General features: G+C 51.5%; 52 protein-coding genes (2 of these 52 only partly in view). 15 read left to right on the forward strand and 37 right to left on the reverse strand.

The window, feature by feature from the left end:
* On the forward strand, positions 1 to 41 hold the end of the coding sequence (locus C2I18_RS01350; protein ID WP_249899503.1) for a PadR family transcriptional regulator. It extends 538 nt beyond the left edge of the window; only the last 41 of its 579 coding nucleotides appear in the window; its start codon lies off the left edge, out of view; it ends in the stop codon at positions 39 to 41.
* 73 nt (positions 42 to 114) lie between these two features.
* Here C2I18_RS01350 and lspA read toward each other — a convergent pair whose 3' ends face one another.
* Positions 115 to 588 (reverse strand): signal peptidase II, encoded by a 474-nt coding sequence (gene lspA / locus C2I18_RS01355; RefSeq protein WP_249899504.1) that lies wholly within the window; start codon positions 586 to 588, stop codon positions 115 to 117.
* Between the two features lie 162 nt (positions 589 to 750).
* Positions 751 to 2,034 (reverse strand): cellulase-like family protein, encoded by a 1,284-nt coding sequence (locus C2I18_RS01360; RefSeq protein ID WP_249899505.1) that lies wholly within the window; start codon positions 2,032 to 2,034, stop codon positions 751 to 753.
* Positions 2,035 to 2,082: 48 nt separating this feature from the next.
* On the opposite strand from C2I18_RS01360, the gene C2I18_RS01365 reads away from it, so the two are divergent.
* The 3 genes from C2I18_RS01365 (at position 2,083) to C2I18_RS01375 (ending at position 4,214) form a co-directional block, all read left to right on the forward strand.
* On the forward strand, positions 2,083 to 2,961 hold the full coding sequence (locus C2I18_RS01365; protein ID WP_249899506.1) for a helix-turn-helix domain-containing protein: 879 nt from the start codon (positions 2,083 to 2,085) through the stop codon (positions 2,959 to 2,961).
* A gap of 123 nt (positions 2,962 to 3,084) precedes the next feature.
* On the forward strand, positions 3,085 to 3,768 hold the full coding sequence (locus tag C2I18_RS01370) for a DUF421 domain-containing protein (protein WP_249899507.1): 684 nt from the start codon (positions 3,085 to 3,087) through the stop codon (positions 3,766 to 3,768).
* 128 nt (positions 3,769 to 3,896) lie between these two features.
* On the forward strand, positions 3,897 to 4,214 hold the full coding sequence (locus tag C2I18_RS01375; protein WP_249899508.1) for a hypothetical protein: 318 nt from the start codon (positions 3,897 to 3,899) through the stop codon (positions 4,212 to 4,214).
* A 9-nt stretch (positions 4,215 to 4,223) separates the two neighbouring features.
* Here the strand turns inward: C2I18_RS01375 and C2I18_RS01380 are convergent, their stop codons facing one another.
* The 5 genes from C2I18_RS01380 to C2I18_RS01400 form a co-directional block, all read right to left on the reverse strand.
* Positions 4,224 to 4,766 carry a hypothetical protein gene (locus tag C2I18_RS01380; protein ID WP_249899509.1) on the reverse strand — a complete coding sequence of 181 codons (543 nt, stop codon included), beginning with the start codon at positions 4,764 to 4,766 and terminating at the stop codon, positions 4,224 to 4,226.
* 202 nt (positions 4,767 to 4,968) lie between these two features.
* Complete coding sequence (locus C2I18_RS01385) at positions 4,969 to 5,943, reverse strand: aldo/keto reductase (protein WP_249899510.1); 975 nt, start codon at positions 5,941 to 5,943, stop codon at positions 4,969 to 4,971.
* Between the two features lie 131 nt (positions 5,944 to 6,074).
* Complete coding sequence (locus C2I18_RS01390) at positions 6,075 to 9,344, reverse strand: ATP-binding protein (RefSeq protein WP_249899511.1); 3,270 nt, start codon at positions 9,342 to 9,344, stop codon at positions 6,075 to 6,077.
* Positions 9,322 to 9,702 (reverse strand): response regulator transcription factor, encoded by a 381-nt coding sequence (locus tag C2I18_RS01395; protein WP_249902315.1) that lies wholly within the window; start codon positions 9,700 to 9,702, stop codon positions 9,322 to 9,324. The genes C2I18_RS01390 and C2I18_RS01395 overlap by 23 nt, the downstream gene beginning before the upstream one ends.
* 41 nt (positions 9,703 to 9,743) lie before the next feature.
* Positions 9,744 to 11,375 (reverse strand): GGDEF domain-containing response regulator, encoded by a 1,632-nt coding sequence (locus C2I18_RS01400; protein ID WP_249899512.1) that lies wholly within the window; start codon positions 11,373 to 11,375, stop codon positions 9,744 to 9,746.
* Between the two features lie 225 nt (positions 11,376 to 11,600).
* Between C2I18_RS01400 and C2I18_RS01405 the strand changes: the two genes are divergently transcribed.
* The 3 genes from C2I18_RS01405 (at position 11,601) to C2I18_RS01415 (ending at position 13,697) form a co-directional block, all read left to right on the forward strand.
* A complete protein-coding gene (locus C2I18_RS01405) occupies positions 11,601 to 11,870 on the forward strand; it encodes an ACT domain-containing protein (RefSeq protein WP_249899513.1) in 270 nt (89 codons plus the stop codon).
* Between the two features lie 26 nt (positions 11,871 to 11,896).
* Positions 11,897 to 13,252: a PFL family protein gene (locus tag C2I18_RS01410; RefSeq protein WP_249902316.1), complete on the forward strand. Its 1,356-nt coding sequence runs from the start codon at positions 11,897 to 11,899 to the stop codon at positions 13,250 to 13,252.
* 145 nt (positions 13,253 to 13,397) lie between these two features.
* Positions 13,398 to 13,697 carry a hypothetical protein gene (locus C2I18_RS01415; protein WP_249899514.1) on the forward strand — a complete coding sequence of 100 codons (300 nt, stop codon included), beginning with the start codon at positions 13,398 to 13,400 and terminating at the stop codon, positions 13,695 to 13,697.
* Between the two features lie 54 nt (positions 13,698 to 13,751).
* On the opposite strand, the gene C2I18_RS01420 is transcribed toward C2I18_RS01415, so the two are convergent.
* The 4 genes from C2I18_RS01420 to C2I18_RS01435 all read right to left on the reverse strand — a co-directional run bounded on the left by C2I18_RS01420 (position 13,752) and on the right by C2I18_RS01435 (position 16,947).
* On the reverse strand, positions 13,752 to 13,847 hold the full coding sequence (locus tag C2I18_RS01420; RefSeq protein ID WP_249899515.1) for a YjcZ family sporulation protein: 96 nt from the start codon (positions 13,845 to 13,847) through the stop codon (positions 13,752 to 13,754).
* 160 nt (positions 13,848 to 14,007) lie between these two features.
* Entirely contained in the window at positions 14,008 to 14,877 is an 870-nt protein-coding gene (locus C2I18_RS01425) for a sigma-70 family RNA polymerase sigma factor (protein ID WP_481857969.1), read from the reverse strand.
* A gap of 96 nt (positions 14,878 to 14,973) precedes the next feature.
* Positions 14,974 to 15,420, reverse strand: coding sequence for a carboxymuconolactone decarboxylase family protein (locus C2I18_RS01430; RefSeq protein ID WP_249899517.1), 447 nt, complete (start codon positions 15,418 to 15,420; stop codon positions 14,974 to 14,976).
* Between the two features lie 72 nt (positions 15,421 to 15,492).
* Positions 15,493 to 16,947, reverse strand: coding sequence for an MFS transporter (locus C2I18_RS01435; protein ID WP_249899518.1), 1,455 nt, complete (start codon positions 16,945 to 16,947; stop codon positions 15,493 to 15,495).
* A gap of 159 nt (positions 16,948 to 17,106) precedes the next feature.
* Here C2I18_RS01435 and C2I18_RS01440 point away from each other — a divergent pair, with 159 nt between their 5' ends.
* The gene (locus C2I18_RS01440; RefSeq protein WP_249899519.1) at positions 17,107 to 17,532 is read left to right on the forward strand and encodes a MarR family winged helix-turn-helix transcriptional regulator; all 426 of its coding nucleotides are present in this window, start codon (positions 17,107 to 17,109) and stop codon (positions 17,530 to 17,532) included.
* 247 nt (positions 17,533 to 17,779) lie between these two features.
* Here the strand turns inward: C2I18_RS01440 and C2I18_RS01445 are convergent, their stop codons facing one another.
* Entirely contained in the window at positions 17,780 to 18,664 is an 885-nt protein-coding gene (locus C2I18_RS01445; RefSeq protein WP_249899520.1) for an SMP-30/gluconolactonase/LRE family protein, read from the reverse strand.
* 134 nt (positions 18,665 to 18,798) lie between these two features.
* Positions 18,799 to 19,413 carry a 50S ribosomal protein L25 gene (locus C2I18_RS01450; RefSeq protein ID WP_249899521.1) on the reverse strand — a complete coding sequence of 205 codons (615 nt, stop codon included), beginning with the start codon at positions 19,411 to 19,413 and terminating at the stop codon, positions 18,799 to 18,801.
* Between the two features lie 411 nt (positions 19,414 to 19,824).
* Between C2I18_RS01450 and C2I18_RS01455 the strand changes: the two genes are divergently transcribed.
* Both C2I18_RS01455 and C2I18_RS01460 read left to right on the forward strand, forming a co-directional pair.
* Complete coding sequence (locus C2I18_RS01455) at positions 19,825 to 20,118, forward strand: GNAT family N-acetyltransferase (protein ID WP_249899522.1); 294 nt, start codon at positions 19,825 to 19,827, stop codon at positions 20,116 to 20,118.
* A 70-nt stretch (positions 20,119 to 20,188) separates the two neighbouring features.
* Positions 20,189 to 21,040: a GNAT family N-acetyltransferase gene (locus C2I18_RS01460; RefSeq protein ID WP_249899523.1), complete on the forward strand. Its 852-nt coding sequence runs from the start codon at positions 20,189 to 20,191 to the stop codon at positions 21,038 to 21,040.
* Between the two features lie 59 nt (positions 21,041 to 21,099).
* Here the strand turns inward: C2I18_RS01460 and C2I18_RS01465 are convergent, their stop codons facing one another.
* The 4 genes from C2I18_RS01465 to C2I18_RS01480 all read right to left on the reverse strand — a co-directional run bounded on the left by C2I18_RS01465 (position 21,100) and on the right by C2I18_RS01480 (position 23,869).
* On the reverse strand, positions 21,100 to 21,879 hold the full coding sequence (locus C2I18_RS01465) for a hypothetical protein (RefSeq protein ID WP_249899524.1): 780 nt from the start codon (positions 21,877 to 21,879) through the stop codon (positions 21,100 to 21,102).
* Positions 21,880 to 21,890: 11 nt separating this feature from the next.
* A complete protein-coding gene (locus C2I18_RS01470) occupies positions 21,891 to 22,343 on the reverse strand; it encodes a flavodoxin (protein WP_249899525.1) in 453 nt (150 codons plus the stop codon).
* Between the two features lie 166 nt (positions 22,344 to 22,509).
* Positions 22,510 to 22,887, reverse strand: coding sequence for a VOC family protein (locus tag C2I18_RS01475; RefSeq protein WP_249899526.1), 378 nt, complete (start codon positions 22,885 to 22,887; stop codon positions 22,510 to 22,512).
* Positions 22,888 to 22,987: 100 nt separating this feature from the next.
* Positions 22,988 to 23,869, reverse strand: coding sequence for a helix-turn-helix domain-containing protein (locus tag C2I18_RS01480; protein WP_249899527.1), 882 nt, complete (start codon positions 23,867 to 23,869; stop codon positions 22,988 to 22,990).
* Positions 23,870 to 24,043: 174 nt separating this feature from the next.
* On the opposite strand from C2I18_RS01480, the gene C2I18_RS01485 reads away from it, so the two are divergent.
* Both C2I18_RS01485 and C2I18_RS01490 read left to right on the forward strand, forming a co-directional pair.
* On the forward strand, positions 24,044 to 24,907 hold the full coding sequence (locus C2I18_RS01485; RefSeq protein ID WP_249899528.1) for a class I SAM-dependent methyltransferase: 864 nt from the start codon (positions 24,044 to 24,046) through the stop codon (positions 24,905 to 24,907).
* Positions 24,908 to 24,911: 4 nt separating this feature from the next.
* On the forward strand, positions 24,912 to 25,658 hold the full coding sequence (locus C2I18_RS01490) for an RluA family pseudouridine synthase (protein ID WP_249899529.1): 747 nt from the start codon (positions 24,912 to 24,914) through the stop codon (positions 25,656 to 25,658).
* A 58-nt stretch (positions 25,659 to 25,716) separates the two neighbouring features.
* Here C2I18_RS01490 and C2I18_RS01495 read toward each other — a convergent pair whose 3' ends face one another.
* From C2I18_RS01495 to C2I18_RS01520, 6 genes are all read right to left on the reverse strand, one after another.
* Positions 25,717 to 26,154: a MarR family winged helix-turn-helix transcriptional regulator gene (locus C2I18_RS01495; RefSeq protein ID WP_249899530.1), complete on the reverse strand. Its 438-nt coding sequence runs from the start codon at positions 26,152 to 26,154 to the stop codon at positions 25,717 to 25,719.
* A gap of 177 nt (positions 26,155 to 26,331) precedes the next feature.
* A complete protein-coding gene (gene gyrA / locus C2I18_RS01500; RefSeq protein ID WP_249899531.1) occupies positions 26,332 to 28,773 on the reverse strand; it encodes a DNA gyrase subunit A in 2,442 nt (813 codons plus the stop codon).
* A gap of 518 nt (positions 28,774 to 29,291) precedes the next feature.
* Positions 29,292 to 31,274: a DNA topoisomerase IV subunit B gene (gene parE, locus C2I18_RS01505; RefSeq protein WP_249899532.1), complete on the reverse strand. Its 1,983-nt coding sequence runs from the start codon at positions 31,272 to 31,274 to the stop codon at positions 29,292 to 29,294.
* A gap of 67 nt (positions 31,275 to 31,341) precedes the next feature.
* Positions 31,342 to 32,331, reverse strand: coding sequence for an ABC transporter permease (locus tag C2I18_RS01510; protein WP_249899533.1), 990 nt, complete (start codon positions 32,329 to 32,331; stop codon positions 31,342 to 31,344).
* The gene (locus C2I18_RS01515) at positions 32,324 to 33,304 is read right to left on the reverse strand and encodes an ABC transporter ATP-binding protein (protein ID WP_249899534.1); all 981 of its coding nucleotides are present in this window, start codon (positions 33,302 to 33,304) and stop codon (positions 32,324 to 32,326) included. Before C2I18_RS01515 ends, C2I18_RS01510 begins: the two co-directional genes overlap by 8 nt.
* A 45-nt stretch (positions 33,305 to 33,349) precedes the next feature.
* Entirely contained in the window at positions 33,350 to 34,156 is an 807-nt protein-coding gene (locus tag C2I18_RS01520) for a GDSL-type esterase/lipase family protein (RefSeq protein WP_249899535.1), read from the reverse strand.
* A 161-nt stretch (positions 34,157 to 34,317) separates the two neighbouring features.
* On the opposite strand from C2I18_RS01520, the gene C2I18_RS01525 reads away from it, so the two are divergent.
* Positions 34,318 to 35,214, forward strand: a complete 897-nt coding sequence (locus C2I18_RS01525; RefSeq protein WP_249899536.1) for a hypothetical protein — start codon at positions 34,318 to 34,320, stop codon at positions 35,212 to 35,214.
* Positions 35,215 to 35,498: 284 nt separating this feature from the next.
* Here C2I18_RS01525 and C2I18_RS01530 read toward each other — a convergent pair whose 3' ends face one another.
* Both C2I18_RS01530 and C2I18_RS01535 read right to left on the reverse strand, forming a co-directional pair.
* Positions 35,499 to 36,242, reverse strand: coding sequence for a CAP domain-containing protein (locus tag C2I18_RS01530; protein WP_249899537.1), 744 nt, complete (start codon positions 36,240 to 36,242; stop codon positions 35,499 to 35,501).
* Positions 36,243 to 36,522: 280 nt separating this feature from the next.
* Complete coding sequence (locus C2I18_RS01535; protein ID WP_249899538.1) at positions 36,523 to 38,484, reverse strand: WG repeat-containing protein; 1,962 nt, start codon at positions 38,482 to 38,484, stop codon at positions 36,523 to 36,525.
* A gap of 671 nt (positions 38,485 to 39,155) precedes the next feature.
* Here C2I18_RS01535 and C2I18_RS01540 point away from each other — a divergent pair.
* Complete coding sequence (locus C2I18_RS01540) at positions 39,156 to 39,887, forward strand: hypothetical protein (protein WP_249899539.1); 732 nt, start codon at positions 39,156 to 39,158, stop codon at positions 39,885 to 39,887.
* Positions 39,888 to 39,942: 55 nt separating this feature from the next.
* A complete protein-coding gene (locus C2I18_RS01545) occupies positions 39,943 to 40,515 on the forward strand; it encodes a hypothetical protein (RefSeq protein ID WP_249899540.1) in 573 nt (190 codons plus the stop codon).
* A gap of 84 nt (positions 40,516 to 40,599) precedes the next feature.
* Here the strand turns inward: C2I18_RS01545 and C2I18_RS01550 are convergent, their stop codons facing one another.
* The 12 genes from C2I18_RS01550 to leuC all read right to left on the reverse strand — a co-directional run.
* A complete protein-coding gene (locus C2I18_RS01550) occupies positions 40,600 to 41,838 on the reverse strand; it encodes an ATP-binding protein (RefSeq protein ID WP_249899541.1) in 1,239 nt (412 codons plus the stop codon).
* A 254-nt stretch (positions 41,839 to 42,092) separates the two neighbouring features.
* Positions 42,093 to 42,557 carry a GNAT family N-acetyltransferase gene (locus C2I18_RS01555; RefSeq protein ID WP_249899542.1) on the reverse strand — a complete coding sequence of 155 codons (465 nt, stop codon included), beginning with the start codon at positions 42,555 to 42,557 and terminating at the stop codon, positions 42,093 to 42,095.
* Positions 42,547 to 43,737, reverse strand: a complete 1,191-nt coding sequence (gene purT, locus C2I18_RS01560; protein WP_249902317.1) for a formate-dependent phosphoribosylglycinamide formyltransferase — start codon at positions 43,735 to 43,737, stop codon at positions 42,547 to 42,549. The genes C2I18_RS01555 and purT overlap by 11 nt, the downstream gene beginning before the upstream one ends.
* 148 nt (positions 43,738 to 43,885) lie before the next feature.
* Complete coding sequence (locus C2I18_RS01565; RefSeq protein ID WP_249899543.1) at positions 43,886 to 47,563, reverse strand: dynamin family protein; 3,678 nt, start codon at positions 47,561 to 47,563, stop codon at positions 43,886 to 43,888.
* 410 nt (positions 47,564 to 47,973) lie between these two features.
* Positions 47,974 to 48,240: an NAD/NADP transhydrogenase alpha subunit gene (locus C2I18_RS01570; RefSeq protein WP_249899544.1), complete on the reverse strand. Its 267-nt coding sequence runs from the start codon at positions 48,238 to 48,240 to the stop codon at positions 47,974 to 47,976.
* A gap of 2 nt (positions 48,241 to 48,242) precedes the next feature.
* Entirely contained in the window at positions 48,243 to 48,953 is a 711-nt protein-coding gene (gene nth, locus C2I18_RS01575; protein WP_249899545.1) for an endonuclease III, read from the reverse strand.
* Positions 48,954 to 49,138: 185 nt separating this feature from the next.
* Positions 49,139 to 51,895, reverse strand: a complete 2,757-nt coding sequence (locus C2I18_RS01580; protein WP_249899546.1) for an S-layer homology domain-containing protein — start codon at positions 51,893 to 51,895, stop codon at positions 49,139 to 49,141.
* Positions 51,896 to 51,976: 81 nt separating this feature from the next.
* Positions 51,977 to 52,687 carry a GerMN domain-containing protein gene (locus C2I18_RS01585; RefSeq protein ID WP_249899547.1) on the reverse strand — a complete coding sequence of 237 codons (711 nt, stop codon included), beginning with the start codon at positions 52,685 to 52,687 and terminating at the stop codon, positions 51,977 to 51,979.
* A 112-nt stretch (positions 52,688 to 52,799) separates the two neighbouring features.
* A complete protein-coding gene (locus tag C2I18_RS01590) occupies positions 52,800 to 54,239 on the reverse strand; it encodes an N-acetylmuramoyl-L-alanine amidase family protein (RefSeq protein ID WP_249899548.1) in 1,440 nt (479 codons plus the stop codon).
* Positions 54,240 to 54,402: 163 nt separating this feature from the next.
* Positions 54,403 to 55,956 carry an N-acetylmuramoyl-L-alanine amidase family protein gene (locus tag C2I18_RS01595; RefSeq protein WP_249899549.1) on the reverse strand — a complete coding sequence of 518 codons (1,554 nt, stop codon included), beginning with the start codon at positions 55,954 to 55,956 and terminating at the stop codon, positions 54,403 to 54,405.
* A gap of 189 nt (positions 55,957 to 56,145) precedes the next feature.
* Positions 56,146 to 56,748 carry a 3-isopropylmalate dehydratase small subunit gene (gene leuD, locus C2I18_RS01600; protein WP_249899550.1) on the reverse strand — a complete coding sequence of 201 codons (603 nt, stop codon included), beginning with the start codon at positions 56,746 to 56,748 and terminating at the stop codon, positions 56,146 to 56,148.
* 32 nt (positions 56,749 to 56,780) lie between these two features.
* On the reverse strand, positions 56,781 to 57,671 hold the 3' portion of the coding sequence (gene leuC / locus C2I18_RS01605) for a 3-isopropylmalate dehydratase large subunit (protein ID WP_249899551.1). It continues 534 nt past the right edge of the window; the window shows 891 of its 1,425 coding nt (coding positions 535–1,425); the start codon falls outside the window, past its right edge; the stop codon is at positions 56,781 to 56,783.

The following is a 57,671-nucleotide window of genomic DNA, read 5'->3' on the forward strand; positions in this document are numbered from 1 at the left end:
CTCTGGAACAGCTGGAGTCAGGAGCCGAACGCCCGTTTTAATCCCTTTTTTGGTGGTCCGCATAAATTAAGGGCGCTCCGCTGTCATCTGCATGACTTTTGGAACGCCCTCTTATTACACTGTATTTTCTTTTCTTTTAGCCGCCATGCTCTTCAGCTTGTCTGTAATCAGATGGAGTATAATCAGCAGGACTCCGGCATTGATGGCCAAATCCGCCAGATTGAGAATTCCTCCGTCCCCGCCGAACACAAGAAAATCCGTCACCTGGTGAAAAATAACGCGGTCGATCGCATTCCCTACTGCTCCGCCAACCAGGAACCCGCTGGCTGCTTCCAGCAGAAAACCGTTCAGCTCACCCTTGCGTCTGTAATAAAAAACCGCAGCCACAAACACTGCCGCAACAACCGCAAAGTATTTGCCATAGCCCTGAAAAGAACTGAAAGCCGCTCCGCTGTTCTCGTAATACGTAAAATGCAGATAGGGACTCCAGATATGTATGGTCTCGCCCAGCTGCATATGGGCCCGAACCAGTATTTTGGATGTCTGGTCTGCAATGACCACCAATACCGAAATGAGATAAAACAGCATATCCGGCCTCCTTCAACTTAATGAGCTCTATTCAAACATCATTCCCCTCTCAGCTTAGCACAAAACAAGGTACAGATTCATCTTTGCCTGCAGGCACAAAAAGACCATTCTATTCTGAAATACAGAATGAACGGCCTTCTCAATCAATGAAATCAATGAAAATTAAGAGTTTAAAATAAACGCATTCCACTTTTTCTGCCAGGCAATATCGTTCCAGAACGGATGATGCGGCGCACAGTTGGAGCACAGCGTCATTCCCCAGAAGCCCAGCTGCATTCCTTTGCGCAGCGCATATTCAGCGATGAACTTGCCTACAGGCCCTTCCTCGAAGTTCGCGTGGAGCGGGGTATAGCCGACATAGCCTTCGCCGATCACAACCGGAATATCGTAGTGCCGCACCCAGTCCTGAATTTCGTCAAAACGCAAGTCTGCCTTTTGAAGCATCGCCAGCTTATGATCACTGTACCGGTCGTACAGGAATAAGTCCCACTTGTCCGGATCAGCCCAGTCATGTAAATAAATCAGCTTCATGCCGACAGGGTTGCCTTCCATCCGCCACTCCTGTCCTGCCGGCAGCGTCCATGCTGAAAATGGCGGCGCATCCTCACGCAGCAGCGACTGGACAAAAGGATTCGGGAACGGGATATCCTCATTATTAAGCCCGGCCAAATCCATCAGCTCGTTCAGCACCCCTTTAATATAAAGATGGAAATGGGCTACCTGCAGGTTACGGGCCACATAAGCTTTTGGATAGGCTTCATTAAGCGTATAGCTTGCCGTCATCAGCACATCCGGATGCTCCCCGCGCAGAAAAGCCACTGCCTCTTCAATATATGGCTGCATCTCCTCGACCAACGCCGGCGTATCGGTATCAGCCAGCCCTTTGGCTGTTCCGACAGCAGTAAGCTGGCCGAATTCAACCTCGTTATGCAGCTCGGCATAGACGATTTGGCCGGCATATCCTTCTGCTTTTACAAATTTGATCAGCTGGTCGAGCGAACGTGCAATGGCCATGAACCGCTGTTCCGGCGGAATAGCCGCGAGCAAATCCCGCAGCTCGGGATGGGCCAGAAAGCTTGGACTCTGCTGGTATTCCCAGGAGGACAGCATAATGTAGCAGCCGTGCTCCTTGGCTTGCCGGAACAGCTCCAGCAGATGGGCATGCCCGTCAAGCTCTGCGCCTCCTACGCAGTTATACCAGCGCGTACGCTGGCCGACTTCGCCCAGATTCCCGAACTTCAGCGGACCCTGACGTTTTCCCTGATCCGTAAACAGCATAAAAGGCATCGCACAAATCCGTATCGTGTTATAGCCCCGTTCAACCGCCTCTGCAAAACGTGCTCCCAGATCATGATACGGCTCCCCCGGCAGCGTCATGGTGTACCATGAGAAATCCCACATCGTAACCGTCAGTTTACGCGGTAATTTGTTCATTAATGGATTCATTTTGCTCACACTCCTTAGATCAACTACTATAGAATTATAAGTATGAGAATGATCAAAAGGACTGATGATATGGCTATTAACCCTGCTTATCCTGCTAAGCCCCTGACGAGTAAAAAGGATACCCATCCCCCCGGAATTCTCATATCGGATCACTACATTCAGCCTTATGGCTACAACTGCTACCGTCCGGAGGGGACTAAAGACTGGCTGATCATATACACCTTATCCGGGAAAGGGCTGCTCAACAATGGAGGCAAAGAGTATCTAAGCTGTACGGCAGGCACGCTGACTATTTTGTCGCCCGGAACCCTGCAGGATTACTTTACGGAGGAAGGTCAGACGTGGGAGCTCCTATGGGCACATTTTCTCCCCCGTACGACGTGGGCGGACTGGCTGCCTGCGGGCAACACCGGCGGACCTGTATTTTATCTGAACATAGATGATGAGGTGTCTTCCCGTGCGATCGAAGCGGCCTTCCGGAGAGTTCTGTCTTACAGGCTTAGCGGAGATACCCTGCTGCGGGACGAGCTTACCCTTAACGCCCTTGAAGAAATCATTCTGCTGGTCGCCAGCTGCAGCGGGCAGAAAAAGACGCTGGATCCGCGCGTAAAAGAGGTCTTAGGCATTATTTCCAAACACTACATGGACAGTCACTTGATTGAGACGCTGGCGGATCAGGTATGTCTGTCCCCCTCCCGGCTGTCCCATTTATTTAAGGAGCAGGTAGGCGACTCTATCATCGAAACCTTGATGAACCACCGGCTGAAGCAAGCCGAAAAGCTGATCAAATACACCCTGCGGCCGATCACGGAGATTGCGCTTAACGTTGGCTTCAGTTCGCCGGATTATTTTACGCGCAGGTTCACCAGCTATTACGGTGTCAATCCCTCGCTGTACCGTAAACAGCATAGGAGTATTGCTGAGTAGAGTGATTTTATATGCGGACGGTATTTCATTCCAGTGCAGTTCACTTCTCACCGTGTTACATTCCGTAATCTAATGGTTAAACACTCTTAGATGTTGAGCTGCATAACAGGAGGCTGGTGCTGCATGGATTATGGATTAATACTTATCAAACTGCTTGCCGGCTTTATCGGACTATGGACCATGACGAGACTGCTCGGGAAGAAGGAAATTGCCGCATTGACTCCATTTGACTTTATCTCTGCGGTCATTCTGGGCGACCTTGTCGGGGAAACGATTTACGAGCCGGATCATAAAGTCGGGATGCTGATCTTCACTTTGGCGATATGGACAGTTCTTTCGTACACTTTTGAAAAAATCACCCTTAAATTCCGCAACCTTCGCAAACCGCTGGAGGGGGAAGCAGAAATCCTGATCCGCAATGGTGAAATCGATCTCGGCAAGCTGCGCAAAAACAATCTCGACTTCGATCAGCTGCGGATGATGCTCCGGGCGAAGGATACCTTTTCTGTCAGTGAGGTGGCCTATGCCATCTACGAGACCAACGGTTCACTCAGTATTATGAAAAAAGCCCAATACGAAGGCGTGACCCGCAGTGATCTTCAGCTGCCTGATAAGGAACTCACACTGCCCAAAAGTATCATTGAGGACGGAATTGTCCGGATGGAGACACTTAACTCCCTCGGCCATAACGAGTCCTGGCTGTCTGTTGAGCTGCGCAAACTGGGTTATCATAGTCCGCAGTCTGTGGCTTACGCTGAAATTACCGAGGACGGCAAGCTTACGGTGATTTCGTCTGTTTCTCATTAGCGGCGGGCGTGGTGAGTCTTGGAGTGTTAGGGCAGTTTCTTTGAGAAAATAGCAGCTCCCTCCGCCATGTCGGCGGTGCCGTTAGGCAGCCTGACGCGCTGGCGGCTAAATCAACGGGACTTTTCCCGTTGATTTCTTCGTTTGACGCGCTGGCGGCTGATTCAACGGGAGTTTTCCCGTTGATTTCTTCGTTTGGCGCGCTGGTAGCCGATTCAACGGGACTTTTCCCGTTGATTTCATCGTTTGGCGCGCTGGTAGCCGATTCATCGGGAGTTTTCCCGTTGATTTCTTCGTTTGGCGCGCTGGTGGCCGATTCAACGGGACTTTTCCCGTTGATTTCTTCGTTTGGCGCGCTGGCGGACTATTCAACGGGACTTTTCCCGTTGATTTCTTCGTTTGGCGCGCTGGCGGCCGATTCAACGGGACTTTTCCCGTTGATTTCTTGACCTTGGACTTCAGAAGTAGTCTAATCCCCTTATTCCCGCCAATTCTCCATTTCCAACAAACTCAAAGGTACTTATACCCTTCATTCCCGCCAACTGCCCACTTCCACCAAATTCAAAGGTACTTATACCCTTCATTCCCGCCAACCGCCCCTTTCCGCCACATTCAGAGGTATTAGTACCCTTCATTCCCGCCAACCGCCCCTTTCCGCCACATTCAAAGGTATTTATACCCTTGATATCTCCCAACTGCCCGCTTCCACCGTACTCAGAGGTACTTATACCCTTGAATCCCGCCAACTGCCCGCTTCCACCAAACTCAAAGGTACTTATTCCCTTAATCCCAGCCAACTGCCCGCTTCCGCCAAAATCAGAGGTACTTATACCCTTCATTCCCGCCAACCGCCCATTTCCACCATACTCAAAGTTACTTATTCCCTTAATCCCAGCCAACTGCCCGCTTCCACCAAACTCAAAGGTACTTATACCCTTCATTCGTGCCAACCGCCCCTTTCCGCCACATTCAGAGGTATTAATACCCTTCATTCCCGCCAACTACCCACTTCCACCAAATTCAAAGGTACTTATAACCTTCATTCCAGCCAACTGCCCGCTTCCACCAAATTCAGAGGTACTTATACCCTTCATTCCCGCAAACCGCCAATTCCCACCAAACTCAAAGTTACTTATACCCTTCATCCCCGACAATCCAAAAACAAAAAAAGCCTGTCCACCGGACAGGCCCTTTCACCTTTCATTACCAAGCGTAAGCTTCCGGAGCCGGGCGTCCCGGGCCGGGGAAAATCTCATCCAGCTTCTTCAGCGTGTCTTCTTCCAGCACGATCTCGGTGACGCGCAGCGAATCCTCGAACTGCTGGATCGTTCTCGGCCCGATGATCGGCGCCGTTACCGCAGGATTGGTCAGGACCCAGGCCAAGGCCACCTGGTCCTCGTGCTCGCCCAGCTCTTTGCACAGAGCTGAGAACTGCTCCAGCTGGCTGCGGTGCTGCTCCAGCTTGGCAGAACGTGCACTGCGTACGCCGGTCTTGGCCAGCGCATTGCGCCCAAGCAGTCCGCCCGCCAGCGGACTCCACGGGATAACCCCCAGCCCGAGCTCCAGTGAAGCCGGCAGCACTTCCAGCTCAGGTGTCCGTTCCAGCAGGTTATACAAATGCTGCTCGGAGACCAAACCCAGGAAATGGCGTGCTTTTGCCTGCGCCTGGGCGTGGGCAATATGCCAGCCGGCAAAGTTACTGGAGCCGATATAATCCGCTTTGCCTTGAGATACCAGGATCTCAAACGCGCCCCACAGCTCATCCCAGGACACATTGCGGTCGATATGATGCATTTGGTACAGCTCAATATGATCGGTCTGCAAGCGTCTCAGCGATCCCTCAAAATGACGTCTGATCTTGTAGGCGGATAAGCCGTTGCTGGAGTTCGGACCGTCGTTCTCATCGAACATGTCACCGTTAACCTTGGTGGCCAGGACGACCTTCTCACGGCGTCCGCCGCCCTGCTTGAACCAGCGCCCGATAATTTCTTCTGTCCAGCCGCGGCGTTCCTGGCCGCCGTATACGTTAGCGGTATCAAAGAAGTTAATGCCTGCATCCAGCGCAGCATCCATAATTCTAAAAGCTTCCTTCTCCTCAGTCTCCGGACCAAAATTCATCGTTCCGAGACATAACTGGCTTACCTTCAAACCCGATTTACCCAAATAACTGTACTTCACCGCAATTCCTCCCTTTCATCACTGTAAGGTTGTCTGCATTCTTTACCACTATAAACCTTAGAGTCCACTGTAAGGCAAGTTTTTTCATATAAAAAAACAAGCCCTGCATCCAGGACTTGTCCACAAATTAATTATTCATCCGCTTGGTGACCGCTATCCGGAAACAGCACTTCCCCGGTTCCCGGCATAATCTCCAGGATATCCTTAAGGATTCCCGTAAGTTCGCCCGGAGGGTAAGGCTTAGTCAGATACTTCTGCACATTGCCCAGCAGTTCCTTATCTTCCTTGTCCAGGGCGGATGAGATGACAATGGGTACATTTTGCGTCCGCTCATCCTTTTTGAGCATCGAGATCAGATCCCAGCCGTCAAGCTCCTCACCCAGCATCAGATCTACAACTATGGCTGCAAAAGGGGTTTTTACCGCCTGATCAAACGCCTGCTGCGGATGATAATGATGAATTACCCGGAAGCCTTTGGCTTTCAGCTCTTCCGACAGAAGCAGGGACAGACTGTAATCATCCTCCACAATCATTACGCTCGGCTTCTCTTCTTTGTCGGGGTTCAGCCTCTGCGGCTGCTCCTCTTCATGCCGCGTACCTGCGGAATGCAGCACCGGAAGGCTGAACCTCACCGTCGAGCCTTCGCCTTCCACTGATTCGATGCCTATGGTGCCTTTCTGCTTCTCGATAATTTCCTTGCAAATGGCCAGGCCCAGGCCTGTTCCGCCGATCCGCTTCGAGGCACTGTTATCGACTCTTCTGAACTTCTGGAACAATTCCCCGATCTGATTCTTGGGAATGCCCAGCCCGTAATCCTGAACTTCAACAATGATCTGTTCGGCTTCATTATGCAGCATAACCTTGACCTCATTGCTGTCCGGCGAGAACTTGATCGCGTTGCTGAGCAGATTGGTCATCACCTGGACGATTTTGTCCTTATCCACTTCCACAAGCGCGTTCTGTGCTGCATCCTCAAACAGAATGTGATGGGTACTGCCCAGCTTATACTGGTCAATAACACCCAGGACGAGTTCGCTCAGGTTGACAGGCTCCTGATGGTACTGCTGTGAACCGGACTCCATCCGCTGCAGATCCAGGAAATCATTGATCAGATCTGTCAGCCGCTTGGCTTCCCTGTGAATGGTCTCCAGATACTTCAGCTGTTTTTCAGGCTTCATGGTTTTGTTCAGCAGCAGCTCCGTGAAGCCCAGTACACTGGACAGCGGTGTCCGCAGTTCATGGCTGACCGTGCTGACCAGCTCTGATTTCATGAGGTCAATCTCATATTCTCTGGTAATATCGCGGTGCACAAACAAAGTTCCGAAGCGGACATCACGGCGGAACACCGGAATGGCGTATACATCAACATGCTTCACATCCTCCTTATTAATGGAGAATTTCATGGTGCCGGACATAACCGAATGGTCGGACATCGCATTCCTGTAGAACTGCCGGAGTTCTTCAGGTTCATTCACACAGCGGATGAAATGTTCCATCCAGCGCTCTTCGGGTATGAGATCCCCTTCCATCCAATCGTTGTAGCTGAACAGCTGGCTAAGCGCCCTGTTCATTTGCAGCATGCTGCCGTCCATTTGAACAAACTGGATGCCCTCGTTGACATTATTCACAATATCCCTGTTCAGTGTCCGGTTATGTTCGATCTCCTCGTACATGAACAAACGCTCAATGGCCAGGGCCACCCTGTTCATTAATCCCTGGATATCGCCAGTTTCTTCTTCCATGAAGGGATGTCCGATCCGGGTGCCGCAGAAAATCGCCAGAATTTCATCGTCGGCATTGACAACTGTCGTGTAATAATCGTATGAGGTCATGTCTTCAGCCGAGATTCCCCGCTCCCGCAAAGAGGATTCACGTTTGATAATATAAGACTTATCCGTTTGCATACGGTGCAGCATTCCGTTGCTTTCATTATTGATATACCTATCCACAATCCCCTGGGGAACCCCTTTTACAGCGGTAATCCCATCTTTCACCAGCAGGAACATACTGGAATCAAAAGCATACTGCCGGTTCATAAATTCCAGGAACTTATCGGCAAACTCCTGTTTGTCGAGGGTATAGGTAATATCATGGTTCAGCTGGTTGCTCCGCTCCAGCATCGTCTTGGTCAACTCAGTTTTTTTCAGTGTATCTGCCAGCTCCTGCTGCGCAGTTTTCATGGTGGTGATGTTGTTGGCGATCATAATATACTGATAGATGCTGCCCTCATCATTGAGGTACGGCATTACCGTCATATGCACCCAGACAGCCGCTCCGGTCTTGGACACGATTTGAAGCTCGTCACTCCAGACGCTGCCTGTATTCAATTTAAGAATAAGCTGCTTCAATTCAACGCCGGTAAGAGTATGCATCTCAAAAAATTGATAAGTAGACCCGATAATTTCTGAATTCTTGTACCCCGTATAGTCACTCAGATTATCATTGGCATAAGTGAACACACCTGCCGGTGACAAAATAGCAACAGCGGCAGAATGATCCAGCGCCTTCATCATACTGCGGATTTCGTTCAAAGAGCGCTCCAGCTTGAACTGCTGATCATGCAGCTCGTCCTGCTGGGCATGCAGCTCCTCATTCTGCATCGTCAGCTCTTCCTCTTTGTCCTGAATACTTCTCGCCATATTAAGGAAAGCCTCATACAGACGGCCGATCTCATCCTGCCTGTGGAGCTTACCCAGCAGAACCGGACCGCCTGCGGCAAGCGAATTGGCCGCCTCCTCCAGGCTGACGATCGGGTTAACGATCACCTTCAGAATTCCCCAAATGACAACCGTCATTATAAGCATCAAAATAGCACTCAAAACAAAAGCGACCAGTATAAAAGTATTGGCCCGCCGGATAGAATCCTCTGTCAGCTGGTTCAGTAAATTGTCCGCACGTTCCTTATATCCCTTCGTATAGGCAAGAAAATCATTGACAGCCTGCGTGTTACCATCCTGGCTCAATGCCCGCAGCCCCGGATAATTATCCTGCTCTGCCAGAGCAATGGCCTGAGGCAGGGTAACGTTCTCGAACTGTACACTAAATGCCTTCAGATCGTCATTAAACTGCGCTTCTTCCGGTGACAATTTAAGTTTCGAATAGGCATCCAGTACAAGATTAAGCTCCTGCAGCGCCGTATAGGCCAGATTCAGCTCATTTTCACTTTTGAGCAGCGTATATCCCCTTACCCGAAAGAACACATCATTCAGTGTGGAGGCCAGTTCGCTTACAGTATCCGCCTTGTGCTCCAATACCTCGCGCTCCGCACTGATCTTCTGCTGCTGATGGTTGATATAGACAAATAAGGCGATGCCCGTCAGCACGATCAATACAAATAAACCCGAAACAATGCGGAAATATCTCTTCCTGATGCTCATATTAGACAGTTTTGTTGTTTTCACCGAGAATGCCCTCCACAATCTGCAGAAGCTCCATCGGACTAAAAGGTTTTGGCATGAAATAACGGGCTCCTGCTTCTTTGGCCCTGTTCCGGTCCGCATCCTGCGCTTTGGCTGTCAGCATTAAAATGGGGGTCGAGCTCTTCACTTGCTCATCCAGCGCGCCAAGAACCTCTACTCCGGTCATTTCCGGCATCATATAATCCAGAATCACCAGATCATAACGGTCATCCGACAGCTTCGCAAGACCCTCCGCACCGTTCTCAGCCTTATGAATTTCCACATCCTCCAGATCCTCCAGCGTATCCTCAATCAGCATGCGCAGCACTTCCTCGTCGTCTACCACTAGTACCTTTTGCATCATTACATCACCTTTCTTGTTACCCGGTAACCGGCGTTCCTTTAGAATAATAATCTGTTAGCCAGCCGTTCGATTCTTGCCAGCAGCTCCGGCAAATGGAACGGCTTGATGACATAATCGTCTGCCCCCATCTGCAATGCGTGTATAATGTCCCGCTGGTCGTTGCGTCCGGTCAGCATAATTACGAGCACATTGGCACCGGGATGGCTGGCGCGAATCCGTTCAAGAACCTCCAGACCATCCATTTCAGGCATAATTCCATCAAGCAGAATAATGAATTTCTCATCGGGAGAATACCAGTCCGACTGCAGAAAATCCGGTCCTTTGGAATAGCTTTTGATTCTGAGTTCACTGCTGAAGCCTGGTTCCCAGCTTGTAAAATGGTTGGTCACCATTCTGCGGATCAGCGCATCATCGTCTACAATGATCACATTAAGCACAGAAAGCGCCTTACCGTTCATTAACCGCTCCGTGTATATGGTAGTCTGGTTTCTTCCGGCATGTTTGCTGGTATAGAGCGCCTTATCCGCTTCCTCTATTAGTTTATCGGCATTCTGGTGATGATCTTTTATCTCGGAAATTCCGCAGGAGAAGGTGACCTTAAAGTTCTCCTTTTTGGCCAAAAAATGATTTTCCGCAAAATTCTGCTGGATCCGTTCAATGACAAGCATGGCAGATAACGCATCCGTATTGGGCATGAACAGGGCGAATTCTTCCCCCCCGTAACGACAGAATGTGTCCTCCATACGGATAGATTGCTTAACCACCTTGGCAAAGGTCTGCAGCACCTCGTCCCCGAGCAGATGGCCGTAAGTATCATTAACCTGTTTAAAATAATCCAGATCCATCAGCGCAAGGGTAAAGGTACGTTCTGTCCGTTTAAAGTCAGAAAACAGCTTCTTCATCGTCTGATTAAAATATTTGCGGTTAAATGCTCCGGTCAGCTCATCCACAATGATGGATTCCTGCCATTCCCGTTTCAGTTCAAACCGGTTCTTGATCAGCACCGTAAATAATTCCATATCTAAAGGTTTGGTTATATAATCCATTACGCCCAGCGAATAGGCATACTTCCGGATCCCATTGGAGTGTTCGCCGCTAATAATCAGGATCGGAATCCGTTCCTTCTTTGCCTTGCCGATGATTTGCTGAAGCACATCAATCCCGCTTTGGTCAGGCAGCACAATATCCAGCAGCAGCAGATCTGGCTTATTCTCGTAAAAAAGCCTGAGGCCCCGTTCCGCAGATAACGCGACGCTTACATAATAGGACTGCTTCTCAAGCACTTCCCTCAGATAAGCTACCAGCTCCACATCGTCATCAATAATCAGGATTTCATATTGCTGGCCTTTGTCTCCAGGCTGCCGTATTGTACCGGGTTCCGGTGAAGGCAGCGCTCCGGTCTCAGGCTCCTCGAACAATTCCAGTAAAGGGTATAAATAATCCCCCCACTCCGCCTCTGTAAAGCTTCTATTGTTATCCTCCGAGAAATAGAGCAGCGTACTCCCTGAGAACTTCTCTACCTTGTCCAAACCTACCGTTCCCGCTGTTCCTTTCAGGTTGTGCAGGAAACGGTAGATTTCCTTTTCCTCAATTTCCGCCAGCTCCGACCATTTCACCAGAGTCTGCCGGGTGCGCTGTTCAACCAGCTCTTTATATTTTCTAGTAGTCATCGTTACTCCTTTAAAACCATGATGTTCAATTCCTTCAGATGATCACGTACTTGTTACGCTGTCAACTGTATTTTAAAGAAAAGAGCCCTTAAGAGCAAACATATTAGTATACGGACAAAAAACCTTCGGTTGCCGCAGGTGTCATCATTTGCCATAATAATTGAAAGAGTTCACTCCGTTAAAGCGGCGGATGGACAGAGAATAGATGCATAGGAGGCTGTCTCATTGAAAGGAATCATTACTGTACTCGGAAAAGACAAAGTTGGAATTATTGCCAAAGTCTGCACGTATCTTGCGGAACACAACCTGAACATCCTCGATATTTCGCAGACGATTGTCCAGGACTATTTTAACATGATGATGATTGTGGATATTTCCTCACCGAGCAAGTCTTTTGAAGAGATTGTTGAGGATCTGCAGCATGTGGGCGAAGAGATCGGCGTGGAGATCAAGCTGCAGCACGAGGATATATTCAATATCATGCACCGGATCTAATCAAACCTTAAGGAGTAACCGATATGATTTCAATTGTTGAAGTGCAGGAAACGAATAAAATGATCCGCGAAATGAACCTGGATGTCCGTACGATTACGATGGGAATCAGCCTGATGGACTGCGCCCATACCGATCTGAAGGTGTTCAACCGGAATGTATATGACAAAATCACCCGTTCTGCCGAGAAGCTGGTGAAGACCGGCGAGGATCTGGAACGGCAATTCGGTGTACCGATCGTTAATAAGCGGATCTCCGTAACGCCGGTCTCGATTGCTGCGGGGGCCGTACATACAGATACTTACGTACCGGTAGCGGAAATTCTGGACAAGGCTGCCAGGGAAGTCGGTGTGAACTTCATCGGCGGTTTCTCGGCGCTTGTGCAGAAGGGCTGCACCAAAGGCGACCGCATCCTGATCGACAGCATTCCAGAAGCTCTCGCTGTAACCGAAAGAGTCTGCTCCTCCATAAATGTCGGCTCCTCGCGCAGCGGTATCAATATGGATGCCGTCAAACTGATGGGCGATATTATCCTGCAGACCGCAGAGCGTACGAAGGACCGCGATTCGATCGGCTGCGCCAAGCTGGTCGTGTTCTGCAATGCCGTAGAGGACAATCCGTTCATGGCCGGGGCATTTCACGGGGTAGGCGAACGCGAATGCGTCATTAATGTCGGTGTAAGCGGTCCGGGGGTTATCAAGCGTGCGCTGGAGGAAGTGAAGGGGCAGGATTTCGAGACCCTGTGCGAAACGATCAAACGGACGGCTTTCAAGGTCACCCGGGTTGGACAGCTTGTTGCCCAAGAGGCTTCCAAGCGGCTGAATGTACCTTTTGGCATTATTGACCTGTCTCTGGCGCCGACGCCGCTGATCGGTGACTCCATCGCTGAAATCTTCCAGGTCATGGGCCTTGAGGAAGCCGGTGCTCCCGGCACCACGGCAGCACTTGCGATTCTGAATGACAATGTCAAAAAAGGCGGCGTCATGGCCTCCTCCTATGTCGGGGGCCTAAGCGGCGCATTCATTCCGGTCAGCGAGGACCACGGCATGATTCAGGCGGTGCAGCGCGGTGCGCTGACGCTGGAGAAGCTGGAGGCGATGACCTGTGTCTGCTCCGTCGGCCTCGACATGATTGCGATTCCGGGCAGTACCAGCAAAGAGACCATCTCCGGTATTATCGCCGACGAAGCCGCGATCGGGATGGTCAACAACAAGACAACTGCCGTGCGTGTCATTCCGGTCATCGGCAAGGAGGTCGGGGAGATGGTCGAGTTCGGCGGGCTGCTCGGCTACGCACCGGTGATGGAAGTGAACCGGTTCAACTGTGCCGGGTTCGTCAACCGCGGCGGCCGGATTCCTGCCCCGATCCACAGCTTCAAGAACTAAGATACGGCAAACAGCACTGCTCCCTTCCTGCTGCAGGGGGGACCGGTGCTTTTTGTTATGGAAGCAAAGAACCAAAATTAACGCCGGGCATACAATGTACTACTTTATATGGAAGGTAGTGCTAACCATGGGTTTTCAGCCAGCAATGCAGCAAAGGGTGCTTTATCAGGCAGACAACAATTTAGTCCAAAGCTTAACTACCCTCAGAAACCGGCTGCATCATGTATGCAGGCAACACGCCAATCAGTTTGTCCGTATTGAAACGCTGGATGGACAGGTTTACACCGGAAGAATTGTCGGCTGTGACAGGGGATTGTTTTACCTCGCTGTATCAAAGCCCGGAGTGAACCGTGCGTTCTTCGGGAACCCTTTTAACAGCAGTGATGAAGCCATTCTCACTTTGGTCCTGTATGAACTGCTTGTAATTACTTTATTGTATACTTAGCAGGAGCCAAGAGCCTACGCAGGGCAGGCTCTTTATTTTTGCTTGTATGCAGTTTTAGAATGTTGCAAGAATGATGACCAGGAGAATGTAAAGCACCAGAATTGTAGTGGTGGAAGTGAACATTCCACCGACATTTGCACATCCGCTCATTGTCTTACCTCCTTTGCAAGATCAACTTACAAACCCATCATATGCACTATGCCCTGCCGGTGTATGGACGGATAACTATGGTTTTGTTAAAGAACCCGGCATCAAAAAAGCCGACCTCCTGACAGCAGGAGGCCGGCTTTTTAAATAGGTTCATTTTGCATCACACATGCCCCAGCTTACCGGGGTCCATGACCAGATAAAGATTTTGGATCTCTTTTCCGCCTTTATTCAGGTTCAGGCACAGCACGGCTTTGACTTCTTCCAGGTCTTTGAACAGGATTTGAAGCTCCCCATTGATTATACCGGCCTCCGTCCTCCACTGATGCAGCTGTCTCAGCACCCGGCGAGAGGTCAAGAGTGCCGCTACTCCTTTACGGCCAGCCATTGGTCTAAGGATCGTATGGACATTCTCCCCTCCACCATCTGCGATGAGCACAGGATGTTCGGCTAAAAGCTGCAGCAGGCCGCTTACATCATAAGCGGCAAATGCAGCAGTGAAGCGGTCCAGCAGACGCTCACGGGAGGACTCCTGATCCCTATCAAATCCCTGGCCCGATGATTCGGTCTGCAGCCTCCGCCTGGCCCGGCTGAACAGCTGGCGGCAGCTTCCCTCAGATCTGTCCAGCATTTCTGCAATCGCCCCGTAATCATATTGAAAGGCTTCCCGGAGGATAAAAACAGCGCGCTCCGTCGGAGACAGCCGCTCGAGCATGACCAGAAAGGCATAGGACAGGCTTTCCTTGCGTTCTGCAGCCTCTTCCGGACCGTCCAAAGGTCCGCTTACAGGTTCCGGCAGCCATTCCCCGATATATGTCTCTCTGAGACTGCGTGCAGAATGGAGCAGATTGAGGCAGCGGTTAGTAATACCTTTTGCCAGATACGCCTTCATGTTTACAATCCCGCTCCGGTCACGCCTCTGCAGCTCCGCAAAACAATCCTGCACAGCGTCCTCCGCGTCAGCCACGCTGCCAAGCATCCGGTAGGCGATAGAGAATGCATATCCTTTATAGCAGAGATATAAATCCTCCATCCCGGGCTGTTCCTGTACAGAGAATAGGTCTGACACTTCATTTTTTTGAGATTTCACTGGTTCATAACCCCTCATTCCGGCAACTCTGCTTTTGACCTAGAGGTCTGCTCCCGGATACATTCCTGTGGAAATTGCAATCCGGTTCCAGCTGTTGATGGTATTGATATTCATAATCCAGTCCACAAATTCCTCTTCACTGAAATGTTCGCGTACCTTATCGTAAACTGCCTGCGGTACACCTGCTTTGCTGATCTCTGTCACCGTCTCGGCAAGCTCCAGCAGCGCTCTCTCTTTGGCCTTAAAGATTGGCGCCTCCCGCCATACACAGAGAAGCAGCAGCTTATCCTGATAGTCTCCCAGCTTCAGCAGATCCTTGGCGTGCATATCCAGGCAGAAGGCACAGCCATTCAGCTGTGACACACGTATTTTAACAAGCTCTGTAAGCACCTTATCGCTCGTCCGGCCGGCATTATGCTGCTCCAGTGCCATCATGGCCCGGAATGCCGGCGCATTCACTTTTCTGTAATTGAATCTTAAGCTCATTCCATTCGCCTCCAATAAATGTATTCATTACTGAAGACAAATGAATGCTTATTTTTGTGACAAGATTTATGTTTATGCTCCGGCTTTCCGTACTTTTCGCGAGTGTATCAGCCGCCATCCCGTCAGCAGCGCCGACACCAGGCATATCGCCGAAGAGGTCATGAAGACAACATGCATGCCGGCGAGAAAAATATCGGGACGTCCCGGAACCAGGTCAGTAACCCGGTGTCCTGCTTCTCTGCTCATTACATTGAACAGAATGGATGTCGCGATTGTAATTCCTACAACCATCCCCACATTGCGGACCAGTGAATTTACACTGCCTGCCGATCCCAGCTGCGTCCGCGGCACTTTGGACATAATCAGCGAGTTATTGGGCGACTGGAACAGACCGCTGCCGATCCCGAGCATGGCAATCCAGAGGCCGACAAGAATGACGGAGCTGCCTTCATGAAGACGGGCCAGTCCAAACTGGGCGACCACCATAACCATCAATCCGGAAAAGGTAAGTGATTCCGAACCGATTTTGTCGGATAAAGCGCCGCTGAGCGGAGCCACGATGACCATGGATATCGGAAAGAGCATCAGCAGAAATCCTGCATAAAACGGCGACAGGTTCAGCATGTTCTGCGCATAAAACGGGGCAATAATGTTGAAGCAGAAATTGGCCACAAAGACCAGAAACGCACAAAGAATACTAAGCGAGAATAACGGATTCTTGAACAATGACAGCTGCAGCAGCGGCTGTGAACGGCGCATTTCCACGATCAGAAAAGCAATGAATGCAGCGGCTGCAGCAATAATTGCCGAGATAATCCGTGGATCCCCGTATCCTAGCTGCTGGCCAAGCAGCAGACCGGCAAAGAGTGTGATAATAAAAACCGCGAACAGCATGCTGCCCGGGATATCAATTCCGGATTTTACTCTTACCAGGTCTTTCGGCAGAACCTTCCATCCGAGCACAATCGCAATCAATCCAATAGGAACGTTAACCCAGAAAATATACTCCCAGCCCAGTGTCGAAACAATAATTCCGCCCAGACTGGGCCCGGCAATGCTGCCGAGCGAGACGAACGTACCGATTAACCCGAGTGCTTTCCCCCGCTCAGTTGCCGGGAATATGTCCGTAACAATCCCTTGGCTGTTGGCCATTGTCATAGATGCGCCTACTGCTTGGATTACACGCGACACAATAAGAAACGGCAGCGTAGTACTGAGTCCGCACAGCAGCGAGCCGATAATAAAAACCACTGTGCCCATTTTAAAAATCCGGATTTTACCGGCAATATCCCCCAGCTTCCCGAAAAACAGAATCACTGAACAGATTGCCATCAGATATCCTGTTGTTACCCATTCTACCTGTGCTACCGGAAGATTCAGCTGTTTCACCAGCACCGGCAGAGCAATATTAACGATGCTGCCATCGAGTGTTGACATAAACGTGAACAGATTCAAAACGATCAGGATGGTCCAGCGTTTCTTCTGGATGGCAGCGTCTTCCTGATAAGTTGCGCCGATCGAACTCATGATTACACCCTCTTGGTTCCATGTTCAGATATAGTTGCATCCGCAACCAACTGTCTTCCCCAGTGTACTGCAGATTAGTTGCGCACGCAACAACTTTATTGTAGTATTCAGAATAGGCATGAACAGCATGCCAGAAAGTACGTCAAAGAGGTGTCCACCGTGAAAAAAGAACCTATCGGAAAACTGATCTCCCAGCTGCAGCGCCAAAATCAGAAATATTTATCCAAAGAACTGCTGCCTTACGGCATCGGGGGCGGCGGACAGCACAGCTTTCTCAAGCTGGTTATCGGCCAGCCGGGAATTACCCAGGATCAGATGACAAATGAATTGAAGTTCGACAAGGCCACAACTGCCCGGGCCGTTAAGCACCTTGAAAATCTGGGTTATATTGAACGGCAGACCGATCCGAAGGACCGGCGTTCTTCCCTCCTCTATCCGACTCCGAAAGCCATTGAGTTCGCTCCTGTATTCCAATCCATTCTGGATGAACTCAACAACAAACTTGCCGCCAGCCTGTCCGTTGAGGAAGCAGACCTGCTCGTTAATTTGCTCCAAAAGGTCGCCAAAAATACCGGTAACCTGTGATTCTTTACAGTGCGGCCCCCCTCCTTGTCATAAATTTAATTGCCACAGACTGATCCCCGGGAAATGAAAGATTTGTTTTGCCCAATCCTAAAAATCAGGGGTATCAAAACCGACATCAGTACAGCCCCTTATGGTTAAGGATTACCTCAAGGTACGGCAAAGGCCGGCTCCCTTCGGTAGGGGTCGGCCTTTAAGCTATATATCAGCCGTTCTGTTGATCATCCGCTTATAGGAATTCATATAATGCCTATACTCCTTTTCCGCCAAACACATCAGCCGGAACACCCTTCACATCCAGCTTGGCTTTGAACAGTCCCCCGGTCAGCGGCCAGCGTTCCAATTGTTCGGCGTTCATGCCGTTGCGTGCCGTAGTAATATATAGTTCATCGAGATGTTCACCGCCAAAAGCGCAGGATGTAACATTCATCGCAGGAACCTCAATCACCCCGATCTGCTCTCCTGTGAGAGGATTCCAGCGTGAGACGCAGGCTCCGCCCCAGTGGGCCACCCAGATCATCCCTTCACTGTCAATCGTCATCCCGTCCGGGAACCCTGCTCCCTCCTGCAGCTTACAAACTTGTTTTCTTCCGCTGACCTCACCGGTGTGCCTATCATAATTCATGACATCCACCCCCCCGGTTGCCGTATCGATATAATACATGAGCCCGCGGCTGTCATCCCAGGCCAGCCCGTTAGAAGTGCCGATATCCGTAAAGACCCGCCGTACTTTTCCGTTAGTCTCCATCACGTACAGGCTGCCTGCCTGCGGTGTGCCATCCATACTCATTGTGCCGAACCATAACCGCCCTGCGCTGTCGCACTTGGCGTCGTTCAGCCGGTTGCCTGGCAGATCAGCTTCCACTGTGTAGATTAACTCCGGCTGCTGATGCTCCTTGAAGCTATAGATCCCGTCCTGCAGGGCCAGAATCCAGCCTCCTTCTGCAGCCGGTACAACCGCACTGACTCTTTGCTCAAAGGTATGAATCTGCTCGGTCCGGGTTATAGCATCATATACACGCATTTCTTTACTTTCAATATCGACCCAATATAATCTGCCCTGCGCATGATCCCAATGGGGACCCTCACCGATAATTGCCTGCGCATCCATAACCAGTTCAGCTTGTCCGTTCACTTGGATATCCTCCTGTTCATATTCCCGAATAAAAGATACACACCGGTTCTCACGGCTGATGCAAAAAGGAGCAGGCAGCTCCATAAAGGAATTGCCTGCTCCCTGTTATCATGAGCTTGCTGTAATCTGCACTATTATTCTTCTGTCTTGCCTTCTTCCGCAGCTTCTTCTGCTGCAGGTTCGGCTGCTTCGCTGTCCGCCGGCTCCTCAAGCACTACCGGAGGTGCAATACGCACGATCAGTGTGTCTTCAGGCGTCAGCACTTCCCAGTCCTCATTCTTCGGCAGATCGGATACAAGCAGCTGATCCCCGATTTCGAGGCCGCTGATGTCTACGTCAAAAGTAGCAGTGAGCTTGTCCGGCAATGTGCGGATATCCAGCTCGTACAGCTCTACCTGCTGAATGCCCCCGCTCTTTACGCCGGCAGGTTCGCCGGTGAAGTTGAAAGCTACTTTGGTGTCCAGCTCGGCCTTCATGTCAATTTGCTGCAAATCAACATGCAGCAGCTTGCGTGACAGCGGTTGACGCTGGATTTCCTGGATCACTACATTTTTGGAGCCCGAACCCGGAAAGTCCACCTTCAAAATGGCACGCGGATTTTTGTTCAGAATTTCATTAAGTGTCTTTGCATCCGCTGAAAAGGACTGGGTATCTGAACCTGCACCGTAGACGACAACCGGTACAAAGCCTTTGCTCCGCTGTGAAGAGGTCGATCCCGATCTTTCAGTCAAACGTACTGTGGTATTCATGATAATTCCTCCTAAAAGTTTTGTCAGCTTGGCTGCATTGGGGTACTGCGTACAAAACTGGCTTCGTAAGCCTTTGCTTAAGTTTTGTCAGCTTGGCTGCATAGGGTTACTGCGTACAGACTGGTTTCGTAAGTCAGAGTAGCTGCAAGGATTAGACTTCTTACAAACTGACTTAAGTATTAAAAAAAGACTAACTAGATGTATAATGTCTAATCAGTCTCTTATTAACCATATTTGCCTGCTGTGGAATCAGTATAGCACTGGCATAATGTCAAGTCAAAATAGCCAATATTTCAATAAAAATACATATATTAAATTGCAGCAGCTAAAACCCCCGTTAAACCGGCAGTTCGCTTTTTCCAGTTTGGGGTAGTAAAATAAAGTCACTATAACAGTCAGGAGTGAGGATACATGGAACAAATTCAAAACGAAGAAGGACGCTTTTTTATTGCAGGTGACGGCAAGGACCTGGCCGAAATTACATACGCACCGGATGAGGCAACAGGTAATCTGATTATCGATCATACCTTTGTATCCGAAGAGCTGCGCGGCCAGGGCGCGGGTGAAAAGCTTGTACGGGCGGTTGTAGACAAAGCCCGCAAAGAAAATGTAAAGATAGTGCCGGTATGCACCTATGCTGCACATCAATTTAAAAAGCATGAGGAGTATGCGGACGTACTGAGCAGGGACGGAGAACAGTCCTAGAACCAGGGCTTATCCCGTTTCCTGAGGTTGTAACATGGATTATTCACCATAATTGTAGGGGGAAACGGGCTTGAATATAGCGGACACATTGAATCAGATCGAGGAGCTGCAGCGGCGCTGCGAACAATACGAAGGGATTAATCTGAAGCTGAACTGGGACATGCTGCGCCTGGCTTCAACAAATGGCGGTACCGAGTGGCTTGCCACCTGGGAAGGGGATCTCCTGGTCGGATTTATCGGCCTGTACGGCTTCGGGAGCGAAATGGAAATCTGCGGAATGGTCCGCCCCGGTTACCGCCGCCGCGGAATTTTCACCTCGCTGTGGGAGCAGGCGCAGGGCATTATCAAGCGCAAAGAGGTAAAATCTCTGCTGCTTAATGCCCCGGCTGCCTCCGCTTCAGGTTTGGCTTTCCTGAATACCCTTCCGCTGGTCTTCGACCATGCTGAATACCAGATGAAATGGGGTGGCCATGCCGTCCCGTCAGGAACCGCAGATGCCAGTTCAGCCGCAGGAAACGTAACCCTTCGGCCTGCACGGGAGGATGAAGTGCCGCTTCTGATTCAGCTGGACAGCGCGGGATTCGATATTTCGGAGGAGGATGCCGCCGAGATGTTCGAAATGTATAGGCAGGAAGGTCAGCAGGAGCATATCCTGATTGAACTCGACGGGCAGCCGGCCGGCAAGATGCGGCTGGCTACTGAGGATAACGAGACATGGATTTTCGGTTTCACAATAGATAAAAAGCTTCGAGGGCTGGGCATTGGCCGCAGTGCGCTGCAGCAGACAATCGAACGCGAGCGGCAGAATCACAATGGAATTAATCTGGAGGTTGCCCTTGATAATCCGAATGCGCTCAGGCTGTACGAAAGCTGCGGATTCGTCATTCTTAACCAGCAGAATTACTACCGTTATACAGGCTGATCACCCGGCTTAAGGTGCAGCAAAGCCCCTTCTCTGATGAGAAAGGGGCTTTTTCATAGTTACATCAGCATACTTCCGCCGGAAGCCAGCTCCGTGCGCTCATTTTTGCGGTTTCCGAAGCGCACCGCCAGCTCCGGCGATTCATTCTTTTTCAGAAATACAGCCAGAAGGCGCACGTAATCGACGGATTCAGCAAGGGATACACAGGTTCCATCGAAAAGATGTCTGCGGCCATCCAGCAGCGAATAGATTTCTATGCGTTCTGCCGGTTCCCCGTACGCGTAATGGCAGAACACATTGGACATATGCAAAAAAGCGGTAACCACATCTTCGTGGCTGCTTACCATAAATTTCTGAATGTTCAGACAGCGTCCCTCAGCCTTGGAGCCCCAGGCCAGCTGGAAAATCATCGCCAGCTCAAGGGAAAGCTCAGGCACCGGAACATGCCACTGTTCGTACAGCTTTATGGGAATATCCTCTAAATGATTCACCGACGCAATCCGCATCAGCTCATCCGCAACCCTGGTCTTGACATCCCAGTAATGCAGCAGCGAAGAAAAGGCGGTTCCTTTGGGCGGCCAGCGCCGCTCCATCAGAAATTGAACCGGTGTCTCCCGGCGTACTTCCGGCTGCAGGCTGTAATAATCATTCAGTGTATGGCCCACGGCATATTGGACCTGCTGCCTCCAGCGCGGAAGCCCGGTAACCGCAGTTCCTCCGTCCAGATCCTGAGTCCCGCCCAGCAGGATATGCTCCACCCGGAAATCATCAAGCCGGCTGTATCTCCGGCCCCGCATGTGCTGTTCTGCAAGACTGGACGCCGTCCAGCCCTCTGCCACGCGGCCCATCCTTAAGAGACCGCCGCGCAGGTTGCGATAAATTGGCGTCCGAAGTTTCTGCAGGCTTCCTTTTCCTCGGCGTTCGGTCCGTACTCAATCTTCAGGCTCTCCTGCACAATTTCGGCTCCGCGTTCCTTCAGCTTCTCTTCAATTTGATCCACCGCTCCGCAGTAGATCGAATATCCGGTATCACCGCTTCCGAAGGCTGCCGCCTTGAAGGTGCTGAGATCAAGTTCATCCATCTCTTCATAGAAATCGAGGAATTCATCCGGCAGCTCGCCGTCTCCCCATGTATAAACGCCAATCAGAACGCCTTCATAATTGTTTATCTCTTCCGCATTACAGTCGGTCACCGATTTCAGCACAGCCTCGCCGCCCGCCTGGGTGATTCCTTCCGCAATCAGCTCAGCCATTTCTTCCGTATTTCCGGTCAAGCTGGCATATGCCACAAGCACCTTAGCCATGATTTTCGTTCCTCCCCAGGGTAAACATTTGATTTAACCATCGTTTGCTAACCTCATTCTATTTGATAATGATTATCATTGTCAACAATTACAACAAAAAACGAGCCCGGCCCGGATAACAGGCTGCAGCTCGCTTTCTTTTTTCCTATTCCATTCTGCCAGCCTCTTAAGCTTCTTCCAGATACCCGCCTTCAAGCAGCGTAATCCCATTGCCGTCCGGATCGCGGAAGTTCATTTCCTTCCCTCCATACTCCATCGTTACCGGCGGCTGGCAGTCCAGTCCCTTGGCCGCAAGTTCTTCGTAAGTATCATCCAGGCTGCTGCAGGAGAACACCAGATTGACAACTCCCGTCGTATGCTTGCCCCACTTGTTCTCATTCCAGATAATGAGGCCGGGCTGGTTGCGCTCGAAAGCAATTTTGGCCCCATCGGAATCACCGAATCCCTCAAAGGGTACGGGAATGCCCAATACGTCCGCATAAAAAGCTGCAAGCGCAGCAGGATCTTTACTGTACAAATTGATACCGTCAAATGACAAAATCATGGATTATCCCTCTCATTCTCATTGTATATTGTACGCCTTACAGCTTGCTTAACTATAGTGTAGCTTGTATGCCGTATGCTGTATTGCAAAAAAACGACATTCACCTGCCTGCATATTTCAAGGCTTCCCGCGGTGTCATTCCGGCGTATTTCTTAAAATTGTTGATCATATGGGACTGATGGCTGTAGCCGTAAGCAAACACAATATCCTGAATGCAGTCCGGCCGTTGTGAGGAGAAGAGCATTTCCCGCCACACATTCTGAAACCGGATAAGATCGGCAGCTTTTTTGGGGGAGACACCTGTATTTTCACGAAAAAGCCGTTCCAGCTGCCTGCTGCCGACTCCCGAGCTGATCTCAAGCTCCCCTGCTGAAACGGCACCTTTATTCTTAAGCATAGCGTATACTGCATTCATCATCCCGTCATGACTGCGGCGCTTGTTCTCCAAACGGTGCAAAAGATAAGCTTCGGCAAGAGAGATCCGTTCAGCTACGGAGCGGGTCCGCGGCAATCTGCCGCTTAGCTCCCTGCAGAATGCCGCGAAATACTGTTCCACATGGACATGGGCATTCAGCACCTCCCTGAGGTGATCATCGGCAAACAGATGTACGCTCCAGAAATAAAAGCGGACCGCAAACATCGAGGTGTGTGGCCCCAGCCCCGCTTGTCCGGAGACAAAAGGCTCGTCATTAATTCCGCAAAAGATTCCGGATGCCTCTTCCGCCCCGTTCTCCCACTCCCATATAATATCCATACAGCTATCGGGTATGATAATTTCCTGCCCGGTTTGAGAACCAGCCCGCGTAGGGTCCGGGTACATATCCGCTGCCGGGTTTTGAAAATGGGCACAGTCAGAAGTATGCATATCAGCAGTGCCCCAAAAGCAGCGGATATACGGCTGAAGCGCCTTGACCGGCAAGTATTCGCTGGTTTCATCCGGCTTGGCTGTAAGCGGATAGTACAGCTTTGAAAGGTTGTACACTGGCTGCCCTGCCTCCCTTCTGCGCGTCTGCGCACTGTTCGTGGGTAAGTTGATCATACACAACATTGGGCATAATGAGAATAGTCGCAGCTTTGCAACCATTTTGTTTGTAGGGTCCGGGGAAAATGTTGTACAATAAAGGCTAAATGAATTTTTTTGAAGGATGGATCAATCATGTATATAGCAGGCGATTGGAAAGACTACGAAGTCATTGATACCGGCGGCGGAGAAAAGCTGGAGCGTTGGGGCGATATTATTCTGCGCCGTCCGGATCCGCAGATTATCTGGCCGCTCACGAATGAAACGGCACAGTGGCGCGATGTGCACGGTCACTATCACCGCAGCTCTTCGGGCGGCGGACAATGGGAAATGAAAAAGACGATACCGGACAACTGGAAAATCAGCTACGGCAAGCTGAAGTTCCACCTGCGTCCGACCAACTTTAAGCATACAGGATTATTTCCTGAACAGGCGGCCAACTGGAGCTGGATGATGGACAAGATTGCAGGCGCGAACCGTCCGATCTCTGTACTGAATCTCTTCGCTTATACCGGCGGTGCAACCGTAGCAGCAGCAAGTGCCGGTGCTTCGGTAGTTCATGTGGATGCAGCCAAGGGCATGGTCCAGTGGGCCAAGGAAAATATCCAGCTCTCCGGCCTTGGCGAACGTCCGGTACGCTTCATCACTGATGATGTATTCAAGTTCGTACAGCGCGAGCAGCGCCGCGGCAGCAAATACGACGCCATCATTATGGATCCGCCATCCTACGGCAGAGGTCCGGGCGGTGAAATGTGGAAGCTCGAATCCAGCCTGTATCCGTTCCTGGAAAGCTGCATGCAGATTATGAGCGACAAACCTCTGTTCATGCTTATCAACTCCTATACGACAGGGATTTCACCGACTGTACTGCGCAATATGCTCTCCATGACAATGGGCAAGCGTTACGGCGGCAAGCTGACCTCCGGTGAAATCGGTCTGCCGATTACTTCTTCGGGAATGAACCTGCCTTGCGGTATTCTGGGCCGCTGGGAGGCGTAAGCCAATGACTGCGCATATCACCGGTACAGCCGGAGAGCACAGCGGCGGCTCGTCCCGCTTTGAGGTGCTCTACGAAGACAACCACCTGCTTGGTATCGTGAAGCCCGTGAACATTCCGGTACAGGAGGATGCTACAGGAGACCCAGATCTGCTGAGCCTGCTCAAGGAGGATGTAAAGGTACGCTTCAACAAGCCGGGGAACGTGTATATGGGACTGGTTCACCGGCTGGACCGGCCTGTAGGCGGGGCGATGATTTTTGCCAAAACGTCGAAAGCCGCCTCGCGGCTGTCGGAAAATGTACGCTCCCACAGCTTTCATAAAGTCTATTTGACGGTCGTACACGGCAAGCCTCCGGCTTCACAGGGCCGCCTGATTAACACACTGCTTAAGGATGCCAAGAGCAATACGGTAAGCATTGTGCGCAAAGGAACCCCCGGCGGTAAAGAGGCCATTCTAGATTACACGGTGCTTGGCAGCGCAGAGGGCTACAGTCTGCTGAAGATCGATCTGCTGACCGGCCGTTCGCACCAGATCCGTGTGCAAATGAACGGAATCGGCTGTCCGCTGTACGGGGATCAGAAGTATGGAGCCTCGGTAAGTAAACCCGGGCAGCAAATTGCCCTTTGGTCAGCACTGGTCGGATTTCCGCATCCGGTGTCCAAAGAAGAAATAGAACTGATTTCGCTGCCGCCGCAGGCCCATCCCTGGAATCTGTGGAGTCAGCATATACAAAAGCAGGCCATCCGGTAACGGGGCCTGCTTTTTGGGTTGATTATAGAGATGGACCCTATCCTAGGCCCATCCTGATTTATCCGGCCGAACCTTCGGCCGCAGGTGCCGGAGTGACAGCCATCTTGCCCATTAAATACAGCAGCAGCTGTTGATTATGTGCAGAAATCGGATCAAGCGCTTCAGCAAAAAAATCAGCTCGGATCTTAAGTCCCCGTTCAGTCTCTCTCTGCCCTGTATCGGTAATGCTCACCCAGACAATACGCCGGTCTGCCGCATCACGTTCACGCATAATCAGCTGGTGCTTCTCCATCCGGTCAAGCAGCATCGTCACTGCCGCCGGGCTGGTAGCCAGGTGCGGAGCCAGATCGGAAGGTTTCATGGCTCCCCGCTCCTGAAGCAGTTCCAGTACGGTTAATTGGGCGTCTGTAAGGGTTGGGGCAAGCTTGCTGTCCATATGTAACTTATATTCCTTCAATATCTTATGCCAAATTTTACTGAATTGAGAGGAGTGCACAACGATTCCTTCCTTTCCATGCGGGGCTCTTCCGTATATCTACATTTTCGCGATATAACTTCCAATTCCTGCAAAACAAAAAAATAAAGTAATAAAAGCAGACGGCGCTGCAGCCGGCTCTGTTCAGGGAGCGGCTGCAGCGCCGTTAAATGGGTATGGCTGCTGCTTGGGTGCAGGTTATTTGATTGCCGGGAAAAGCGAAACAATCTCATCTTTTTTCTCCACCGGAACAAGCTGCTTGCCAGTAGAGCGCCGTTCACCGATAGGTGCCGACTCTGAAGTGAAGGTCTGATAAGTCCCCTCACGGGTAATAGCTACCAGCTCCAGCGGCTCCTTGCAATGGAAGGCGCCGGCGAGTCTGCTGCCGTTCGGCTTCACGCGTTTGCCTTCCTTGAATTCAAAGGTCGGCATTCCCTTTCCGCCGCGGCTCTGTGACGGGTAATCCACAAGCAGCGAGCGCTTGGCATATCCAAGATCGGAAACCGTCAGAACCTCGCCTTCATCTTCGCTTACCCAGAAGCAGGAGACGACTTCATCGCCTTCACGCAGCTGAATCCCTTTGACTCCGCTGGCTACACGGCCCATAGCATTGACTTCATTCTCCTTGAACCGGATGCTCATCCCTTCGCGCGTCACCAGTACAATATCCTTATCGTTCCTGCTGAGCGCCACTGTAAGGATCTCATCCCCATCCCCAACCTTGCAGGCCGCTACAGCTCCTGAACGGCTGGTAGAGTATTCCTTGAGCTCTGTACGCTTCACCTGGCCCTTGCGGGTTACGAAAACCAGACTGGTCTGCGGATCGTCCAGGCTGCCTGCCGGAAGGACACTGACGACGCTGTCGCCTTTGGTCAGGCTGATAACGTTGACAATGGCTGTTCCCGGCTCCTTCCACTTAAACTCCGGAATCTGGTGAACCGGAAGCAGGAAGTACTGCCCCTTGCGCGTAAAGACCAGCAGGCTGTCCCTTGTATTCAGATCCATCAGTCTGACGATATGGTCGCCTTCCTTGACGCCTGACGCATGCCGTTCACCGCCTGAACGGGTGAAGGAAGGCATGCCTGTGCGCTTGATATAACCGTCTGCTGACATTGCGACAAGCACATCTTCGGCATTGACCAGCACATCAAGGCTGACCTTCAGCTCCTCCACTTCACTCTGAATCAGTGAACGGCGGTCAATCCCGTATTTGTCGCGGATTTCCAGGAGTTCCTTGCGGATGACGCCAATCAGCTTTTTGTCGCTCTCCAGAATGCCGCGCAGTGTTCTGATTCTGGCCTGCATCTCGTCCAGCTCCTTCTGGAGCGAATGAATCTCCAGATTGGTCAGACGATACAGCTGCAGGGTAAGAATGGAATCTGCCTGCCGCTCGGTGAAGCCGAACATCCATACGAGGTTATTCTGGGCATCCTGGCGGTTCTTCGAAGCTTTGATCGCTGCGATCACCTCATCCAGAATATTAAGCGCCTTGACCAGCCCTTCCAGAACATGAGCACGGTCCTCGGCTCTTTCCAGATCAAACCGGGTGCGGTGGGTAACCACTTCACGCTGATGCGCGATATAGGCTTCCAGAATGGCCTTGAGGCCAAGCTGCTGCGGAGCCTTGTTCACAATCGCTACCATGTTAAAGTTATAGGTAACCTGCAGATCGGTTTTCTTCAGCAGATAAGCCAGCACGCCTTGGGCATCGGCTTCCTTTTTAAGCTCCACGACAATCCGCAGGCCTTCCCGGCCGCTCTCGTCACGGACTTCTGCGATTCCGTCGATCTTTTTCTCCAGACGGATATTCTCCATCGCGGTTACCAGACGTGATTTTACAATCTGGAACGGCACTTCCGTGATGACAATCTGCTGCTTGCCGCCGCGCAGGCTCTCAATCTCCGTCTTGGAACGAAGATAAATGCGCCCTTTGCCGGTACGGTAAGCATCCATGATGCCTTCGCCGCCCATGATCGTTCCGCCTGTCGGGAAATCCGGGCCCTTGATAAAGGTCATGATATCTTCCAGGGCAATATCCGGCTTCTGCATTACCGCGATACAGGCATCGATAACCTCTCTCAGGTTATGCGGCGGAATTTCCGTGGCAAACCCGGCCGAGATGCCGCTTGAACCGTTAACCAGCAGATTGGGATAACGCGAAGGCACTACCACCGGCTCTTTCGCTGTATTGTCAAAATTGTCCTTGAACAGCACGGTGCGCTTTTCGATGTCACGCATCATTTCCATCGCAATCGGCGACAGGCGTGCTTCTGTATAACGCATGGCTGCCGCCGGATCATCGTCCATCGAGCCCCAGTTGCCGTGCCCGTCTACCAGCACATGGCCCATCTTCCATGGCTGGGCCATACGCACCATACCTTCGTAGATCGAGGAGTCACCGTGCGGATGGTAGTTACCCATTACGTCTCCGACCGTCTTGGCAGACTTACGGTACGGCTTGTCCGGCGTATTGCCCGAATCGTACATGGCGTACAGAATCCGGCGCTGCACCGGCTTCAGGCCGTCCCGGACATCGGGAATCGCCCGGTCCTGGATAATATATTTGGAATACCGGCCAAAGCGGTCACCGACGACCTCTTCCAGAAAAGCCGGCGAAAATTGTTCTGATAAACTGCTCATTGGCTCACCTTCTGTTCCTCAATCTGTCCAATTTAAAATAGTGTGGTGATATCCTCGTCACTCCGGAGAATGTTTGGACTTCCGGCCGCTGTTATTCTCTAATTTCTTAATCCAATGCTGTTATATAGAATGACCTTAAGGTCTCTGAGTAAAGTCCAGTCGCAACTGCAGTGAATATTTGGACTTCCGGTCGCTGTTGTCTGCAGATTTTCTGATTCAACCGCTATTCACGGTAAAAATCCGCAGACAAAGGCGAACGCTATCGCTCCTACAGTTCCAAAATCCCCCTCCGTCACTCCTTTTTTACTCAAGTCTTAAGTTCAATCTATCTGGGCTGAAATTCGAGAATAAAGGCGGTCGCTTACGCTCCTACAGTTCCAAACTTCCCCTCTGCTCCTCTAATCACCAAGCTTTTAGAAACCGGAAGTCATCGTCACTTCCGTTAAAACGCATGCCGCATCGAATGTGCGGCATGTTCATAAGCATATGCTCTGCGTTGGCTGCAGCGCAATGATCTATTACTCCACGATTTCCGTAAAATCAACATTCTCGACAATCCAGCGCTTGCGCGGATCGACTTTATCGCCCATCAGCGTCGACACGCGTCGCTCCGCTTTGGCGGCATCTTCAATCTGCACCTGCAGCAGTGCCCGGGAATCCGGATTCATGGTCGTCTCCCACAGCTGCTCGGGATTCATCTCGCCCAGTCCCTTGTAGCGCTGGAGTTCAAAGTTTTTGCCGAATTCCTTAAGGTAATTCTGCAGCTCCTCATCGCTCCAGGCATACCGCACCGTCTCCAGCTTACCGGATTTACGGGTCAGCTTGTAGAGCGGCGGCTGGGCGATATAGATTTTGCCGGCGTCAAGCAGCGGCTTCATGTACCGGTAGAAGAAGGTCAGCAGCAGTACCTGAATATGTGCCCCGTCCGTGTCCGCATCGGTCATAATAATAATTTTGGAATAATTGCTGTCTTCAACCGCGAAATCCGGTCCGATTCCCGCTCCGATCGTAGAGATAATCGCCTTGTACTCATCATTCTTGAGAATGTCCAGCAGCTTGGCCTTCTCCGGATTCATCGGCTTGCCCTTAAGCGGGAGGATCGCCTGGATTTTGGAATCCCGGCCCTGCTTGGCAGAACCGCCGGCGGAATCGCCTTCCACAATGAACAGCTCTGTCCGGGTAACATCCTTGGACTGCGCAGGCGACAGCTTGCCGCCCAGGTTAGAGCTCTCACTGCGCTTTTTGCCGCTGCGGATCTCGTCCCGCGCTTTGCGGGCTGCTTCTCTCGCCTTGGAGGCCTGAATCGATTTTTTCAGCAGGCTCTGTGCCACCTGAGGATTCTCTTCCAGGAACCGGGCCATATTCTCGGCAACAATGTAATCAACAGCACTGCGTGCAGAGGCGCTGCCCAGCTGATCCTTCGTCTGCCCGACAAACTCCACTTCAGCCATTTTGACACTGATGACTGCCATCATGCCTTCACGGAGGTCATTGCCTTCCAGATTCTTGTCCTTTTCCTTCAGCAGCTGTGTGCGGCGGGCGTATTCATTCATCACCCGCGTATAAGCGGTCTTGAAGCCCGTCTCATGCGTACCGCCGCTGCGGGTCGGGATGGAGTTTACGAAAGAAGCCAGCGTCTCCGTATAACCGGCGTTATACTGCAGAGCCACCTCCACCTCAATCTCATCCTTTTCCGAACTGAAATGAACGACATCATGCAGCACATCCTTGCCTTCATTCAGGAACTGCACGAACTGGCTGGCGCCGCCTTCGTAGAAATATTCGTCCTGACGGCCGCTGCGCTCGTCGCTGAGATTAATCCGCAGGCCGGAGTTCAGGAAGGCAATTTCCTGCACCCGTTCCGCCAAAGTATCATAGTTCAGGGCAATGCCATTCGCAAAGACGCGAATATCCGGCTTGAAGGTGATCTTCGTACCGGTTTTGTTCGTATTTCCCGTAATTTCCAGTCCGGTAACAGGCTCGCCGACATGCTCTTTTCCCTGCTTGTCTACCCAATATTCGAAGCGCTGACGGTGAACCTTGCCTTCACGGTAAATCTCCACTTCCAGCCATTCGGACAGCGCATTGGTTACAGAAGCGCCGACGCCGTGCAGACCGCCGGACTTTTTGTAGCCTGAACCGCCGAACTTGCCGCCTGCATGCAGAATTGTAAATACAACCTGCGGTGTCGGCACTCCGGTCTTATGCATTCCGGTCGGGATCCCCCGCCCGTTATCAATGACGGTAACAGAACCGTCCTTACGTAATGTAATGTCAATCTTCGAGCAAAACTTGGCTAAATGCTCATCTACGGCGTTATCCACTATTTCCCATACAAGATGGTGCAGCCCCGAGGAACTCGTACTGCCGATGTACATGCCGGGCCGTTTGCGTACCGCAACCAGACCTTCGAGCACCTGAATGTCGTCAGCATCGTATCCAGTCCGGCTGTCATCGCCGTTCTTGGAGACTTTTGCAAACATGTCGATCTGTTCGAGCATTCATGCTCCTCCTTCTTTACCTCTATCTCTGAAATGCAAACAAACGTTTTCGTTCACTTTGTACATTCTAATTCAAAATATCCCTTTTCGTAAAGACGGCGAATGAAATGATTGCTGCCAGAGCTCCCCAAACGGCCAATACGGCCATGGAAAAAGTCAGCGTCATGCCCTCGATCGGGGCCGGAGTACCCGACAGATATCCCGTCAGCCCCAGATTGACCATAAACAAATATTTCGCCGTTGTCCAGGCTGAGGCCATATTTGTCAGAATGCTGCCGGCAATCAGCGCAGCCATCATGACCACGATACTTGCTGCCGTACTGCGCACGAGCACTGAAACCATAAAAGCCAGCAGCGCCACCACTACGCTTACATACCAGATCAATCCGCCCTGCATCAGCAGGTACTTCCACTGCGGTACGGCATGCACAGCCGACATATCCACCGTATCACCGCTGATCTGAAAGCCGGTAAATACCGGAACATTAAAGCCTTTATATCCGAAGGCCAGGCCCGAAATGAGATAGCTGATGACAAAAACCGAAAGGACAATCAGGGACACGAACATCAGCAGCGCAGCCAGCTTGCTGAACAGCACCTTCCAGCGTTTGACCGGCCGTGTCAGCAGCATTTTGATCGTTCCTGTCGTCCGTTCCCCGGATACCAGATCAGAAGCTACAGCCATAATCAGCAGTGGTATAAAAAGAGATACCGAATTGTCCAGAAATTCACGGGTGAAGGTTACGCCGCTGGGCTCGTTCGGATTGACGTCATGGTCCAGATAGTACTGCAGCTGCTGGACAAAGATCCGCCGGTACGATTTCCACTCTTCGGGAATCCGGTCACTGCTGAGCGAATTCTGGTTGTCGGTAATCTGCTGCTGGATTTCCAGCCTCCAGTCGGAATTGAATTTATCCCGGCTGCGTTCTGCAGCGCGCATCTGCGCGTACGTGAACATAGGTACAAGCACAACCAGAATAAGCAATATAACGTAAAAACGTTTCTTTTTAATAATCTTCAGGCACTCATTTCGGATGAGCGGCAGCAGGTTAGTCAATAGGTTCACCTTCCGTTAGCTTCAAGAATAGCTGTTCCAGTGTGGGACTTATTTTATGCACGGCCCTGACTTCCACCCCCGCCGCAACGAGAGAGGCTACAACTTCCGGGATCAGGCCTTCATCCATTACAGATATCAGAGAGTTCGGTCCCATTCCGGCGGTAACAGTGTCATCAAGAGTCACCTCATCCGGCTGGAGCAGCGAGATTTCCGGACGTGCGGACAGAATAGCAGCTGCCTGTTCCAGAGGCGCAAGCTCCCACAAGACATACGGGGAGTTGCTGGCAACAAGCTCCTCCACGCCGCCCACCGCCAGTACACGGCCTTTGCTGATGATCGCTACGCGGTCGCACAGCAGCTGAATTTCGCTCAGCAGATGGCTGGAGACAAACACCGCAAGGCCTTCCTCGGCAAGCGTACGGATAAATTCGCGCAGCTCCTTGATTCCTTTGGGGTCCAGACCGTTCGTAGGCTCGTCCAGAATAAGCAGCCGCGGACGTCCCAGCAGGGCCTGGGCGATCCCCAGCCGCTGGCGCATCCCCAGTGAATAAGTGCTCACCTTGTCATGTATCCGCTGATCCAGCCGTACAGTATCCACTACTTCTGCAATTCTCGCTGTGTCCACCCCCGGCTGCATACGGGCGAAATGCTGGAGATTTTCCCAGCCTGTCAGATACGTATAAACCTCTGGGTTCTCTACGATGGAACCGACGTATCTGAGCGCTTTTTCCGGATCACGGTTTACATTATACCCGCAGACGGTGATCGTGCCCTCGCTGGGACGGATCAGATCCACGAGCATGCGGATGGTGGTTGTTTTGCCGGCCCCGTTCGGTCCGAGAAATCCGAAGATTTCCCCTTCTTTTACGTCAAAGGTGACGTCATCAATGATCCATTTACGTCCTATTTTTTTGCGGACCTTGTCCACAGACAATACGACTGTCCCGGATGCTCCGCGTGTCTCTTTTGTCATATGAATACAGCTCCTTGCTTACAGTAACCTGCAATTATATAAATTTTAGCGCACAGCCTGAACAATCCGTTCCCCCATCCGCTGATACCCTTCTTCGTTCGGATGAAAATGATCGCCCGAGAGGTACTTGTCCAGATGGCGGTTGAACAGATCAAAGGTCGGTACCAGCGTCATATTGCTGTGCGTATTCATAATATCCATGGCTGCATTGTTCCAGAGAGTTACCGCCTGGTTGCCGGGCACGAGAAGATCGGGCACATCTCCGAACGGGTTATATAATCCCACATAATAAATTTGAGCCTGCGGATTAAGCTCCGTAATGTACTGCAAAATGTCGCCCAGCCGCTTGGAAGCCTCAGGCAGCGCCGCCAGCAGGGACTGGGGCGTCAACTCTTCATCATCTGGAGTCCCCGTGATTCCGGAGTCCTGAAACAGATCGTTCCCGCCGATGGAGAGCAATATAATATTTGCCTGCCGTACAGCGTATTGGACACCCTCTTCTTTCAAGCTGCTTAAAAGGCCTGCTGTTGTCTGTCCGTTAATCCCCATATTTCCGAGCAGTGCAGCTTTGAGTCCGTCTGCAGACAAGCCCTCCACTGTCCGTCTGACAAAACCGTTGCCGGAATTGTCCCCGGTGCCTTTGGCTAATGAATCCCCCAAGGCCAAAATTCTGTATTCATCAACCACTTCTGCAGCAGGTGCAGCCGTCTCCTGAGGCAATGAAGTCAGCAGCGCCTCGCCCTTGGGATGAAGAATATCGTTAACCGCATATACAAACCCGGCAATTAATATTACAGTTGCCGCTATGGAAATCAGGCTTACACTCCGCCATGTCCATCTGGAATCATTCACTGCTATCCCTCCGTATGCCGATCTACTCTGTATTGTTCCACATTTTACATCCTTCTTAACTATGTAGATAAACATAATTCTTCTATGTTTAATTTGCAAATGTCCAAATTGGAACAGTTAGGCTGCCGGAGGAGGATTTGGCGGGGGATTTGGAGGAGGATTTGGCGGAGGAACAGGTGGCGAAGAACCGAAATATTGAGGGGCATGGATTCGGAGAAATGAACGGGATTTTTCCCGTTTATTTCGGGGTACCGCCTGGTTTTGGCGAATTCAACGGGATTTTTCCCGTTCATTTCGGCGTACCGCCTGGTTTTAGTGCATTCAACGGGACTTTTCCCGTTCATTTCGGCGTACCACCTGGTTTTAGTGCATTCAACGGGACTTTTCCCGTTCATTTCGGCGTACCGCCTGGTTTTAGTGCATTCAACGGGACTTTTCCCGTTCATTTCGGCGTACCACCTGGTTTTAGTGAATTCAACGGGACTTTTCCCGTTCATTTCGGCGTATCGCCTGGTTTTGGCGAATTCAACGGGACTTCTCCCGTTCATTTCGGCGTACCACCTGGTTTTGGCGAATTCAACGGGATTTCTCCCGTTCATTTCGGCGTACCGCCTGGTTTTGGCGAATTCAACGGGACTTCTCCCGTTCATTTCGGCGTACCGCCTGGTATTAGTGAATTCAACGGGACTTTTCCCGTTCATTTCGGCGTACCGTCAGGTTTTGGCGAATTCAACGGGACTTTTCCCGTTCATTTCGGCGTACCGCCTATTTGCAAACAATCTGGCAACCTCGGCAATCTGAAAAGAAATGTGGTGGCAAGTGATCTAGCATTTACCCTCTCCGGAGCTCATTCTACTCGGTTTTCATGTACATTTGGCTATTTCCTCCGGAGCTCATTCTACTCGGTTTTTCATGTACATTTGGCTATTTCCTCCACACAGCGCCACATTATACTCGGTTTTTCGTGTACATTTGGCTCTTTCCCCCGCACGGCGCCACATTGTACTCGTTTTTTCGTGTACAATTGGCTACTTTCCCTGCTTGTTGGCACATTGTAATTGATTTTTTATGTACAATTGACGTTTATTTCACTCTGGTCCCGTCCCGCTGTATATCCATGCTCATACCTCATTTAACCCATACCCGGGTGTCACATCAGACCGCTCTATTAACGGGTTACTGTAATGCTCGCTTCCGGGTTGGTTACACTCATCTCCTCTACAGTTTTCTTAGGAGTCGGCCCTCATTTTCCTGTTGTATAATTTCCCGAAAAATAAAAATCCGCTCCCCGGCTAGCCGGAGAACGGATGACTTATGATTGCTTGAACATGTTCATGTATTATTATTTGCCGATGAATTCCTGTACCCAGTAGTTGTTGTCATAGCCTACACCGATATAGTTAAAGTTCGGGCTAAGGATGTTGGCACGGTGGCCTTCACTGTTCATCCAGGCGGTCATGACTTCCTGAGGTGTTTTTTGTCCCATGGCGATATTCTCACCGGCAGCGCGGTAAGTTACGCCAAACTGGGTCATCATATCAAACGGTGATCCGTAAGTAGGCGAAGTATGCGAGAAATAGTTATTGCTGCGCATATCCGTTGCTTTGGCTGCTGCTACTTTGTTCAGGCTGTCCAGTGCGGTTACAGCGGACAATCCGGCTGCTGCGCGTTCCTTATTCACGAGGCTGACAACCTGCTGAACGAACGTCGCGTTGGCTGCTGGTACTGCTGCTACAGGTTTCGCAGTGGCGGCCGGTTTAGCCGTTGCTACCGGCTTCGCAGTGGCGGCAGGCTTGGCAACAGCAACAGGTTTTGCTGTTGCAGCCGGTTTCGCTGATGGAGCAGCAGGTTTTGCCGGATTAGCCACAGCTTGTCCTTTGGACACAGTTACTGTAGTATTGCCAAAGGTGTACGTGTTGTTGCTATATTGATTGAAATACTTCATCAGTTGCGTAATGTTAACCGTTCCCCCGGTTGTTGCTGCAGTTCCAGCGGCTGCTCCCGCTTGTGACGGAAGAGAAATGCTAAGCGCCATTACAGCAGCTACGCTTCCACCGATCATTGCTTTTAATGTCTTGCTTTTCATTCTGTCATCTCCCTATTGATCTTAATTTTTCTAAGTTGCCAAGCTTTAACGGCCCCAAAGATTACAAAGTTGTAATATGTTCCTCAGCCATTGTAGCACATAACTATCATTTGTGCTCTTCTAAATTTTTACAAGTATATATTACGGGTGCTTGTCCCTTTCAACTGCATCAGTTCAGACTGCACGCGGCTATCTGAAATGGGCTGCCACCTCATCAAAAGCGGCAGCCCATTCGGCCAAAAATCCATCTATATATTTATCGGCAAATCCAGCACCGTTGTTAATGAAAAGACTGCCAAAACTCACCTTCCGTCGAAATGAGGCCCATAATCTCCGCATACGGAATCCGGAACGTTGGAAAACCTGCCGCATAAGGAGCAATCTCATAAGGAGCAAAATAAAGATATAAGGCCTCCCCGTCGACAAAAAAAGGCTGGTCTGCTGTAATCCCTTTATACGTATCCGGAAACACATAAGAATACTGCGGGTCCTCGGCAATCTGTCTGCCGACGATGTCACTCAGCTTTTGTACATATTTGCTGCCAGGCTTGAAAAGGTCCCCCAAACGGTAGAACCGGCCGTTCTTGACGTTGATGTGTGTGTAAATTCTGGTTGGCATGCCGTGTGCAGCCCCGAAAGGGAATTTATAACCTTCAAGTTCAAGCACGAGCAGGTTTTTCCGGAAAAAAGATACGGCGAAGTCGCCTGTATAGCTGAAATCCTGCATGCTGCCCCCGCTTCCAGCCCCTTCGGCAAGAGAAAGGCTGCGCAGCTTGTCATTGACTTCCCTGGAAACCTCTGAGCTGGCAATGCCCTCCACCACGGGATAATACACCAGATAATCTCTATTCGGCTTATATTTCTTCTCCAGCACAGAGTACGGCGGCCTAAGCGGAATCACTCCGTTCTGTCTCCAAACCTGCTTGCCCTGACGGTCATAATAGGCCGTACGCTGATCTACATCTGCCCGAATCAGATTGCCGCTGAAGGATAAAGTCCCGGAACCGGAAATGACGGGCGGCTGGGATGCTTTTTTACCGCTTTTGTCGATAAAATAAGTGTCCTTGGCATCATACACCGAAGCGAGTCCGTTCTGGTAATTGTTCACCCCCAGTAATGGATGCGTGCTGAGCACCCGGCCGGTAACTGCATCTGCGATAATATAGCGGGAGCCGCGGTAAGGCTGATCAGCATAGATCGGTGTGCCGAGCGCTACCCGGTCCTCCCCAAGCTGCATTACCTCATAGTAGTGAGCCGGTACGACAAGTTTTCCTGTTTTATCGATCAGACCGTAGGCATTGCCGTAATTTTCCGCTGTATTGATGACCGCCCTGCCTCCTGAAAAAGGGAGCGCCGCTGTAAATTGCGGTTCAATCGCAATGCTTCCATCCGTCCGGAGATAGCCGTATTTTCCATTTTCCGCAGCCTGAAAGGCCAGCAGACCGTCTCCCGGATAACCCACAAAAGGATACTTGTATGTGTGCAGAACCTTTCCTTGCAGATCAATCAGCGCGTATTCTCCTGAACTGACTTTGACCAGCGCCTGGCCGTCCGTGAAATCTCCTGCATCTTCATAAATGGCCGGCAGCACTTCTTTGCCCTGGGCGTCCAGATAGCCGTAGCGTGAAGGTCCAGCCGTACTCTGTTTGGAAAAAAGCGCCCGGCCTTCACTGAGCGAATTCAAATAATCATACCGTGCGGAGGTTACCTCTTTGCCTTTTTCATCGATCAGGGTGTAGCCCTTGGCATCAGAGGCCACGGCGCGTCCTTCCGAAAACGGGGCAATAAAATTATAAATCGGCTTCACCCTTTCCCGTCCGGAGCTGTCGATCAGCCCGCTGCTGTTTTTGCGCTGCACTACCGCCAGTCCGTTATCCTGAAACTCCTCCGCATACTCATATCTCGGCTCGATCACCGTCCGGCCATCGTTGTTGATGTAGCCCCACAGCGTGCCCTCTTTTAGCTTAAAGGGTGCAGGGTGCAGCATGTCTGCCCTCAAGTAGCTGTCATCCGGTTCCGGCAGGGCGAACAGCGGCTCCAGAGGCCTTTTATAATAATCGACACGGTATAACCCCGCCTCGGCCGGAATCGTGACGAACAGATCCTCATCTGCCCGGATGAAATCCTCTTCCTGCTCGGTACCAAATGGGCTCCAGCCGATCCCGTCCCATTTCCACACTTCGGTCTGCACCAGGCCGTGGTCCATTCCTTTTACCAGCTCATTCAGCTTGATCCTCAGCATTCCAGTCGCTCCTTTGTAGGGCATTTGCCTATAGAATATGAAAAGGAGGGGTAAAGGGTGTTTGTGTGCATGGGGTGTATTGTAAAAGAGAAGTTGAGGATCCAACGTAACTGCGGTGAATGTTTGGACTTCCGGCCGCTGTTGTCTTCTGATTTCTTGATTAATACCGCTTTTGCGGTAGAAATCCGAAGACAGCCTATGCTTTCGAAGCGAGCTTTCCTGCGGAAAGCTTTCAGGCGGATGCTGGCGCTCCTACAGTTCCAAACTTCCCCTTCGTTACTTCCTCCTCACCTTTTTGTCCTTTTCTAACTAATACTAGTTCTGCTGGATGTCTTACGTATTTGCATTTTGACGATCGGCATTCTCTTCCTATCAGCACAGCTCAAATCTTGTAACGGACCCAGGTTCCCTTATTTCTGCCAAAAACTATACTTTTATCAGCTAACGGACAACAGATCCGTTATTTAACGGATTCAGCCGCCAAACCGGCTAATCCAAGCACTTTAAGGGACCTGCGGTTCGTTAGCCTGGCACAGGGGTTCTCTCAGACGAAATAGCGGAAGCACGGTCCGTTAGGATATACGGATATTTGAACAGCAAACTGCCCCCTATCCGGTCCTCTCACGCGTCATTATGCAGAATCAGGCTTGGTCTTTTAAGAGGGATACTCTATGATGGAAGTACTGAATACAATCCGCTTGGGGGTAACCAGAATGGTGCAGAAGCCTAGATTGCAAGAGGTACTGGACAGGCTATCGAAAGAAGAGCTGATCGCAATTGTCACAGAGGCCGCTGAGCGGGACAGCAAGTTTAAAAACAGCCTTTTGATGAAGCATGATCAAGGGGTGCCTTCGGCGCAGATTCAATCCTGCAAGAAGCTGATTGCGGAAATTGTGAAGGATTATACCGGGAGAGAGGGCCTTATCCCCTACCGGCAAACGCACGGCTTCGCTTCGGACATGCTCCGTTTGCTTCACCAACACAGCGCAGCGCAGGATCCTTTGCTAAATTTGGACGTCGCACTGCTCGTGCTGGAAGAAGGCGTGGAGGCGTTTCAGTATGCGGATGATTCGGACGGGGAGATCGGCATGCTGGTGAATGAGGCGCTGGAACGGATCAGGGAACTCGCAAATCATTTGCAACCGGGTGATGAGGCTGTCCGCAGGCCGTTTTTTGAACGTTTGCTACAGATGAGCCAGAACAGTGTCTTCGACGGCTGGGAAGATTTCCGGATTGGCTTGCTGGAGATTTGCACTGAATTTGCTGATGTGGCAGCGAACAGAGAACAATTGGTTACTGTGGTTGAAAAGCTTATAGAGGATAACACGGAAAGTGAGTATTGGAAGCATTCCAGGGAACCGCTGCTCGGCATTTTGTTTACTTATTCATCAGTACGGTTCTGAGGAAGAAGCCGACAGATTTGTGAAGAAGAATATCAAGTTCACTCTATTTAGGCAAATGGCGATTAAAAAATGTATGGAGGCTGGAGATTACCGGCGTGTTATTACTTTGGCCGAACAGGGAGAAAAGCAGGATAAAAAGCTGCCCGGCCTGGTTTTCAGGTGGCAGGAAGCGAGATACGAAGCCTACAAACGGCTTTTACTTAAGGCAGAACAGAAGCAGCTGGCCAGGGAGCTTTTGCTGGGCGGTAAATACAGCTATTACAAGGAACTGGAGTCATTGGTTGAAGGTGACACTGAAATCCTGTACCGGGACATAATCAGTGAACTGAAAAAACAGGATCGCAGGGCCGCCGGCGAAGTCTATCTTCAGCTGATCTCTGACAAAATTGATCTTCCGGAAATTCTGGCCTATATAAGAGCTAATCCATATGCAGTCGAGACCTATGCTTCCAGGCTGTCCGCAGAGTATCCTGCAGAGACCCAGCAAATATACGCCGGTTATATTTACAGCTCCGCCGCCGCAGCCGGGAACAGAAAACAGTATAAGCAGGTCTGCTCTATTCTCAAACGATATAAAAAAGTCGCAGGCCAGGCCAGGCCAGCCAAGCCAGTCTTATTCAGAGCCTAAAGAGTCAATACGACAATCGGCCGGCTTTACTGGATGAGCTGGAGAAGCTGGAATAAGGAGGGCCATATGCGCCCTCATTGTTTTTCAAACAGGAATTTTGATTAAAAAGGTCGTCCCCTTCCCCTTCTCGCTTTTAACGTCGATGACACCCTTTACCTTATTTACAGCGCTGTAGACCATGAGCATGCCGAGGCCTGTCCCCTCTTTTTTGGTGGAATAATACGGCTTGCCGAGCCGCGTGATTTCGTCCTTGGTCATGCCGATCCCCGTGTCCCCGATGCTGATCAGGATGTGCTGTTTTTTTTCGGAAATATCGATGGTAAGCGTGCCTCCGCCCTTCTCCTTCATGGCTTCAATCCCGTTCTTGTAGAGGTTGATCAGGCACTGCTGAATCTGGTTCTTGTCATAGCTTGTATTGAGCGTGTTGCTGAAGGTGAACTGGACTTCGACCTTATGAATGGCTGCGAACGGCATAATAATATTCTTGGTGTACTCTGCCTCCGCCCGGAGATTGGAATGGACCATATTACCGAATTGCGGCTTGGCAAAAGAAAGAAAATCACTGACAATCTTCTCGGCACGGTTCAGCTCCTGTAAAGACAATTCGACATAATCCTTCTCCTGGGGCGAGATGTTGTTGGACTTTTTAAGCAGCTGCAAAAAACCGCTGGTCACGGTGAGCGGGTTTCTGATCTCATGTGACACACTCGCAGCCAGTTCACTGACCACATTAAGGCGCTCCGAATGCAGAATCCGGTCACGGTTCTTGATATTGGTAATAATCTGTTCGATCAAGATCATAAGAATGCTCATTACCATCACATGTGTCGTCAAGGCATAAAGTGTGAGGAGCCAGAATTGGCTGTCCAGCGTCCCTTTCATCAGCCCCAATACAACCAGATAGATTCCCATCGTTAACACGGCTGCCGCGGTTGCCCAGACAATCCGGCGGTTGGCGCGGAGCCTGATGAATCTTTTACTGAAAAACGGTACCGCCAGCACCACTGCTGTTGAGAACAGGAAGGATGGCAAAAATCCGGCGCCGCCGACATAAAAACGGTATACATTGAGCAGCACATATAACGGGAATACATTTTTATAGCCGCCAAAAAGAGCCACAAGGATAAACGGAACATACCGCAGATCAAAAATAAAGCCCATATCCAGCTGAATCGGCTTGGCAATGCACAGGAGCATCGTCACAGCTGACATGGCTACAAGTATTTTGTTGTTATAGCGGTTTGCCTTGTTTTCAAAAAAAATGACAACGATTAAAACCGGGAACAACAGGAACAAAAAGTTTAACAGTAAGGTTTCAAACAAGGTTAACTTCCTCTTTCTTTTCGGCTAGTCCTGCTAGTATCTTTCCCTTATTATAAAGGACAAAGCGTATAATACCCTATTACTATTTTTCTGCAACAATGAATCTGAAGCGCCTGATTCGAAATCCTGCCGATATGTTTAATATAATTAAAGAGTCTGGAGTACCCGCTGTATACATGGGTAAGATAACTTGGTTGCACATAAAAAAAACCATCCCGTTAGCCCGGGATGGGGATGATCGATCACGTATTAGATTATATAAGCGCTTTGTTGAAACGGTAGCCGGAGGACATCTCAAAGCCCATATGGCGGTAAAAAGCATGTGCCGGAGCACGTTCGACCCGGTTGCCGCTTCTAAGGAACAGCTGGCTGCAGCCGCGCTGGCGCGCCCAGTCTTCCGCTGCGGAAACCAGTCTTTTGCCGAGACCGTTCCCTCTTAAATCCTCTGATACGATCAGTGCAGTAATTTCCATAATACAATCTGCCTGTTTGTAATAGGAATGCACCTGCCGGATTTCAATCATTCCCTCAACTTCGTTGTTCAGTTCAGCGACCATAGTATAACGGAAAGGATCGCTGTCCATGCCTTCCAGTCTCTCTTTCATCACGCTAAGCGTTGTCGGATAGCCGAATTCCCGCAAAAGGGCTGTGACTCTCTCCAGATCATTCATGCCGCATTTGCGAATTTGCAGTACCTGCTCCTGAGTACTACTGTTCATCACCACATACCTCCACTTTTAGCATAGACGCCGCCTGTCTGGCGGTAGTCCGCGCGATCTCCACATCTTCCGCTGCACTCAGTGTCACTGCCATCCGCCGGCCAGGGCGGATCTCAGGCTTGCCGAATATCCGGACCTGCGTGCGGGGAAGCCTGAGCGCTTCACGGGTTCCGGTTACGGTAAAGGCTTGTCCGGAGACTTCTGCCTTTAGGGTAGCTGAAGCACCCGGCGTCAACAGCACTACCGGGTCCACCGGAAAGCCAAGAATGGCTCTGACATGCAAAGCAAATTCCGATAAATCCTGTGTAATCATTGTTACCATACCGGTATCATGCGGTCTGGGTGATACTTCACTGAACAATACGCCCTGCTCCGTCAGAAACAGCTCGACTCCAAAAATCCCGAAACCTCCAAGCTGATCCGTTACGGCTAAAGCGATAGCCTGAGCTTCTGACAGCACTTCCTCACTCATGAAATGCGGCTGCCAGGACTCGACATAATCGCCGTCCTTCTGAATATGGCCTATAGGCGGACAAAAGACAGTGCCGCTGATCGACCGGACTGTAAGCAGCGTAATCTCGCTTTCAAAGGTAACGAAAGCCTCCACGATGACACGGGTTCCTTTGGCACGTGCCCCTTCCAGAGCTGTATTCCAGCAGTCCTCCGCATCTTCAGGCTTTCTGCAGACACTTTGGCCTTTGCCCGAAGAGCTCATAATCGGCTTGATCACACAAGGCGTGCCAAGCTCTTCCACGGCCTGGCGGAGTTCCTCCAGGCTGTCCGCGAAGCGGTAAGCTGCAGTCGGCAGACCCAGCTCTTCTGCGGCCAGGCGGCGGATGCCTTCCCGGTCCATCGTCAGCTGCGCCGCACGTGCGGTAGGGACGACGGTGAAGCCTTCCTCTTCCAGCTCCAGAAGCGCCTGTGTTGCGATAGCTTCAATCTCGGGCACGACAAGGTCCGGCTTCTCCGCACGGATAAGCTCTTTAAGACCCTCTGCATCCAGCATATCCATAACATGAGAGCGATGGGCTACGCCCATCGCCGGGGCATCCTGATAACGGTCCACAGCTACGGTCTCTACGCCAAGGCGCTGAGCTTCGATAATGACTTCCTTCCCCAATTCTCCGCTGCCCAGGAGCAGCAGCTTACGGCTTTGGGCTGAAAAGGGAGCTCCCCACATTGTCGATTCCATCCTCTTCCGGCAATTTGACTGCCCAGTTCTCTATTTCTGTAAACATGGCAGTTTCATTGTAAATTTTCAGGCTCACTTTTATTTTCAGGCATCAACGGCCAGATTGCAAGTCTTCTTCGACATTTTACTACAAGTTTCATAGATTTTTGTCCACGATATCGTCGAAAGATCCCTCAAGAAGCTGTAATTCCCTTTCTATTCCGGACCAGTGCGCTTCAGAATCACCTCCTCTCAGCAGTTCAGCCATAGCTTCTTCCCGTTCTGCAAGGGTTTCGCGAAGGCCGTTAGCAGCTTTATCCAGCTCCTGCTCCAGAACACTTATATAAAAATCAATCAGCAGGTTCTCCTGGGATGACGCGGCGCCGGCGAGCGCTTCTTTGAGCAGCGGCTCGGCTGCAGAACGAAGTTCACTCCGGCCGGTGCCTTCAAAGAAATGCTTTGCTGATTTGAACCGGCTCCACAGTGCTGACCAGTCAAGCGGCTGCAGATGGCCTTCCAGCCTGGCCGGAGACGGCCAGCGCGCCGCTCCGTCCTCAAGGATCTGCAGCTCCTGCTCCGGAATGGACAGCTCGGCTGCGGCAGAAGCTGCCGCTATCCGCACCAGTCTGCGCCCGGCAGCTTCCAGCCGCAGGGTTGTAGCCCACAGCTCCTGCTCCAGTTCACGCTGGAGGCTGCGCTCCAGTTCCCTCCCGCAGGCTGTGAAGATATCTTTCAGGTTCCCGCTGTCTTCACGCAGCAGCGACGGATGGAATGATTCCTGAAAAAAGCGGCCCAGTGCAAAGCCAATCCGCTGGCGGACATGGTACAGCAGTTCTTCGCCTTCACGCCGCAGGTCCCGGCGCGGCCGGTCTTCTGCAGCTAATGCTGCCAGACGGGTCTCCGCCTCCCGGCGCAGCTCCTGCAGCTCCCGCATCCCCGCCTCACGTCGTCCTGCTTCCATGGAGGCCAGTTCACGCCACTCCGCGGCACGCAGCCGCGCAGAGCTGATGCTCTCCCGGGCTGCATTGAGGGACAGGCGCGGCAGCTCCTCCCCCGCAAACCGGACCAGCACTTCTTCAAAGCTATGAAAACGCGAGGCCTCATAAGCCGCCTTGTCTCCTTCCGTCTTGCCTTCCAGGGCAAGCAGGCTGGACAGGGCATAAATCCGGGGAGCGGTCAAACCGCTGGCGCGGAGATTCTGCGCCACATGCGACTTTACTTCCTCCAGCTCTTCTTCCCCGGAAGCCAGGTCAGAGGCGTTGATAATAAAGAACATTTTATCCAGTGCAAAGCTGTCCTTGATTCTGCCAAGCTGGGCCAGCAGACCGCGGTCTGCTTTGGAGAAGGCATGGTTGTAATACGTTACAAAGCAGATCGCATCAGCATTCTTCATGTAATTAAAGGTTACGCCGGTATGGCGGGCATGCAGGGAGTCCGCTCCGGGCGTATCCACAAGCACGATTCCGCCGGCTGTCAGCGGGCAGTCATAATACAGATCGATTCCCTGAATGAAGCAGGCCTTCGTCTCCTCGGCAACCAGTCCCCTATATTCCTCCAGACCGACTGTACGGACGGTTCCCAGGAGACTCTCCGCTTCCTTCCAGCCGGCTGCCGCAGCCCGGAGAAATCCGGCATGCGGCAGCTGGGACGGATGCAGTCCGCTGACCTTCAGCCCCTGCGCGGCAGCCGTCCATTGCTGCAGCGAAGGCGCAGGCAGCTGCAGCACGCTGAAGGAATGGAGGATGTCTTCCCAGAAATCCTCCTGTGTCTTCATCGTCACCACTGCGCTGCCGTGACGGAACTCCCCTTCCGGCGAGAGGATCCGGTTCACCGCCGCCGTGGCGGGATGCGGAGACACGGGCAGCACCTCTTCGCCGAGCAGGGCGTTGGCGAAGGAAGACTTGCCGGCGCTGAACGCTCCGAACAGCGCCAGTGTAAAGCGGCCGGCGGCGAGTGACTCCGCCCGTGCCGCCAGGCTGCGCGCTGCCGAGGCCATGGCCGGCTCGCCGCGCAGCAGCTCTGCCGCAGCGCCCAGCGCCGCAGCGGCCTTCCCCAGCCTGCGGCGTCCGCCCGCAGGCTGGATCCCTGCCGCCCAGGCCGGGGCGGCGGAACTGCCAGCCGCGCGGAGCTGCTGCGGCTGGGCCTCCCGCGGCGCGGCGCCTGGCGCGCCCGCCTGCGGGGTTATCCTCACCTCCGGCAGGGTGCCGGGGGTGAGGGTCCGGCGCGGCGGCAGCAGCGCCGCGAGCTCTGCCGCGCGGGCGTCCGCCGCGCGGTCCAGGGCAGCGAGCGCGGCGAATGCGCGCGCCTGCTGCCCGAGGGCGGCTTCGCGGCGCGACAGCGCAGCGCGCTGCTCGGCCAGCAGCGGCGGCAGCTTCGCCAGCAGCTCATCGCCGGCTGCCAGCGCGGCGCGGCGGAACTGGGCCTTAATTTCTGCCGCCAGCGAACGGCAGAAATTCAGCAGCGCCTCGCCGCCGCTCCCGGTTCCCGGCTTGACCGCGGACGCAAGCGTCTCCCGGCTTACCGCCGGGAACCTCTGCTTCAGGTCTGTCTCTGCGGCATCAGCCCACAGCCCCAGACCTTCCGCCCAGTCACGCACCAGCTGGAGGATATGCCACTCCAGCTGGGCAGAGACCTCCCGGGTCTGCAGCGTATGCCACGCTGCAAGGCGCTGTGCCTGCTCCTTCTCGCGCTTCGCTGCAGTGAACAGCAGCCCGCGCCGGAAGCCTGGCGCGGTGCTCTCAATATAAGCGCCTGCAGCGTCTCTGACATCTGCCGGCATCAGATTGCTGTTCTCAAGCAGACTATCCAGCAGGCTGCGCAGCTGCAGCTGTGATTGTTCCGCAAGACCCTCCAGCCGCTGCCCTTCTTCGGCACACTCTGCAAGTTCACGGTTCACAGCCTCCGCATTCCCGCCGCCAGCCTCTTCCAGCAGCACTTCACGCTCCTCCTGCTGTAAGTCCCGGTAAGCGGCTGCCGATGCCTCCGCCACGTGATGAACCGAGCGGGACAGGCTGTAATGCAGCAGTTCTTCCCGCTGCGCAAGAAGTCCTGAGATCAGGCTGAGCAGATCCTCCCACTGGTTCAGGTGATGATCCCGAACCTTGAGTGAAGTGAACAGAATTCCCGCAGACTGGATGCCCCACTCGCGGAAAGCGCTTTCGACTTGCCGGCGGTAAGCTTCAATTGTAATTTCCCGTTCACGGTGCTTGTCGATCTGGTTGATAATCAGGTACAACGGTTTGCCCCAATCGCTCAAGGCTTTGGCAAAAGCCAGATTATTCTCCGACTGCACATGATTGTAGTCCATAACATAGAACACAACATCGGCAAGATGCAAAGCCGAACGGGTGGCCGCCTGATGGCCGTCATCAGTGGAATCAACTCCCGGTGTATCCATCAGGACGCCGTGTTCACCAAGCAGCGGCACTTCTGCCCATACCTCAATGGCCGAATATTCACCGCCGCTGCGGCAGTATTCCTGCAGTTTATCACTCGTTGTCTCCAGAGGAGACACTGCAGCATCCTGCTCCTCAGTCTTTGGATACAGCAGCACACGCGGTGCACCGCTGCGGATCGAGACCACATTGGCACTTGTCGGAACCGGTCCGGAAGGCAGCACACCGCTGCCGCACAGCTTGTTGATCATACTGGACTTGCCTGCCGAGAAATGGCCGCAAAAAGCGATCGTGAGCTCATCCCCCTGCTCCTTCGCCTGCAGATCCGCCAGTATTTTACCGTTTTCCCGCTCACCCCACTGCTCGACCAGCGTCTTCAGTGAAGAGAGTTCTGTCATTTGCACCTGTGCCTGCTTGACTCCTGCATGATTTGTTCCCACCAAAACTCCACCTCCGCCGCTTCCCTCAAAATAGCAACTATACTAACCTATGTACTCTTCCCAGCACACATCTTCTGTTTTTTATAAACCTGAATCCGCTCTGCCAATCTGTTGATCCGAAATTTCTCCACCTGATGATTTTAAAGTTTGTTAGCGTTTTCGTTATCTAATATTTTAAATTAAATGCAAATAACTTAAATTCATTTTATCACCACACTGCTGCAAAGCAAATAAGCATAATTTACAAAATCCGCTATAATCCTTTACGATATGACGCACAGCGTTAATAAAGCCGGTATTATGCTGTCCTTAGATTTTAACTTTTCAACTTTGTAAAAACACAAAAAAAACCGGCCTGAAGGCCGGCTTTTTGTATAATCACAACTATGCTGTAATTTCAGCACAAGCTATTAGGCCGTTTCCAGTACCGGCAGCAAAATTTCAAATACTTTGCCATGCTGAAGAATGGTCAGGCCGCGGGATTTGTCTCTCATTACGACAACCTCAGGCTTCTGGGACATACGTTCCAAGTAATGCTCAGGCACATCGCCGGAATGGCTGATGGTGATGCCTTCTACTTCCTGCTCTTCGTTCTCTTCCAGCGGACTGTCTACTACACGGTCAAAAATATCGGAAAAAGCTTCAAAATTATCGGTATACACTGAAATGCATTTCATCTCTATCCCATCCTCTTCTTCATCTCTAACTGTTTGCTTGCTTTCGCGCCATTCTTATCTTTCCTGATTACAGAAGTTTTCATACGCTTTTTGCCTTCCCGGCATACATCCAGCAGCGGGCAGACCTGGCACATCGGATTTTGTGCTTTACAGTGGTACCTGCCGAAAAAAATCAGTCTGTGATGTGTAAGTGTCCATTCATCACGGGGAACTGCCTTCATCAGCTTTTTCTCCACTTCCAGCACCGAATCCTTCCAGCCTGCAAGTGCAAGCCGTTTGGCTACCCGTTCCACATGGGTATCGACAGCAATGGCCGGGACGCCAAATGCGTTGGATACCACAACGTTAGCGGTCTTGCGGCCGACTCCAGGCAGCGTAACCAGCTGATCATGAGCTTCAGGCACTTCTCCGCCGTATTGTTCAATCAGGATGGAACACAGGCTCTGAATGTGTTTGGCCTTGTTGCGGTACAAGCCGATGCGCCGGATATCCTTCTCCAATTCCTCCAGGGGTACAGAAATATAGTCCAGAGGGGCTTTGTACTTTTGGAACAGGTCCTCGGTCACCTTGTTTACTGTTGCGTCCGTACATTGGGCTGACAGCAAAACGGCAATCGTCAATTCGAAAGCGTTCTTGTGGTTCAGTTCACAATGCGCATCAGGAAACATGTCTCCTATGGTATCCAGAATGTGGCGGACCTCTGCAACTTTCATAGCGTCCCCTCCACGGAGTCTTCACACTCAGCAGTCCAAATGAGTGCTTTCTCTTTTAGTCTAAAGAAATATAAGCGGTGCTTTGTACACTGCAAGCCTCAATCTTACATTTCAAAAAAAACGTCCTGACGCAGGCAAAGCCCCTGCGTCAAGACGGTGTTTCACACGGAAATCCACCACAGCCACTATTGTTTCACAATTTCAACTACAACGTCGTTATTGAAATACACTATAATATTATCATTTTCTTTGAGAGATTGCACGGATAATGTAGTGTCACCTTGATGAATATATACATTTGGGGCGATGGTGAACTGATAGTTGTTATCGCCCAGCGTAGCCCGTTTGGTAATCAGCTTGTTCGACGCGCTGTCATAACGTGAGACTGTCCGGCTTTGCTGCGGCAGCACACGGATAAGCACAGCACCGTCTGCATCTTTGCGGACTTCAACTCTGTCTGCTGTTGTGATGCTGCCAAGAGCCGTTGTTGTTGTACTGTCGCGTACCACTCTGACTCCTGTGGCGGCACTAAAGGTCTGGCTCACCCCTGTATAATCCTTGACTGTAAAAGTTCCTGCAGCCGCATCAAGTGCCGATACTTGTCCGGAGTATACTTTTACCGCCTGAATGGAGGTCGGATTGTTACCGGCAAAATTCACGTTGATGAAATCGCCTGCCTTCAATTCACTGATCGAGATTTTTTGACCGGCTTCATTGGTCATCGGGACAGCCAGCGTATAGAATTCAGTGGAGCCGCCAGCCCATTTAACTCCCAGCTTATTGGTAGTACTGTTAACTGTCGCTACCTGCAGCTGGACAGAGGAGTTAACCTGAAGTACTGAGATCGTACTTTGGTTAGCCGTAAGCACAGCCAGTACCGGCGTATCCAGCGGTACATCCGAAATGGTTGCCGTCGGTTTGCCGAAGAGGTCCACAGTGTTCGGATACGGCATTGTCAGCGACTGGCCGTTGCTCAGCTTCAGCCCGATGGTTCTGGTCGCCGGATTTATGGAAGCTAATGTTCCGGTGTATTTTGTAGTAATATCTACCGATAATGCCCGGTCATCTATAGAGCTCACGTCAATTCTGCGGTTCTCGACCAGTCTGGCAGCCATACTTGACAGAGCGGCTGCCGGAGCACCGTCATAGGACAGCTTGGTCGATTCATTAATCTTCACTACATGTGCTTTTTGGCTGGCATCCGTAAATGTGAGCAGCTGGGTTTTGTCGTTGTAATCAACTACCGTTGCCCCTGAATATTGCTCAATTTGGCGCTTAAGCACCTCAATCTTGATCACCTGCTCGCTGCTGTTCAGGGTCAGCCGCACCTGATCACCGCCTGTTTTGTCAGCGATCAGATCTGCCGCAACTGAATTCGCGGCGTTAGGAATGACAATCGCCGGTGTTGCGGCCAGAAGCTTCACCTCACGCGATCCGTCCGCCTTCTGATACACAATAGTGGAGCCTGTCAGTTCATAAATATAACCTTCCACTGTGCGTTCCACACCAGAGGTCACTTCCACCGAGCGGATCATGTTATTCTGGATCGTATATTTCACCGCAGAGCCGGCCTTCAGATCAGAAGGAAGCAGAACATTACTCTGGCTGCTGAAGAGAGCTGTTCCATCCTCCCATTTGAAGGTTTCCGGACTGCCTGAAGCATTGATAAATGTAATGCTCTTGGCGGCAAGATCCACGCTTTGAATAGTCCCGGCAGCCGATTTGTTGACGAAACCGGAGGTCACCTGGACCTTAACCACCTTGTGCGAACCGCTGTATGTTTCGCGCAGCAGTGTGACCTTGCTGTTAGGAGTGATCGAAGCCCCATCAACCACAGCTCCGTTTACATCCATAAAAACAGTGTTTGAGTCATAGCCCAGCTGGTCATAGCCTGTAGCGGAATCCAGCCAGATCACGCCCGGGGTAATTTTGGCAATTGTACCTTCAGAGCTTGCTACCTGCGGCGTTGGATCTGTTACCTCTACATAAGCTGCGTTGTATGTAGCACCGATTACTGTAACATTCGTGTAAGGCTGAATATCACTCTGACTGATTCTTGTCTCGGACGTGCTGGTAAAGTAAGCTGTACCCGAAGTCAGATTGAAATCAGAGGACACGCCATTGTTATAGATCGTCATCTTGCCATCTTTGAGTGCACTGATAGTGCCCTTATAAGTATTGTCGTAATCAAGCGTGTTATGCGCCTCAGCGCGGCTGAAGAACGTTGCCAGCTGTGCGCGGGTAACCGCACCCTGAGGATCAAAACGGTTCCCGTCCAGACCGTTAGCCAGCCCCAGATTTACAGCAGCGTTAATGTAGCCGCGTTTGTTCGCCGAAACCTTGGCATCATCAGCAAAACCCGTCGGCTGACCTGAGAGGGCAGCAGCATCTCCGCTCTTATTGAGTGAACGGATTAACAGCTCGGCAATCCACTCCCTTGAAGCTTTGCGTTCCCCCCAGGAAGTTTCCAGATTACCCGCGTCCATCTCTACCGTCTTGTCCAGCAGCCCCTGCTGGAAGGCCAGCACAACATAAGGCTTATAATAATTCGTTACTTTGAAATTGGTCGGCAGCACTACATCCGTACTAAGGTCAGCATTGCCCTGGAGCTTCATGAAGCGGAGTGCCATCAGGACAGCTTCCTGCTGGGTAACAGAGTCACCCGGACGGAACAATCCGTTATTGCCGACTACAATGCCCTGGGAAGCCAGCTTGTAGATATGTTTTTCCGCCCACAATCCAGTTTTCACATCACTGAAAACTCCGCCTGCCGTTGCAGCAGCCTGAGTTGTTCCAGCTGCCGCAGCCAGCTTGGAAGCTGCAGGCGGAGCAGCAAAAGCTGATCCTGCTCCGCCAAACATCATGGCACCGGCGAGAACAGCCGTTGCCGCTTTAGTTGAATAAGCTCTCATTGTTGGTTTTGACTTTTTTTGACCGGACAAATGGTTATTCCCCTCTCCATGCTCCAATTAATTGGTATGATAACAAATTACGCGGATGAAACTTTCCCCTTGCTGTTAAGCTTATAATCCGCTGTTCTCCCGGGTCATCGGATGCTCAAGATCCACGTGCCCCATCAGGCTTTCCACTTGCTCTCCGTCCAGCAGAATATCTATTGACTTCACCTCTTCAAACTGGAAAAAGGTTTGGGCAATGGCACTGATCGCCATAGCTTCACCGCCGGCACCGAGCTGGGCTTCAATAGGCTTATGGATATCTATCAGCACCTGTCCGTCTGTAAACTTCAGGGATTTCAGCTCCATGTCGCCCCAGAGAGGAACAAGATCCTCACTTCCGCTGTTCTGCAGGGATTTGAAGACTTCATTGTACTTCTCAGTATCGTTGGAAAATTCAATAGTAGCATTGCCGGGAACCAGGTCCATCTGCTGCGGATCTGTATAATACGCAGTGATGCTCCGGCTTTGCTTCTCCGGTGCAGCCGGTTTGTCCGTTGCTGCGGGAGGAGCTTCAGTTGCCGCAGGAGCTTGTGTTGCGGCAGGTGCATTGCTGCCGCTGTTATTGCTGCTGTTATTGCTGTTCCCGGTGCTCTCGCTGTTGTTGGTGCTATTATCAGTGTTGCTATTAGTGTTGTTGCCTCCGGCCCCGCTAACGACTGCGTTAGCGTCTGTTCCGGTGGCTGCTTCAGCCGGTGCTGCCGTCGGCTTGTCGCCGCAACCGGATATCACCAGCAGAAGAAGCGCAGAAACACCTGCATATGTCAGTTTTTTATTCATGAACATTACCCCCTCTAGATGAATACGGGCAGACAAGGCTGCAAAGCCTGACTGGTCTTGAGTACTGACCGCCTAACCGGCTTTGCGGCTCTTATCTGCCGCTTGGCTGCTTTTATAAACCGAGGTATTCTTTGATTCCTTTTACAATTGATTCTGCCACTTTGTTCTGCAGAGATTCCGTGAACAATTGCGACTCATCCTTTTTGTTGCTGAGATAACCTGCCTCCAGCAGTACTGCAGGCATTGTAGTTTCACGGATAACATGGAAGTTGCCGTATCTTACCCCGCGGTCACTAAGTCCGGTAGCCTGTACAAGGTATTTGTGCATCACGTTCGCAAATGCCTTGCTGTCTGCACGCTGATAGTAGGTCTCTGTGCCGCTTGCTGCGGATGATCCGCTGCTGTTGGCGTGAACCGAAATAAATAAATCCGCCTTGAGATTATTAGCCATTGCTGCGCGGTCCTTCAGTTCAAGAAAAGTATCATCGCTGCGGGTCAGCACGACGTCGATATTGTTCTCCTTCTTCAGCAGCTCTGCAGCTTTAAGTACAATGGCCAGATTGAAATTTTTCTCATATTTCCCTGTAACACCTACCGCCCCGGAGTCCTTGGCTCCATGACCGGCATCCAGAACTACCAGCTTCCGGCCGTTGTTGCCGGGCAATGTAGCCGTATCCTCGGTGCTCTGGGCATTCAGGTCAATCACAACCAGCTTTGAGCTGTCTCCGGTTACCTCTACACTGTAATTTTTGGCATGATTCAAGTCAATTACAAATCTTACGGTATAAGGGCTTGTACTGTACAGCGAGTACCGTATGCCTGAGACATCCGGATAATCCGTCACGGCAAGACTGCCGTTCAGATTAGGATCCAGCACCTGCCCTGTCCCGAACAAGTCGGAAAATGTAGCATTCGGCAGATCAATGACAATCCGGTCAGGTCCGGTTATCTTCGACACCTTCGGCACAGAACTTCCGTCCATCGCAATCGTCAGACGGTTTTCGTTAAAGCTCAGGCCATTTACCATCGCCAAACCGTTTGTTGTCTCACTGGGAGGAACTACAACGCTTGTCCCGCCGTCACCGGCGTTTCCATCATTTCCCGTGTTATTTCCTGCAGCTTCCGGGGTAATAAGGTTTACAATCTTCTGGACGTTGTCCCAAGTAACTGTTAAACCAAACTGCTCACCGATGAACCTTATCGGCACCAGTGTCGTACCTCCGCGCAGCAGGGGAGCTGTCTGAAGTATGACGGTCTTGTCATCGACAGACGCCGCCGTCTGGTCCACAATCAGCTTGATCGTCTTGCCTTGCTGTTCAATCGTAACCGTCTTGCTCTTCTGATTCCAGTCCACCTTGTAACCAAGGTTCTCGGCGATCATTCTCAGGGGCACCATAACAGAGTTATTGACGTTCTCCACCGGAACGTCCTGTCCCGCAGTCAGCTCCCTGCCGTCAAGAAAAATCTTGTTGGTTCCGGCAGCAGCTTGTCCATGTTCTGGTATAACCAGCACGAATAACAGCAGCAACAGTGTAAAAGCAAATTTCTTCATTCTTCACCTCTAAGAATCTAGTATTCCGCCAAGGGACGGCGTTCTTGATGACCCGGCGACTGACAACCTTCGACATTAATTAGACGCCGTAATTACTTAAAAGTTGCGATGAATTTACCATAGTTAGACAACTCCGTTATCCTCCAGGTTCCTTCCCAATACTCTAAATTCCAAGATATTCATAGATTCCGGCAACAATCTCTCTGGCAATGCTGTCTTGGAGCTGTTGGCTGTACATTGCCGTTTCGTTCCCAGAATTCGTGAGATATCCTGCTTCCAGCAGGACTGCGGGCATACTCGTTTCTCTGGTGACATGCAGACTTTTGGTTCGGACACCTCTGTCTGCAAAGCCGGTTCCGGCGACCAGGTGTTTGTGCATGATCTGTGCGAGCGGCAGGCTTTCACTTCTGGAATAATAAGTTTCACTGCCATTAATCTTCTCCCTGTTCGGATATGTAGCCGGCAATGAGTTACCATGCACCGAGATAAAGAGGCTGGCACCTGCTGCTTCTGCTACCTTTACCCGGCCCTGAAGACCGATTGTTGTATCTGCTGTACGTGTATAAACCACATCTATCTTGTTATCCCTTTTTAACAGTTCGCCTGCCTTCAGCACGACCGCAAGGTTAAATTCCTTTTCCAGCCTGCCGGTAAGACTTACCGCCCCGGGCTCGGTTCCCCCATGTCCGGCATCCAGAACAACCAGCGGCCTGCCGCCGGATCCCGTTCCCGGGTTCACATCCCCGCCTGAATTGGTAACATTCAAATCAATGGTCACCAGGCCAGTGGCATCATCAGAAGTCAGCTGATAAGGCTGGTTCCGGGAGGTCTGGATAACAAACCTAACGGTGGAAGGATTAACGCTGAACAGCGCGTACCTGATCTCAGAGACGAGCGGGTATCCGCTTGTATCGAGCTTGCCCTGCGGGCTGCCGCCTGCGGATGCTCCTGTAAGGCTGCTTCCGAACTCAGGAGCAAAAGCCGCCCCTTGGAAATCAACCACAATCCGGTCCGGATTACTCATCTTCTGGACTGCCGGCTTAACTCCGCCTGCCGTGGCTACAATGAGCTTGTTCTCACTGAATACAGCGCCCATTACTAGCGGTGAGCCCTGGGCTGTGCCTCCCGTACCTGGTACCGGTGACGAAGACGGTACAGCACCTTCTGCAGTATTATCCGGAACTGCGGAAGGAACCGGGGGCTGGACAGGTGCAGGCACCGGAACAGCAGATGGCAGAGGATCTGCGGAAGTTTCTGTTCCGCCTGTATAACCTCCTGTAAGATAAACTGTCTTGTCTGTGTTATCCCAGCCCACCTTCAGTCCAAACTGCTCGCTGACGAAGCGGATGGGGACCAGTACCGTTCCGCCGTTTTGTTTGGGTGCAGCGTTCAGGGCCAGCGACACCCCGTCGGCCTCCGCCGTCTTGCTGCCTACTGCAAGCTGTACAATCTTTCCGTCCTGCTGGACGGTTACTTTACGCGACTGCTGCTCCCAGAGCACCTCAAACCCCAGATTCTCCACAACAACGCGTATCGGAATCATAACGCTTCCATTAACATTTTCGAGGCTTACCCCCTTGGGCAGTGCAATCTCCTGGTTGTCCATAATAATTCTGCCCGCACCGTTTGCGGCAGCGGCAGTACCATGGCCGGCGAATGATAGCAGTAGCAGTGGCAGCAGCAAAAGAAATAACACCCGTTGTCCGGCTCTTCTCATCCTTTCCTCTCCTTTTGGCAAATTGATAGACTCATAGAAACCCAGATAAGATTAAGACGACAGCAATCTCCAAATGTTGCCTGCAAAGGCAATGAATATCTCGATTATAGCAAAAAAACTTCTATTTCCGACACCCGGAAATAGAAGTTTTGTGTAAATTCTGTCAGCCAGGTAACTCTGGCAGGCGAATTAAGCGAACAGCTTCGCGGCGTGGCGCTCTTCATAGGCGGCAATTTCATCCGCATGCTGAAGCGTAAGCCCGATGTCATCCAGCCCCTGCAGCAGGAACTGCCGGCGGTGCTCATCCAGATCAAAGCTGATGCTGAGTCCGTAGTCATCGCTGACCTTGTTGTTCTCCAGGTCAACAGTCAGGCTGTAGCCCTCATGCTCAGCCGTACGGTTGAACAGATCATCCACCTGCTCTTCGGACAGCTTGATCGGCAGAATGCCGTTCTTAAAGCAGTTATTGTAGAAAATATCCGCATAGGACGGAGCAATAACGACTCTGAAGCCATAGTCCATAATCGCCCAAGGCGCGTGTTCACGGGATGAGCCGCAGCCAAAGTTGGCGCGCGAGATCAGCACCGATGCTCCCTGGTAGCGGGGTTTATTCATCTCAAAGCCAGGGTTATCATTCCCTGCTTCGTCAAAACGCCATTCATAGAACAGAAACTGTCCGAACCCTGTCCGCTCAATCCGTTTCAAAAACTGTTTTGGAATAATTGCATCTGTATCCACATTGACCCGGTCCACCGGAGCAACAATTCCTGTTAATTTCTTGAATGCTTCCATTGTTATTTCCTCCCGCTCTCTCTCAAAATATTCTATGCGTTGACGGCTTCAGTCTTGTAGTTCCAGTCACGGACGTCGGTAAAGCGTCCCTTGATTGCAGCCGCAGCCGCCATTGCCGGAGATACGAGGTGCGTGCGTCCGCCGCGTCCCTGGCGTCCTTCAAAGTTCCGGTTCGAAGTCGATGCGCAGCGCTGTCCGGGCTGGAGAACATCCGGGTTCATCGCCAGGCACATACTGCAGCCCGCCTCGCGCCATTCAAAGCCCGCTTCAGTGAATACTTTATCGAGACCTTCCTTTTCAGCCTGCATTTTCACACGTCCGGAGCCCGGTACGACAATTGCCGTAACTTTATCGGATACCTTGTGGCCTCTGGCTACCTGAGCCGCTGCCCGCAGATCCTCAATCCGTCCGTTGGTGCAGGAACCGATGAACACATAATCAATATCAATTTCCGACATCGGCGTGCCTGGTGTCAAATCCATATATTCAAGCGCTTTTTCAGCAGCCTTGCGTTCATTTTCAGTGGTGAAGTCAGCCGGATTCGGTACGCTGGAATTAATATCGGTACCCATACCCGGGCTGGTGCCCCAGGTTACCTGAGGAATCAGGGTTTCCACATCGAACTCGACAACGGTATCGTACTCGGCACCTTCGTCACTTACGAGGTTCTTCCAAGACTCAACGGCAGCATCGTAGGCTGCGCCTTGAGGCACGTACTCACGTCCGCGCAGATATTCAAATGTAATTTCATCCGGCGCGATCAGTCCTGCTCTCGCTCCGCCTTCGATCGACATGTTGCAGACTGTCATGCGCTCTTCCATCGACAGCTCGCGGATAGCCTCACCTGTATATTCAATAACATATCCTGTAGCAAAGTCTGTACCGTATTTGGCAATAACGCCGAGGATCATATCCTTTGCAGT

This window comes from Paenibacillus sp. PK3_47 (assembly GCF_023520895.1).
In the GTDB taxonomy this organism is placed as follows: domain Bacteria; phylum Bacillota; class Bacilli; order Paenibacillales; family Paenibacillaceae; genus Paenibacillus_AQ.

What these genes read in the sequence shown, in the direction of transcription:
- parE (WP_249899532.1), bottom strand. Translation starts at nt 31,274, where the DNA reads ATGCTCGAACAGATCGACATGTTTGCAAAAGTCTCCAAGAACGGCGAT.
- C2I18_RS01475 (WP_249899526.1), bottom strand. Translation starts at nt 22,887, where the DNA reads ATGATTTTGTCATTTGACGGTATCAATTTGTACAGTAAAGATCCTGCT.
- nth (WP_249899545.1), bottom strand. Translation starts at nt 48,953, where the DNA reads ATGAAAGTTGCAGAGGTCCGCCACATTCTGGATACCATAGGAGACATG.
- purT (WP_249902317.1), bottom strand. Translation starts at nt 43,737, where the DNA reads ATGTGGGGAGCTCCCTTTTCAGCCCAAAGCCGTAAGCTGCTGCTCCTG.
- C2I18_RS01535 (WP_249899538.1), bottom strand. Translation starts at nt 38,484, where the DNA reads ATGCTGAGGATCAAGCTGAATGAGCTGGTAAAAGGAATGGACCACGGC.
- C2I18_RS01395 (WP_249902315.1), bottom strand. Translation starts at nt 9,702, where the DNA reads ATGCAAAAGGTACTAGTGGTAGACGACGAGGAAGTGCTGCGCATGCTG.
- C2I18_RS01530 (WP_249899537.1), bottom strand. Translation starts at nt 36,242, where the DNA reads ATGAAAAGCAAGACATTAAAAGCAATGATCGGTGGAAGCGTAGCTGCT.
- C2I18_RS01470 (WP_249899525.1), bottom strand. Translation starts at nt 22,343, where the DNA reads ATGGCTAAGGTGCTTGTGGCATATGCCAGCTTGACCGGAAATACGGAA.
- C2I18_RS01585 (WP_249899547.1), bottom strand. Translation starts at nt 52,687, where the DNA reads ATGAATAAAAAACTGACATATGCAGGTGTTTCTGCGCTTCTTCTGCTG.
- C2I18_RS01455 (WP_249899522.1), top strand. Translation starts at nt 19,825, where the DNA reads ATGGAACAAATTCAAAACGAAGAAGGACGCTTTTTTATTGCAGGTGAC.
- C2I18_RS01430 (WP_249899517.1), bottom strand. Translation starts at nt 15,420, where the DNA reads ATGAGCTTAAGATTCAATTACAGAAAAGTGAATGCGCCGGCATTCCGG.
- lspA (WP_249899504.1), bottom strand. Translation starts at nt 588, where the DNA reads ATGCTGTTTTATCTCATTTCGGTATTGGTGGTCATTGCAGACCAGACA.
- leuD (WP_249899550.1), bottom strand. Translation starts at nt 56,748, where the DNA reads ATGGAAGCATTCAAGAAATTAACAGGAATTGTTGCTCCGGTGGACCGG.
- gyrA (WP_249899531.1), bottom strand. Translation starts at nt 28,773, where the DNA reads ATGAGCAGTTTATCAGAACAATTTTCGCCGGCTTTTCTGGAAGAGGTC.
- C2I18_RS01545 (WP_249899540.1), top strand. Translation starts at nt 39,943, where the DNA reads ATGGCGATTAAAAAATGTATGGAGGCTGGAGATTACCGGCGTGTTATT.
- C2I18_RS01515 (WP_249899534.1), bottom strand. Translation starts at nt 33,304, where the DNA reads ATGACAAAAGAGACACGCGGAGCATCCGGGACAGTCGTATTGTCTGTG.
- C2I18_RS01485 (WP_249899528.1), top strand. Translation starts at nt 24,044, where the DNA reads ATGTATATAGCAGGCGATTGGAAAGACTACGAAGTCATTGATACCGGC.
- C2I18_RS01370 (WP_249899507.1), top strand. Translation starts at nt 3,085, where the DNA reads ATGGATTATGGATTAATACTTATCAAACTGCTTGCCGGCTTTATCGGA.
- C2I18_RS01425 (WP_481857969.1), bottom strand. Translation starts at nt 14,877, where the DNA reads ATGGAGGATTTATATCTCTGCTATAAAGGATATGCATTCTCTATCGCC.
- C2I18_RS01595 (WP_249899549.1), bottom strand. Translation starts at nt 55,956, where the DNA reads ATGAGAAGAGCCGGACAACGGGTGTTATTTCTTTTGCTGCTGCCACTG.
- C2I18_RS01415 (WP_249899514.1), top strand. Translation starts at nt 13,398, where the DNA reads ATGCAGCAAAGGGTGCTTTATCAGGCAGACAACAATTTAGTCCAAAGC.
- C2I18_RS01590 (WP_249899548.1), bottom strand. Translation starts at nt 54,239, where the DNA reads ATGAAGAAATTTGCTTTTACACTGTTGCTGCTGTTATTCGTGCTGGTT.
- C2I18_RS01490 (WP_249899529.1), top strand. Translation starts at nt 24,912, where the DNA reads ATGACTGCGCATATCACCGGTACAGCCGGAGAGCACAGCGGCGGCTCG.
- C2I18_RS01555 (WP_249899542.1), bottom strand. Translation starts at nt 42,557, where the DNA reads ATGAACAGTAGTACTCAGGAGCAGGTACTGCAAATTCGCAAATGCGGC.
- C2I18_RS01540 (WP_249899539.1), top strand. Translation starts at nt 39,156, where the DNA reads ATGATGGAAGTACTGAATACAATCCGCTTGGGGGTAACCAGAATGGTG.
- C2I18_RS01360 (WP_249899505.1), bottom strand. Translation starts at nt 2,034, where the DNA reads ATGAATCCATTAATGAACAAATTACCGCGTAAACTGACGGTTACGATG.
- C2I18_RS01400 (WP_249899512.1), bottom strand. Translation starts at nt 11,375, where the DNA reads ATGACTACTAGAAAATATAAAGAGCTGGTTGAACAGCGCACCCGGCAG.
- C2I18_RS01435 (WP_249899518.1), bottom strand. Translation starts at nt 16,947, where the DNA reads ATGAGTTCGATCGGCGCAACTTATCAGGAAGACGCTGCCATCCAGAAG.
- C2I18_RS01450 (WP_249899521.1), bottom strand. Translation starts at nt 19,413, where the DNA reads ATGAATACCACAGTACGTTTGACTGAAAGATCGGGATCGACCTCTTCA.
- C2I18_RS01365 (WP_249899506.1), top strand. Translation starts at nt 2,083, where the DNA reads ATGATCAAAAGGACTGATGATATGGCTATTAACCCTGCTTATCCTGCT.
- C2I18_RS01420 (WP_249899515.1), bottom strand. Translation starts at nt 13,847, where the DNA reads ATGAGCGGATGTGCAAATGTCGGTGGAATGTTCACTTCCACCACTACA.
- C2I18_RS01570 (WP_249899544.1), bottom strand. Translation starts at nt 48,240, where the DNA reads ATGAAATGCATTTCAGTGTATACCGATAATTTTGAAGCTTTTTCCGAT.